Genomic DNA, 57,671 nt, shown 5'->3' on the forward strand with positions numbered 1-57,671 from the left:
TTTCTGCTGTTATAGAAAGCTTCCATATTAGAAGTAAGATCATGCAGATATGTCATGACATCATCACGATCCTGATATAATTCGCAATATAACCATTTCAGCTCATCATAATGTTTCTGAAAACGTTCATTATATAAAGTAAGATCAACAGGAACGTCCAGTTTAACAGGTTCCACTTTGGAAGTCTCGACCTTAACAGGTTCTACTTTAGAAGTCTCGACCTTAACAGGTTCTACTTTGGAAGTCTCGACCTTAACAGGTTCTACTTTGGAAGTCTCGACCTTAACAGGTTCCACTTTGGAAGTCTCGACCTTAACAGGTTCTACTTTAGAAGTTTCAACTCTGACAGGCTCAGTTTTGGAAGTAGTCACTTGTAAAATTTCTGATTCCTGCTTTCTGATTGTTGATGAAGAACGTTTCTTCTGGAGTCTTTTTTTAGCCATAATATTCCTCCCTGGTTTATGAAAAATACAGTAACCGGGCAGTGTCGGGACATATAAAACATAAATATGGAGACACCGGACAGTTACGAATATATACAGAAAGCTGCAATTTCCATATCTGCTGTCAGTTTTTTATCATGATCAGCTATGATGCAGATCAGAGAAACAGTATTTGGAGCAGTTTGGAAATTGGGCTTCTGAAATCATATGTAATATTATATTATAGGAACTGCCATATAGGCAAGTACTGACACGTTTTACAGAGAAATAAATTCCGGTTTACGGTCTTTGAAGATTGTATAGTAACGAAAACCACAGGCTTCCAGTACACTGGCAGCTTTATCAAATGCACAGGCGATTTTATCCGGAGTATGCGCATCTGCTCCGATGGTGATGATCTCTCCGCCAAGTTCTCTATAGCGCCTTATTACGGCAGTACATGGATTGGGTTCTCCAAGACCATAATGATATCCGCCGGTATTAAGTTCGATGCCTTTTCCCATGGAAATCAGTTTCTTCAGAATCTCATCCAGAATATCTTTATACCGTCCGTAAGAATATTCCCGGTTCCTGTTAGGACCATAACGGACAACATAATCAATATGTCCGTAAACGTCAAATCCGTCATATGCGGAAATGTTTTCAAGAATGGATTCAAAGTATTCCATATAACATAAAAATTCCTTACGTCCTTCAAAAAATTCCGGGTAATAAGGATCATACCCATGGACAAGATGGGATGAACCGATAACGAAATCAAAAGGTGTCTGAGAGAGAAGTGAGTCAAAATATTCTCCCAGATGCATCTGCAGTCCTAGTTCAATTCCGAAACGTACCTGAATTTTATCCTTATATATATCTGAAAGTTCAGCCAGCTTTTCTTTGTAAGCCGGAATATTCAGAGAAAAATCCAGATTGTCCGGAGTAACAGGGTAATCCGGATCCAGATGCTCCGTAAAAGTAATTCCCTGTAGTCCCGTTTCAACAGCGCGATGGATCATAACTTCCATAGGCGTATCCGAGTCAGCAGAAAAAGAAGAGTGCATATGACAATCCCACAATATTTGTCTGTCCATAATTTCAGTCCTTTCTTCTGTAAAAACAGTACTGTTATATTTGCGTGTGATATATTATAAATGAATACTGTGTCCTCTTAAATGGATATATCTGCACCTGAAATATCACAATTACAGGCCCGGATCAGTGTATTCATAAAGCACTGTATACACAGTATAACATATAATTTACATTTTTTACTTAATTTTTATCTGTTTTTTGGAAAATGGTCTTGAATTTTTGTTTAGAATTATGTACAATACATTACAGGTTGATGATTCTTTAACAAACAAAGGATTACCATAATTAACCACTTAATTCATAGGAGGAATTTTATCATGGCAGTAAAAGTTGCAATTAATGGTTTTGGACGTATTGGACGTCTTGCATTCCGTCAGATGTTTGGAGCAGAAGGATTTGAAATCGTAGCAATCAACGATTTAACATCTCCTAAAATGCTTGCTCACTTATTAAAATATGATTCAACACAGGGAAAATATGCTCTTGCAGATACAGTAACAGCAGGAGAAGATTCCATCACAGTTGACGGAAAAGAAATCAAAATTTACGCAAAAGCTAACGCTGCTGAACTTCCATGGGGAGAAATCGGTGTAGACGTAGTTCTTGAGTGTACAGGATTCTATACATCCAAAGACAAAGCTCAGGCTCATATCGATGCAGGTGCTAAACACGTTATCATTTCCGCTCCGGCTGGAAACGATCTTAAGACAATCGTTTACAATGTAAACCATGAAACTCTTACAAAAGAAGATCACATCATCTCCGCAGCTTCCTGTACAACAAACTGCTTAGCTCCAATGGCTAAAGCATTAAATGATCTTGCTGCAATCAAATCCGGTATTATGTGCACAATCCACGCTTACACAGGCGATCAGATGACACTTGACGGACCACAGAGAAAAGGTGATTTAAGAAGATCTCGTGCAGCTGCAGTTAACATCGTTCCTAACAGCACAGGTGCTGCTAAAGCTATCGGTCTTGTTATTCCGGAACTGAACGGTAAACTTATCGGATCTGCTCAGCGTGTTCCTACCCCAACAGGTTCTACAACAATCTTAACAGCAGTTGTTGAAGGAAACGTAACAAAAGAACAGATCAACGCAGCTATGAAAGCAGCTTCTAATGAATCCTTCGGATACAACGAAGATGAAATCGTATCCAGCGATATCGTTGGTATGAGATTTGGTTCTCTGTTCGATGCTACTCAGACAATGGTTCTTCCACTTGAGAATGGCACAACAGAAGTACAGGTAGTTTCCTGGTATGACAATGAGAACTCCTACACAAGCCAGATGGTTCGTACAATCAAACACTTTGGTAAATTACTGAACGCTTAATTTTCAGTAAGTGTAAAGGAATAGACTCCAACGAAGGGTCCGGTCTGATTTGGACCGGACCCTTTTCGCGTGGTCTGGAATGACAGCAGGAAATCAATAAGTTACTGTTTACAGATATGCAGTAACTGTTAAAGAATATTATTAAGGAGGCACCACAAATGCTGAATAAAAAATCTGTTGATGATATCAATGTAAAAGGCAAAAAAGTTCTTGTAAGATGTGACTTCAATGTTCCTCTTCAGGATGGAAAGATCACAGATGAGAACCGTCTGGTTGCAGCTCTTCCTACAATCAAGAAGCTGATCGCTGACGGCGGAAAGGTTATTCTCTGCTCCCACCTTGGAAAACCGAAGGGAGAGCCGAAACCGGAATTATCTCTTGCACCGGTTGCAAAACGTCTTTCCGAATTATTAGGACAGGAAGTTAAGTTTGCAGCAGATCCTGAAGTAGTAGGACCTAACGCAAAAGCAGCAGTAGCTGAGATGAAAGACGGAGATGTTATCTTACTTGAAAACACACGTTATCGCGCAGAAGAAACAAAGAACGGAGACGAATTCAGCAAAGAACTTGCTTCTCTTTGTGATGTATTTGTTAATGATGCATTTGGTACAGCTCACAGAGCACACTGCTCTAATGTTGGTGTGACCAAATATGTTGATACAGCAGTTGTTGGTTACTTAATGCAGAAGGAAATCGATTTCCTTGGAAATGCAGTGAACAATCCTGAGAGACCGTTTGTTGCTATCCTTGGCGGAGCTAAGGTTTCCAGCAAGATTTCTGTAATCAATAACCTTCTTGATAAAGTAGATACTCTTATCATTGGTGGTGGTATGTCTTACACATTCTCAAAAGCTATGGGTGGACATATCGGAACATCTCTTTGTGAGGATGATTATCTTCAGTATGCATTGGACATGATGAAGAAAGCAGAAGACAAAGGTGTGAAACTTCTTCTTCCGGTAGATAACAGAATCGGTGATAACTTCTCTAATGACTGTAATATCCAGGTTGTTAAACGTGGTGAGATTCCGGACGGATGGGAAGGAATGGATATCGGACCGGAAACAGAGAAGCTTTTCGCTGACGCTGTAAAAGATGCTAAGACAGTTGTTTGGAACGGACCGATGGGCTGCTTCGAAATGCCAAACTTCGCTCATGGTACAGAAGCTGTTGCCAAAGCACTTGCTGAAACAGATGCCACAACTATTATCGGTGGTGGTGATTCTGCAGCTGCAGTTAACATCCTTGGTTATGGCGACAAGATGACACACATCTCCACAGGTGGCGGTGCATCTCTTGAATTCCTGGAAGGAAAAGAACTCCCGGGTGTTGCAGCAGCAAACGATAAATAAGAATATAATAACATCCCACAGGGATACTAAGGAGATAAATCATCATGGCAAGAAAGAAAATTATCGCTGGTAACTGGAAAATGAACATGACACCAAGCGAAGCCGTTAAATTAGTAGAAACATTAAAACCATTAGTAGTTAACGATGAAGTAGACGTAGTATTCTGCGTACCTGCAATCGATATCATCCCGGTTGTAGAAGCTACTAAGGGAACAAACATCCAGGTTGGTGCTGAGAACATGTACTTTGAAGAGAAAGGTGCATACACAGGAGAAATCTCCCCTGCAATGCTCGTAGATGCCGGAGTTAAATATGTTGTTCTTGGACATTCCGAAAGAAGAGAATACTTCGGAGAAACAAACGAAGATGTTAACAAGAAAGTTCTCAAAGCTTTCGAACATGGAATTACACCTATCATGTGCTGTGGCGAAACTCTTACTCAGAGAGAACAGGGCGTGACAATGGATTTCATCCGTCAGCAGGTTAAAGTTGGATTCCAGGGTGTTACAGCAGATCAGGCTAAGACAGCAGTTATCGCTTACGAGCCAATCTGGGCAATCGGAACAGGTAAAACAGCTACAACTGAGCAGGCTCAGGAAGTATGCGCAGGTATTCGTGCATGCATCGCTGAAATCTATGATGAAGCAACAGCAGAAGCAATCCGTATCCAGTATGGCGGATCTGTAAATCCTGCAACAGCACCTGACTTATTCGTTCAGAACGATATCGATGGCGGCCTTGTAGGTGGCGCTTCTCTGAAAGCTGATTTCGGAAAGATCGTAAACTACAAATAAGAATAAAAAACTGATTATAAGCAGATAATCTTTGTGTCCAAACGAGAAATAATATAATGCCCCTGAATACAGGAAAATTGGTAATTTTACTGATTGGATTGTGTTCAGGGGATTGTTATAGTTGAAGCAGGTAAGTTACCTGCTCTAATTGCTGTTGCGAATATTTGTTTGGCTATGTCAGACACATAGTATCTTATGAAATTAATATGTATAAAGAAAAAGACAGCTTCATTACTGAAACTGTCTTTTTTATCTGGTGTAAAAATCTGCTGTAAGCTGTTTCTTTTGTACTTTGGGTCAATCTCTTTTGTACGAAAGGAATGCCTCGATACTTTTGTATTTTGACTATTTATCAGGTGTATTTAGTTCATGTATTTTATCTTTTGTATTTTGGAGTATTTCTGAGTTTTTATCCTTGGTGATATAAATTTTTTTCTCTTTGGCAATTCGATGATTTTCTCTTTTGTATGTACAAACTATATCATATTTTTCTACATTCGTCTACAAGTTTCAACAGAAATCAGTCAAAAACATTTCGACAGAATCCCTGCTTTTTCGACATTCGGAGAGGAAATTGACAGATAAATAAAGATTGTCTGATTGCGGGAATCCATTTTCGCTGATATAATGTAAAAAATGTGTAATTATAGAAAGCAGGTTAATATTTTATGGAAGAAAAAGTAACAAAATGTAGTGTATCAAAGAAATGCGGAAGCTGCCAGTATCAGGGTGTTCCTTATAAAGAACAGCTTGCCGCCAAGCAGAAAAGGATGAAGAAGCTTCTTGGAAAGTTTGCAAATGTAAAACCAATCATTGGAATGGATGATCCCTTTTATTATAGAAATAAAGTTCATGCAGTATTTGACAGGGATAAAAAAGGTAATATTATCTGTGGAACCTACGAAGCGAAAACACATAAGGTTGTTCCGATAGAAGAGTGCATGATCGAGGATAAGATCAGTCAGGAAATCATCCGTACAATTCGGGATATGCTGAAATCTTTTAGAATCAAAACATATGATGAGGACACAGGATATGGACTTTTGCGCCATGTGCTGGTGAGAAGAGGGTTTTTCACAGATGAGATCATGGTGGTTATTGTGATTGGTTCCCCGATCTTTCCTTCAAAAAATAATTTTGTGAAAGCTCTGAGAAAGAAATACCCACAGATTACAACAGTTGTGCTTAACGTCAATGATAAGAAGACCAGTATGGTACTGGGTGAGCGTGATATCGTCATTTATGGAAAAGGATATATCCGGGATACGCTCTGCGGATGTACATTCCGCATTTCTCCGCAGTCTTTTTATCAGGTAAATCCTGTACAGACAGAAATTCTGTATAAGACAGCAATTGAATATGCGGGGCTTGGACGAAAAGAAACAGTGATAGATGCATACTGCGGAATAGGAACAATCGGACTTGTAGCTGCAAAGCGGGCAAAGAATGTCATTGGTGTGGAATTAAATCCGGATGCAGTCCGCGATGCCAGAATCAATGCAAAGGAAAATAAGATTACAAATGCACGTTTCTATCAGGGAGATGCAGGAGAATTTATGGAAAACATGGCAGAAAACGGAGAACATGCAGATGTTGTGTTTATGGATCCGCCACGTACCGGCAGTGATAAAAAGTTTATGTCCTCTGTTATCAAACTGAATCCATCAAGAATCGTATATATCTCCTGTGGACCGGAAACACTGGCAAGAGATCTGGAGTATTTGACAAAACATGGCTATGATGTGAGAAAAATACAGCCGGTAGATATGTTCAGTTTTACAGACCATTGTGAAAATATTTGTCTTTTGACGAAAAAATTTGAGAAATAGACGAAAAATCAAAACGAATACAAATACTAAAAGAATATAAATACCAAAAGAAAAGGAAGGTTTCATGGAAATAAGAAAAGCATCAGTGCAGGATCTTGGGCAGATCATGCAAGTTTATGATAAAGCCCGCAAATTTATGAGAGAAAATGGCAATGCAGAACAGTGGGGTGAAGATTACCCCTCAACAGAACTGATAGAGCATGATATTGATAAAATGTATCTGTGCATGTCAGAAGGGCGGATTGCCTGTGTTTTCTATTATGCGGCGGAAGAAGATGAAGATTATAAAGAAATTAATGGAAAATGGCTGAATGAAGAACCCTATGGAGTAGTTCACAGGGTAGCGTCCACAGGAATAGTAAGAGGAGCCGCATCATTCTGTCTGGACTGGGCCTATGCTCAGACACTGAATCTCCGTATGGATACATACAGCGATAACATCCCCATGCAGAAACTTCTGGAAAAATGCGGATTTCAGTACTGCGGTTCATTTGAACGTCTGGGAATGGATAAATGGATGGCATACCAGAAAATATAATAAACAAGTCCCTATCTGTTTCAACTGTAAGAGACAGATGGGGACTTTAAGGTTATTGATTGCTGTAGTTGGAGGTATCCATCAGAAGAAATCCGGTCTTTTACAGATTCTCAACAATCTGGCGTGCTACATATACACCGCTTGCAGAAGCATGGGACAGGGAATGGGTTACACCGCTTCCGTCTCCAATGATATACAGGCCTTTGTATCTGCTTTCCAGATTTTCATCAATATCAACTTCCATATTATAGAACTTAACCTCCACACCATAGAGGAGGGTGTCGTCATTAGCTGTCCCGGGAGCGATTTTATCCAGAGCATAAATCATTTCAATGATTCCGTCAAGGATACGTTTCGGGAGAACAAGACTCAGATCACCGGGAGTAGCTGCGAGAGTAGGTCGTACCATACCTTCTTCGATACGTGCAACCGTACTCCTTCTTCCGCGCACCAGATCGCCGAAACGCTGTACGATCACTCCGCCGCCCAGCATATTGGAAAGACGGGCAATGCTTTCGCCATATCCATTACTGTCTTTAAATGGCTCGGAGAAATGTTTGGCTACCAACAGTGCGAAGTTTGTATTTTCTGTCTGTTTGGACGGATCTTCATAGCTGTGTCCATTTGCTGTGACAATGCCGTTTGTATTTTCGTTTACAACGATGCCATAAGGATTCATACAGAAAGTCCTCACATTATCTTCGAATTTTTCTGTTCTGTAGACAATCTTACTCTCATACAGTTCGTCTGTCAGGTGTGAGAAGATAACAGCAGGAAGTTCTACACGTACACCCAGGTCTACCCGGTTTGATTTGGTTGGGATATCAAGTTCTTTACAGATCTGTTCCATCCATTTGCTTCCGCTTCTGCCTACGGATACAATGCATTTGCTGCAGTCAGTGGTATCATTCTTTGTGATGATACGGTATCTGTCTTCAAGTACTTCCAGACGTTCTACAGGAGTGTTGAAATGAAAATCAACATGCTCTTTTAATTTTGCATATAAGTTCTCAAGAACCACATAGTTAATGTCTGTTCCCAGATGACGTACGGAAGCATCCAGAAGCTTTAATTTGTTCTGCATACAAAGTTTTTTGAATTTGGTTCCGGCTGTAGAATACATTTTTGTGTCCTGTCCGCCGTAGGCAACATTGATCTCATCTACGTAACGCATCAGGTCAAGAGCGTCTTTCTTTCCAATATGTTCATAAAGTGTTCCGCCGAAATCATTTGTGATATTGTATTTGCCGTCAGAGAAAGCACCGGCACCGCCAAAGCCGCTCATAATGGCACAGGTTTTACATTTGATACAGGTTTTTACTTTGTCACCATCAATTGGGCAATGTCTTTTACTGAGAGGATTTCCAGCCTCAAAAACAGCAATCTTTAAATCGTTATTTTGCTTCATCAGTTCATAGGCAGAGAAAATACCGCCAGGTCCTGCGCCGATGATCACTACATCATATTTCATATATACTACGATCCTTTCAGGTAAAAATATTTTGTAAATCTGCAGCAAGTCTCCTGAACGCACTATTTAACTGATAAATTGCGAAGCGGATGATATTATGCGCCTGAAGAGAATGCCATAGATAAGTCTGCGTTACTGAGAACGAAGGAGACAGTAATAAGTATATCATAAATAAATGAAAAAATCTTATGTTTTTGTGAATGGACTTATAGGATAACATTATAAATAATGTTTTAACCGAATCAGGTAAGTCCCCTGTGGAGATTGCGAATATCCGCCTGACTTTCTGCAGGATATGATAAGCAAAATATATTATAGATATGAGAAGATATCAGGTTAGGGGTAAAATACCTTTTGACCTAACATCATGAGAAAGATAAAAAGAACAAATAGTTCTATAAAAGGGCACAACTACATCATATTGATGCTGAACCCGAAAAAATTATTTTTCCTCAGGTTCAGCATTATCCGGAATGTGTTCTACAATATCACCGAAATCGCAGTCAAGGATTGAACATAAGATATCAAGACTGCGGATTTCCACATTTTCATTATGACGGAGTTTATCCAGAAAAGAAGTGCTTATGCCATAGTGAGTGTACAGGGCATACTGGCTGATTTTCCGCTCCTTCATAGTCTTCCATAATTTTCTATAGCTTATCATATGTAATAACCGTCCGATTTGTTCTTGATTCATATTTATTATCGGGTTAAAATAGGTCTTGTAACAGTGTCTTTATAAAGACACTATTGAGAAGGAAAGTGATATAATGAAGACGATCAGAAAGATAATGGAAGGCGTGGCCGCAGCCTGCATATCAGTGGCAATGTATTACTGCTTCCTGAGTGGAGCCCCTGCCAGGGGGACAGAGAGAACTGTTTATATGATCCTGGATGGAATATTCTGTATTTCTGCCTGGGTGGCAGGAGTGGGGATATTATGGTATGTGAGATGGCTTCGCAGACGGAACAAAGAACTGGAAAATATGATAAAGATTTTGCTTAAAAATGCAGACAAACTTGACAAATAGGAAATTCTGCCATACTATAAAAACCAACGAAAACGAAAGGGGAATCCTGCAAAATGAATGAAAATGTCATCAAAGCCGCACTGTTAGGATTTGGAACAGTAGGAACAGGTGTATATAAGGTACTGAAGAATCAGGAAAAGGAAATGTCGGCCAAGATTGGCTGTAAAGTTGAGATAAAGAAAATCCTTGTGAGAAATATAGAGAAGGCAGCAGCGAAGATAGAAGATGCCTCTTTGCTCACCAGCCAGTGGGATGAGATTATAAATGATCCGGAGATTGAGATTGTGATTGAACTGATGGGTGGGATTAATCCTGCAAAAGAGTATATCCTTTCTGCATTAAAAGCCGGTAAGCATGTAGTCTCTGCAAACAAGGATCTGATCGCAGTACATGGTCATGAGCTTCTGGATGCGGCACATGAGAGTAAAGTGGATTTTCTGTTTGAAGCAGCAGTAGCAGGTGGTATTCCGATCATCAGACCATTGAAACAGTGTCTGGCAGGAAATCACATGACAGAAGTTATGGGTATTGTAAACGGAACCACAAACTTTATTCTGACAAAGATGACTCAGGAAGGTATGGAGTTTAAGGATGCCCTGGCACTTGCAACAGAACTTGGATATGCGGAGGCTGATCCGACTGCTGATATCGAAGGTCTGGATGCAGGACGTAAGGTAGCGATCCTTGCATCTGTGGCATTTAACTCACGTGTGGTATTTAACGATGTATATACAGAGGGAATTGCCAAGATCACATCAAAAGATATTCATTATGCGAAAGAAATGGGACGTGATATCAAGCTTCTGGGTGTTGCAAGAAACGAAGCAGACGGAATTGAAGCATATGTGTGCCCGATGCTGATCCCCAGTTCCCATCCGCTTGCAACTGTAAATGATTCCTATAATGCAGTATTTGTCCATGGAGATGCAGTGGAAGATGCCATGTTCTTCGGAAGAGGAGCAGGAGAACTTCCTACAGCCAGTGCAGTTGTGGGTGATGTATTTGATATTGTGAGAAATATTCTTGCAGGATGCTGCGGCAGAATCGGATGTACCTGTTACAAGAATATCCCTGTTAAGAAAATGGAAGATACACATAACCGTTATTTCCTCCGTCTCAAAGTAGAGGATCGCTGCGGTGTTCTTGCCGAGATGACTGCTATTTTTGCCAAATATCAGGTCAGTGTTGCACAGATTATCCAGAAAGATACCAAGGTGGAAGGGTGTGCGGAAGTAGTTGTGATCACTGAGAAGGTAAGAGAAGGTGATTTTAGAACTGCCATCGAAGAACTGAGAAACAGGGATTCCGTAAGAAAGATTTCAACGATCATTCGTGTATATGGAAAATAAGTTACTGTTCTTTTCATATATATAGTAATGAAAATGAAACAGATACAAAAAAAGAATTGAAAAATCCTGAGATTTTGATACTATATAAGAGATGTCAGATATAAAAGTTTTATTGTGCAGAGATGATCAGTTTTCTGCTCCTGATATCAGCAAAACAGTTATCAATTATGAATAAACATAAAAGGAGAACATTATGAGCAAAAAACCAACCGTATTAATGATTCTTGATGGATATGGTCTGAATGACAAAAAGGAAGGAAACGCTGTATATCTGGCTAAAACACCGGTTATGGACAAGCTGATGGCAGAATATCCATTTGTAAAAGGAAACGCAAGCGGACTGGCAGTAGGTCTTCCGGACGGACAGATGGGTAATTCTGAAGTAGGACATATGAATATGGGCGCAGGCCGTATCGTATATCAGGAACTTACCAGAATCACAAAAGAAATCCAGGACGGTGATTTCTTTAAGAATGAAGCTCTTCTTGCAGCAATGAAGAACGCAAAAGAGAATAATTCTGCAGTACATTTCATGGGACTTCTTTCTGATGGTGGTGTGCACAGTCATAATACACATCTTTATGGATTACTTGAGATGGCTAAGAGAGAGGGCGTTGAGAAGGTTTACGTACATTGTTTCCTTGACGGTCGTGACACACCTCCTGCATCAGGTAAAGAGTTTGTAGAGGCTCTTGAAGCAGAGATGAAGAAGATCGGTGTAGGTGAGATTGCTACTGTTTCCGGACGTTACTATGCGATGGATCGTGATAACCGCTGGGATCGTGTAGAACTGGCATATAATGCTCTTACATCAGGAGAAGGCGTAAAAGGAACAGATGCCCCGGCAGCAGTTCAGGCTTCCTATGATAATGATAAGACAGATGAGTTTGTTCTTCCTACAGTTATCGAGAAAGACGGACAGCCGACAGGTGTTGTATCTGATAAAGATTCTGTTGTATTCTTTAACTTCCGTCCTGACCGCGCACGTGAGATCACAAGAGCATTCTGTGATGATGATTTCCAGGGATTTGAAAGAAAAGCAAGACCACAGGTTACTTTCGTATGCTTTACAGATTACGATGATACCATTCAGAATAAACAGGTTGCATTCCACAAGGTTCAGCTTCACAATACATTTGGCGAGTATCTTGCAGCGCACAATATGACTCAGGCGCGTATTGCTGAAACAGAGAAATATGCACATGTTACATTCTTCTTCAATGGCGGTGTGGAAGAGCCGAACAAAGGAGAGGACAGAATCCTGGTTAAATCTCCGAAGGTTGCAACTTACGATCTTCAGCCGGAAATGAGTGCACCTCAGGTTTGCGGAAAACTGGTAGATGCGATCAAATCTGACAAATATGATGTGATTGTGATTAACTTTGCAAACCCGGATATGGTTGGACATACAGGCGTACAGGAAGCTGCCATCAAAGCAGTGGAAACTGTTGATGAATGTGTTGGCAAAGCAGTAGAGGCTCTTAAAGAAGTGGACGGACAGATGTTTATCTGTGCTGACCATGGAAATGCAGAACAGCTGATCGACTATGAGACAGGTGCTCCGTGGACTGCACATACAACAAATCCTGTACCATTCATTCTTGTAAATGCAGATCCGAAATACACACTGCGCGAGAACGGATGTCTTGCAGATATCGTTCCTACACTGATCCAGCTTATGGGAATGGAACAGCCTGTAGAAATGACAGGAAAATCTCTTCTTGTAGAGAAATAATATAATACAAAAACTGTGAGAACTGCTTGGCAGACATCAGCAGTTCGTGATATTGACGAAACCCTCTGACACAAATCAGAGGGTTTTTTGTCTGTTTTTGGTGATTATGTAGAAAATCATGGAATTAAAAAACACATCTTGAAATGGAAAAAATTTTCAACTATAATCGCTCTGATATCTGATAAAACAGATGTCGGAAACAGTAAATAAAGAGGATTAAAAAAGGATTGGGAGGGTTTATTGGAATGCAGACAGACATGACAGTTGGGAAACCAATGAAGATGATACTTGACTTTACGATACCTGTATTTATAGGTAATGTATTCCAGCAGTTTTACAACATGGCAGATGCCATAATCGTAGGAAAATTTGTAGGAACAAAAGGGCTGGCAGCGGTTGGTTCAACAGGAACGATCATGTTTCTGATCATAGGTTTTCTTACGGGACTGACAGCCGGTTTTACAGTTCTGACCTCACAGAAATTCGGTGCGGGAAAGATGGATGAGATGCGCCAGTCAGTGGGAAATGCGGCGTTACTTTCAATTATCATATCGGTTATAATGACGGCTGTCAGTATGGTGGGGATGCACTCGCTTCTGACATTAATGCATACACCGGAGGATATTTTTCAGGATGCATATATCTACATTATGATCATATGCGGAGGTATTTTTGCACAGGTATTATATAATATCCTGGCCAGTATTCTGAGAGCACTGGGAAACAGTAAGACACCATTGTATTTTCTGATTCTGGCGGCACTTTTGAATATAGTACTTGACCTGGTGTTTATTATTGTTTTCCATATGGGAGTTGCAGGGGCTGCCTGGGCGACGATCACAGCACAGGGAGTATCCGGAGTGCTCTGTCTGATTTATATTATAAAATACGTACCGGAATTGAGACTGAAGGCGGATGACTGGAGATTTCGTTCAGAGATTGCCAAAAAAGAAATTCTTGTGGGCATTCCCATGGGACTGCAGTATTCCATCACTGCGATCGGAACCATGATGGTACAGTCTGCGCTGAATATTCTTGGTTCCTATGCAGTAGCGGCATTTACGGCAGGAAATAAGATTGAGAATATTTTTACCCAGGCATATGTTGCAATCGGAACAACAATGGCAACATATAATGCACAGAATATAGGAGCACGTAAACTGGACAGAGTCAGACAGGGATTTAACAGTGCGCATATTATAGGAATTACCTATGCTATTGTTACAGGTGTGATCATTTTCTTCTTTGGCAAATATCTGTCTTATCTGTTTATTTCAGATAATGCCGCAGAAGTCATTCCTATGGTTGATACTTATGTGAAATGCGTGGCAGTATTTTTCATACCACTTCACTTTGTCAATGCGCTCAGGAATGGTATCCAGGGTATGGGATACGGACTGCTTCCAATGCTTGCCGGTGTTGCAGAACTGGCAGGACGTGGAATCACTGCCATGATTGCGGCAGCTCATAAGAGTTACTTTGGAGCATGTATGGCCAGTCCGATGGCATGGGTGCTTGCAGGAGGACTTCTGATCATCATGTATTTCTATGTGATGAAGGATATGAAACGCAGACTTGGCCTGTAAAAATAAGAAAAATCACAAGGGATTTGCCAAAGAAAACATTTTTCGGGGATATTACCTGCAAACAGTAATAAAAAATGAGAAAAAGGTGAATAGTAGGTGCAAATTGGAAGAATTATGTTATAATGAAACATGCAGCGCAGGTTTATGTGATCAGTACATAAATTCTGTGTATTGTGAAGCGTATTATTAAGAATTATAGCAAGCCTCTTAATTAACCGAATCAACAGTAATATGATTCAAAAGTAATAGGCTTCAGGAAAAATGAACGGTAACATTTATGTTGAGGAGAAAATAGATGGGCAACAAAGAGGAAAAAAACAACACAGTCCCAAATGGCAGTAAGGAAACAACTGGCAGACGCCATAAATCCGCAAGACCGGGGAGAATTTCGTATGTACCGATCAATGATGAAGATCTTGCACCTTATGAACCACCTGTCCGAAAGAAGCATAAAGGATTGAAGATTACAGGAATCGCAGTGGCAATGGTTATTGTAAGCACCGGAGCTGCATATGCGGGTATGTCATATTATTATTCGGATAAATTCTTTGAAGGAACATCGATCAATGGTATTGACTGTTCGGGTAAAACTGCTTATGAGGCAGAACAGAAGATTGCGAAGACAGTAGAGAACTATTCCATAGAGGTTGATTCCAGAAATCTGGATCCGCAGACGATCAGCGGAGATCAGATCGGCTATAGTTATGTTTCTGATGGAAGTGTTCTGAAACTTTTGAAAGATCAGAAACCTTATGAATGGATCAGAGGTTTTTTTGAAAAGAAGAGCTATACAGCCGCTGAGAACACGACTTACGATAAAGAAAAGCTGAAAAAACAGGTGAAGGCACTTAACTGTGCACAGAAAGAGAATCAGGTAGCTCCTGAGAATGCATATGTCGCATATGGAGATTCGCAGTTTGAGATTGTTCCGGAGACAGAGGGAAGTAAGCTGGATTTGAAAAATGCTTATAACGTGCTTTCGGAAGCTGTTTCGGGAAATAAAACTTCGGTTGATTTCGACAGTGAGCCGGACGTGTATGTAAAAGCAGATATTACCAGCGACAATCCGGATCTGCAGGCGTCTCTTAATGCATGTAACAATTTCACAAAAGCAAGCATTACGTATACTTTTGGAGATGAAACGGAAACCCTGGATGGAAATACGATCAAGGACTGGCTGAATTTTGATGAAAAAGGACAGCTGATCATGGATGATACATCTTTCAGACAGCACATCGCAGATTATGTGGCGCAGCTTGCAGCGGCCCATGATACGGTGGGAACTGAAAGAGAGTTCCAGACAACAAGTGGGAGAACTGTCAGTGTATACGGTTCTGCATATGGATGGCAGATAGACCAGGTTTCAGAGGTTGCACAGCTGACACAGGAAATCCAGTCAGGGACACAGACAACCAGAGAGCCGGTTTATTCTATGACAGCCAATGCACATGGTTACAATGATATAGGAAATACTTATATTGAAGTGGATCTGTCCGAACAGCATATGTATTTCTACCAGAACGGAGAAGATATCTTTGAGTCAGATATTGTTTCCGGTGATATGAGATATTCTGACCGTCAGACTCCGGCCGGTATTTATACGATTTATTATAAGAAGAGCCCGGATGTGCTCAGAGGTAAACAGCTGGCAAATGGTAAATACGAATATGAACAGCCGGTAACGTACTGGATGCCGTTTAATGGCGGTATTGGTTTCCATGATGCAAACTGGCAGCCATACTTTGGTGGAGATCGTTTCATGGAAGGCGGTTCGCATGGATGTATCAATATGCCGCCGGAGAAAGCAGCAGAACTTTATAATATTATTGACTGCAATATTCCAATCGTATGTTTCTATTAATATTGATCAGGAATTACTTTTCTGTAATCTTTTAATTGGAGGCATTGAACAGTTTTCTGAAAAATAAAAACAGGTATGGATATTCCGGGATCATTGTATGCGAAACAATAGTCCCGGATTTCTATAAAAAGAAAAAAGGTTCTGTATGGTAAAATGCAGAAAGAAAGGGGAAGGTTATGAATTTTGATTCTTTAAACATCATACTGACAATTGCCGCTTTCATAGTAGGAATAATGCTTCTGACAGGACATGGGGATATTTTCCTGAAAGGTGGAAACTCGGACATCAGTAAGAAGCTTTATGATGAAGAGAAGATGGCAAAAGCAAGTGGAGTTGCGCTTATTTTGATTGGCGTTGTTTCTGCTATAGATCTTTTTACTACAGCACTGGCCTTTAAAATAGCTTACATAGCAGCACTTCTGATCATTATTGTCGGGCTTGTGTGTTATTTGAAATTAAAATGTAAAAAATAATGAATAAGACAAGAAGGATCGAGATACGGTAAAATGTGTACGGTCCTTTTTATTTTTATGTATTAGCGTTTTTTTCTGTTTTGTGATAAAATGACATACAGGCCAAAATCCAATTGCCACAGGTAATCTGAAATGAATTTTGGCGGCGTTACTGAGAATGGAGTGAACAGTAAATAAACGAGGAAAAGATAAATTATGGTACTTGAAGAGATTGTGCGGCCTCTGGTAAAATGGTACAGGGATAATAAGAGGATTCTTCCATGGAGAGATAAGGACAATGCTTATTATACATGGGTGTCGGAGATTATGCTGCAGCAAACCAGAGTGGAGGCAGTGAAACCCTATTTTCAGAGATTTATCACAGAACTCCCGGATATTCAGTCACTGGCGGAATGTCCTGAAGAGAAACTTCTGAAGTTATGGGAGGGACTGGGATATTATAACCGCGTTCGGAACATGCAGGAAGCGGCGAAAACTGTAAAAGATGAATATAATGGCAGACTGCCTGAAGATTATCAGGCGCTTTTGTCGTTAAAGGGAATAGGAAGTTATACAGCCGGTGCCATTGCATCGATCGCATATGGGGAAAAGGTTCCGGCTGTAGACGGGAATGTACTGCGTGTGATTTCCAGAATTACAGAGAGTACGGAAGACATCAGCCGGCAGTCTGTCCGCAGAAAAATAGAACAGCAGGTTTCGCAGATCATGCCCTCAGATTGTCCGGGAGACTTTAATCAGGCACTGATGGAACTGGGAGCTGTGATATGTGTTCCCAACGGTCAGGCGAAATGTGCAGAATGTCCGATTGCATTTACCTGTCTGGCTCACAGACATGATAAAGCGGATATGATTCCTGTAAAAGCACCTAAGAAAGCCAGAACACAGGACAACAGGACTGTGTTTATCATTCAGGACGGAGAATGCACAGCTATCAGGAAAAGACCTGAGAAAGGACTTTTGGCAGGCTTATATGAACTGCCAAATATTCAGGGACATTTAAAAAGCGAAGATGCGCTTTTGTACGTAAAAGAGTTGGGACTTGATCCATTATATATAGAAGAACTTCCGCCTGCGAAACATATTTTCTCCCATATTGAATGGAGAATGCAGGCATACAGAATAAAGGTATCATCCCTAAAGACAACACAGGATAAAGAACTCATTTTTGTAAGTAAAGAACAGTCAGGTAAACAATACGCAATTCCATCTGCTTTTGGAGCGTATGCAAAGTATATCAAGGAGGAAACAAGATGAAACTGTTAAGTATTGCGATTCCATGTTATAATTCCCAGGATTATATGGAGAGTTGTATAGAGTCATTACTGGTGGGAGGAGAAGAAGTAGAGATTCTTATAGTAGATGACGGATCTTCTGACAGAACTGCTGAGATTGCAGATGACTATGCCAGGAAATATCCGACAATTGTAAAGGCAATCCATCAGGAAAATGGTGGTCATGGAGAAGCTGTCAATGCAGGGATCAGAAATGCTACAGGATTGTATTTCAAGGTAGTGGACAGTGATGACTGGGTAAATAAAGAAGCGTATGTACAGATTTTGAAAACTTTATATGAACTGCTCAGAGGTCCACAGACAGTTGACCTTCTGATCAGTAATTTTGTATATGAGAAACAGGGCGCAACCCGTAAGAAAATCATGCAGTACCGCAAATGCCTGCCGCAGGACAGAATATTTGGATGGGAAGAAGTGAAACACATGCCGAAAGGTAAATATCTTCTGATGCACTCCATGATCTATCGTACAAAACTGCTTCATGAATGCAATCTGGAACTGCCGAAGCATACATTTTATGTAGACAATCTATTTGCTTTTGAACCTCTTCCGTATGTAAAGAATCTGTATTATCTGGATGTGAATTTCTACCGTTATTTTATCGGGAGAGATGACCAGTCTGTAAATGAGAAAGTGATGATCAAACGTATTGACCAGCAGATCCGGGTAAACAAACTCATGGTAGATGCATATATCAACTGTAAAAATACAAATAAGCAGTTGAAAGCGTATATGTTCAGCTATCTGGATATTATTACAACTATTTCTTCCATTATGCTGATACGTGCCAATACAGAAGAGTCCCTTCAGAAGAAGAAAGAACTTCTGGAATATATCAGGACAGAGAATAAACAGGTATACAGAAAACTGCGTCACAGTCTTTTCGGAAGAGTCATGAACCTTCCGGGAAGAGGTGGAAGAAAAATGTCAGTGGCAGCCTACAAAATCAGCCAGAAATTCTATGGATTTAACTGATGCGTAAAAGCTTCACATCCGGATATCGGTTTTGGGAAAATATTTTATGAAATTGTTATAACTGTAAAAAAGCAGAATCTCTGAAAGACAAAAATGTACTTCAAAGATTCTGCTTTTTTTAAATCTTTCTAATTCTCGCTCTTTTTTCTCTTTACTTCTCTAAAGCAGACAGATTCAGAAGAAACGGAAACTCTTCTCGGATAAAAAACCAGAAAGCCAAACAATGCAAGTGTTGCACCCATGCATACATCAATCACAGAATGCTGTTTCAGGAACATGGTGGACATGATGATCAGCGCGGTCAGGGTAAAGGATGCTGCTTTTATAAATTTTTTATTTCGCAGTGTTTCGCAGTTTGTAAGCGACATATGGATTGCAAGAGAGTTGAACACATGAATGCTGGGCAGGATATTCGTAGGAGTATCTGTACTGTACAGCCATTTTACTATATCTGTGAAGATATTGTCTCTTGGAAATTCGGTCGGACGTATGTGCTGAGCATTTGGATAAACATAGGAAACAATCAGGAAAACAGTCATTCCCATCATAAGATTAAATGCCAGCTGATAGTATTCATGTTTGTTTTTGTTAAAAAATATAAAATAAATCACAGCCAGAATCATGTATGGAAACCACAGCATATAAGGAACGATAAAGAACTCACAAAATGGAATCCAGTCATCAAATACTGTATGTACGATATGATAGCTGTGAACCGGTCTGTGCTCCAGGTAACTGAAGAGCAGGATATAAATGATGCTGTAAACAGCAATCACAAGTCCATGCCGGTATTTGGAAATAAAACGTTTCAAAATTTCACCTTCTTTGGAGAATTATTTCATACCATACCATATCATAACATCTTCATACTGCTTTTACAAATAAATTTTCTCATAAAGTATATAAAAATTTTATAAAAAAATTCTCAATAAAGTGTAGCGTTTTACAAAGTTTTAACATAAAGCAGAACAAAGATTTTACGGCTTTTTATTATACTGATATCAACTGAGCCGGAGAAATTATAGTGATTTTCGAAAATGTCATGTTGTTTCCGGAGATTGTATACTGGTTTCGGCTTATGGCATTCAGCAAATAATTGTAAATGGAGAACAAAAAAATGATATATTTGGTAGAAGATGATGAGAGTATACGTGAACTGGTGATTTATACATTGAAAAGTCAGGGATTTGAAGCAAAAGGATTTGAAAGACCTTCTCACTTCTGGAAAGCCATGGAAAAGGAAGAACCTGCACTTTTGCTCCTTGATGTGATGCTGCCGGAAGAGGATGGGATTTCCATATTGAAGAAATTGCGTATGCGTCCGGATACACGTAAACTTCCTATTATCATGCTGACAGCAAAAAGCAGTGAATATGATACAGTGGTAGGTCTTGACAGCGGGGCAGATGACTATATTCCAAAACCATTCCGCATGATGGAACTGATCTCAAGGATCCGCGCATTATTAAGAAGAGCAGAAGATGACGGCGCAGAAGAATATCAGACAGGAAACCTTTATGTCTGCCCTTCCAGACATATTGCAACTGTAGATAAAAAGAATGTAAATCTTACATTAAAAGAATATGAAGTATTATGTCTGCTTCTGAAAAACAGCGGAACTGTACTTTCCAGAACCCAGCTTCTGAATCAGGTCTGGGGGTATGAATTCGACGGAGAGAGCAGAACCGTTGATGTACATATCCGAACACTGAGACAAAAACTGGGAAGTGCCGGTGAGCTGGTGGAGACAGTTCGCGGAGTCGGATATAAAATTAATATGAAATAAAGTTAAAGAATAACTGGAAACAGGAATTTATCTATGCTATACTTTTAAATATGAGAATTGCAGGAGTTGCAAAGAGCAAAGCAAAATAGCTTTTGATCCTGACATCTTAAATATAAGCAGATGCCAAAAATAAATGGACAGCTGCCCGAAATCAACGGTCAGGGATATCAGAAACCCTGACTGTAGATTTTTATAAGGAGTTATTTATTTTATGAAATCATTAGTAATAGCAGAGAAACCTTCTGTTGCCAGAGATATTGCCAGAGTACTTCACTGTACACAGAAAGGAAATGGTACTCTTGAGGGAAAAGATTACGTAGTCACCTGGGCACTTGGACACCTTGTTACGCTGGCAGATCCTGAGGAATACGATAAGAAGTATATGAAATGGGAAATATCCACACTTCCCATGATGCCGGATCGAATGAAGCTGGTAGTTATTCGACAGACCGGTAAACAGTACAATGCAGTAAAAACGCAGCTGTACAGAAAAGACATAAACGATATTATAATAGCCACAGATGCCGGAAGAGAAGGTGAACTGGTAGCCCGCTGGATTCTTGACAAAGCGGACTGTCATAAACCAATCCGCAGACTGTGGATTTCTTCAGTTACAGACAAAGCTATCAAAGAAGGATTCGGAAATCTGAAAAACGGACATGAGTATGATAATCTGTACAGAGCAGCTGTGGCAAGAGCGGAAGCTGACTGGCTGGTGGGAATGAACGGTACAAGGGCACTTACCTGTAAATATAATGCCCAGCTTTCCTGCGGGCGTGTACAGACTCCTACACTGGCGATGATTGCGAAACGGGAAGAAGAGATACGGGCATTTAAGCCGAAGGAATATTACGGAATCACCCTGAAAGCAGGTGATATCACCTGGACATGGAAGGAACCAAAGAGTAAGAGCTTCAGAACTTTTAATAAAGAACGGGCAGAGGAGATTTCCGATGTTCTCAGAAATCAGTCTTTGGAAGTAACTTCCGTAACCAGCAAAGAGAAAAAATCCTTTGCACCGGGTTTGTATGACCTGACCACACTGCAGAGAGAGGCAAATCGGAAATATGGATATTCTGCAAAGCAGACTCTGAATATCATGCAGCGTCTGTATGAGAATCACAAAGTACTCACTTATCCGAGGACAGATTCCAGATATATTGGAAAGGATATTGTTCCTACAATTAAAGAACGACTGAGAGCCTGCGCAACAGGACCGTACAGAAAACCGGCAGGCGCACTGATGAATCAGCCTGTTCGTGCAAATGGAAGTTTTGTGGATGATAAAAAGGTCAGCGACCATCATGCAATTATCCCTACGGAGCAGTTTGTGCAGCTTGACCATATGACAAATGAAGAACGTAAGATTTACGATATGGTAGTTCGCAGATTCCTCAGTGTGCTGTATCCGCCTTTTGTTTATGAACAGGTGAGCATGGAGGGAATTGTTGCTGGAGAACTTTTTGCTGCCAGCGGGAAAGTTGTAAAAAGTGCCGGATGGAAAGATGTGTATGAAAATACGGACGACACTGAAGAGGATGAGGATACTGCTGACGATGCACAGAAATTGAAAGATCAGAAGCTTCCACAGATGAAGAAAGGTGAGAGACTGCATATAGAGAATGTATCCATGAATACAGGCAGGACAAAGCCACCTGCAAGATTCACAGAAGCAACGCTTCTTGCAGCAATGGAGAATCCGGTGCGCTATATGGAGAGTCATGATACAAAGGCAGCGAAAACTCTCGGTGAGACAGGTGGTCTGGGGACTGTTGCCACAAGGGCCGATATTATTGAGAAATTGTTTAACAGCTTTCTGATGGAGAAAAAAGGCAATGAAATCCATCTGACCTCCAAGGCAAAGCAGCTTCTGGAACTGGTACCCGAGGAACTGCGCAAGCCGGAACTGACCGCAGACTGGGAGATGAAGCTTGGAAATATTGCAAAAGGTAAAATGAAACAGGAAACCTTCCTGAAAGAAATCAGAAACTATACCTGTGACATTGTAGATGAGATCAAAACCGGACAGGGAACCTTCAGGCATGATAATCTTACAAACAAAATCTGCCCGAACTGCGGAAAGAAGCTTCTGGCAGTGAATGGAAAGAATGCAAAAATGCTTGTATGTCAGGACAGAGAGTGCGGTTATAAAGAAACCCTGTCCAGAACTACCAATGCCCGTTGTCCCAAGTGTCATAAACGTATGGAAATGTATGTGAAAGGTAAGGAAGAGACATTTATCTGTGCCTGCGGCTATAAAGAAAAGCTCTCTGCTTTTCAGGCGAGAAGAGCCAAAGAGGGAGCAGGAGTCAATAAGCGTGAGGTTCAAAAATATATGAGACAGCAGCAGAAAGAAGCCAAGGAGCCGGTGAATAATGCATTTGCACAGGCACTGGCAGGATTAAAACTGGAATAACTATATCACTCTCTTGTCTGCGAATCCGCATTCTATGCGATGGGTATAGTTATTTACGAAACGATGTACCAGGTAAAATAAAAAAGAAGGGAAGATAATATTATGGCAGTACAGGATGATCATATGATAAGAAATATTCAGGACGTAGGAAGACTGATCGCGAAGCTTCTGCTTCATGAGCAGCAGCCCAATTACAAACTTCCGGAGAAGGAAGCAGATTACACAGAGGCAGACCGGCTTTTTGCTACAATTATGAAACTGGCAGAAGAAGGCAAGATCAATGAAGCAGAAAACGAATTATATATGGGTATGGTAGAAGATGATGTAGACTATCTGGAACTGGCACTGACCTTTTATCTGTATCTGAATGATATGGATGGAGATTTCCTGGATGATAACGGATATTCAAGGGAGGAAGTTTTGGAAGGTATGAAAGATCTTGCTTCAGACTGGGGTGTTACAGGATTAGAGGCTTTTTGAGAGAAAGGAAAAAGCATAGCATATGCGCAGAGAACAGACACTGGAAGAGATTTCGGATGGTAAATTATATGATTCTAATGATATGGTAAAGGCAGACTGCCATGACTGTGAAGGCTGCTGTGACTGTTGTCAGGGAATGGGAGATTCTGTGCTCCTGGATCCATATGATGTATACAGATTGTCGGCAGGATTACAGAAATCAGCAGAGCAGCTTTTACAGGAATATCTGGAACTGGGAGTGACAGATGGAAATATCCTTCCGCATCTTCGGATGACAGGAGTGAAGGAACAGTGTATATTCCTTAACAGTGAAGGACGCTGTCACATCCACTCTATTCGGCCGGGATTCTGCAGATTATTCCCGCTGGGAAGATTCTACGAGAATGGCAGTTTTAAATATATTCTTCAGATTCACGAATGTCCTAAAACAAACCGCAGTAAGATCAAGGTAAAGAAGTGGGTGGACACACCGGATCTGAAAAAATATGAGAAATTTGTAAATGACTGGCATTATTTTCTGCTGGATGTGCAGGAAGTACTGTACAATGCTGAGGATCCAGATCTGATCAGAAATCTGAACCTCTTTGTGGTGAACAGATTCTATCTCAAACCATATGATCAAAATCAGGATTTCTACATACAGTTTTATGAGAGACTGAAAGAAGGAAAAGAATTGCTGGCATTGGCGTAGGAGAGACATATGAGTTATCAGAACGAATGGCTTCTTTTTGAGGCAGAAGATGAGTTTGATGAAATTAAGCACAGAGAACCGACAGAGGAATTATTGTTCTATCGTGCAGTTGCAAGTGGAGATATAAAAACTGTTAAGAAGAATTGTGAACGGCAGAGATTTACAGAGTGTGATGGTGTGGGAGTACTGTCAAAGAATGCGGTCACAAATATGAAATATCATTTTGTTATCACTACCGCAATGATAACCAGACTCTGTAAACAAAATGGAATGGAGATGGAACAGGCATTTCGCTTGAGTGATTTTTATATTCAAAAGCTGGATGGCATTCATACAGTAGAAGAGGTTCAGAGCCTTCATGATGAGATGGTGATGGATTATACTGAAAAAATGCGCAGATATTTCAGAGACAACACTTATTCTAAACATATCAACGCAAGTAAAGAATACATTTATTCTCATATCAAAGAACGAATTACAATAGAAGATCTTGCAGATTCACTTGGAGTATCTGCGAGCTATCTCTCCAGATTATTTAAAAAAGAAACAGGAATATCGGTCAGTGCCTATATCCGCAGACAGAAGATAGAAATGGCGAAAAATCTTTTGCAGTACAGTGATTATCCGATCATTGAGATTGCAAACCGTCTTTCCTTTTCTTCCCAGAGCCATTTCATCCAGCAGTTTAGGGAAGTTACGGGAATGACACCGGGCAAATACAGGGATGAACATTATATGATACACTGGGATATAGAAAAAGAACTTTGTGTCGCATCAGAGTCGGAACTGAAAAAAGAACAGGATTAATCAAAATATTAAGATAAGTAAAACAGGCGGCTAGCTTACAGGGAATATAAATTTTCTGTAAGTCGGCCGCTTATTTTCATCTGGTAATATCGGGAGATTAAAGAGTTAATATGACTTCGTTCTTATCCTGAAGAAGTTTTTCAGGAATATAATTATCTGCTAATTTCTGTCCGTTAAGAACCAGACTGCAGCAGCCAGATTCTTTTTCGTTTGGATTTTCTACAGAGATATGAAGCTGTTTTCCACGGAAAACTTTCTCAATCTCAAAGTGTTTCCAGCTTTTTGGCACAGAAGGAGACAGTCGAAGTCCTTCAAGATCAGGGCGAAGCCCGAGGATACCTTCCACACATCCTACCATTACAGTAGAAGCAGTTCCTGTCAGCCAGTGAACATGAGAGCGTCCAAAGTGTTTGCTTGCTTTTCCCTCTGTGAACTGACCATAGCAGTATGGCTCAAGACGACGGATTTCGGCACAGTCATTCTGCGCAGCAGGAGAATTTTCCATAAAATAGGTAAAAGCACGTTCTCCATGACCGCGGAGTGCTTCAGCAAGAATCAGCCAGCCCTGGGATTGGGAGAAAATACCGGAGTTTTCTTTGGTACCCTGATTATAGATAACTGCCAGTGCACCATCGAAAGCATGTGCATGGTAAGGAGGATCCATAAGGATTGCGCCATATTCCGTATTCAGACGTTCATATACATTATTTAGTGCTGCGTCTCCCTGTTCCGGGGTAGCAAGACCACTGATAACTGCCCAGCTCTGAGGATTCAGCCACATATTTGCTTCAGGAGCAGCAGCTTCACCGATTCTTTCTCCTGATTCTGTATAACCACGTACGAAGCGGTCGTTATCCCAGCACAGTTCCTGAACTTTTTCGCCAAATGCTTTCTGAGTTTCTTCAAGATACTGTACATATTCTGTATCTTTTTTATATTCGGCAAAGATTTTCAGGATTGTCATTGCATAATAGAACTGTAAAGCAACAAAAGAAGATTCTCCGTTTGCACCCAGACGGAGACAGTCATTCCAGTCTGCATAAAGTCCGGCGGGCATTCCGTGAGGTCCAAGGTGATCAAGGGAGAAGGCAACTGCACGTTTCAGATGCTCGTATACAGTAGCTTCTTCTTTGTTGGCAAAAGGAATCACTTCATCAAGAAAAGCAGTGTTTCCGGTTTCTGAAATATATTTATATACAGTTGGGAAAAGCCATAATGCATCATCTGCACGGTAAGCCGGATGGCCGGTTTCCTGTACATAAGAAGCATCATCCGGAGTATCTTCTTTTCCAGGTGTGTGAGTAAACTTGACAAGAGGGAGTCCGCCACCGTTATTTACCTGCGCAGACAGCATGAAACGAATCTTTTCCAGTGCCATTTCCGGTGCCAGATGGATGATTCCCTGAATATCCTGTACAGTATCTCTGTATCCGTATCCATTTCTGAGTCCACAGTAAATGAAGGAAGCTGCACGGGACCAGATGAAAGTCATAAAACAGTTGTATGCGTTCCAGGTATTAATCATAGTATCAAATTCCGGACTTGGAGTGCTGACTTTAAGATTATCAAGCTTACTGTTCCAGTCAGCTTTTAATGCTTCCAGTTCTTCTGCTACAGTTGGAGCCGGATTTTCGTAACATCTGATTACTTCAGCAGCTTCAGATGACGGTTTCATTCCAAGAAGAAAAGCAATTGTTCTGGTTTCACCTGCTTTAAGAGTTATTTTGCAGGAGAGAGCACCACAGGAGTTTTCATTATAGCTTGTCTTATCACCAAGATCACCACAGACAATACCTTCAGGGTTTCCATATCCATGGTAACTTCCGAGAAATTCATTTTTGTCCCCACAGTAAGAAGAAACCTCAGCACCTGCAAGTCCAAAGAAACGTTCTGTCACATTTTTCTCATCTACATTCTCATTTTCAGGAATTGCATCAAGATTTCCATGAATCTGCTGAGTAATTCTGTTTCCTTCGAACAGTGTACGAGAAATAAAAAGAGAGTACTGTAAATTAACCTGATCCTGTTCGTAATTGCTGTGGTTGGTAAACTCTGCATATCCGCTGAGAGTCAGGTTCCTTTCGTGATCAGAATGATTGGTCACAGATAATGCCCATACTTCATAACTTTTTCCAAGAGGAACATAGTAAAGGGCTTCTGAGTGAATATCGCTGTAGTCGGCAGAAATTTTTGTATAACCGATTCCGTGACGGCATTCGCTCTTATACTGAGCCAGATCTTTGCCTGCAGGCTGCCAGGATGCAGACCAGAAGTCTGATGATCTGTCATCGCGAATGTAAATGTAACGTCCCGGCTGGTCAAAGTTATTAAAAACATAGCGCAGGATACGTCCGTTTGCACCGGATTTTGCAAAACTGTAGCCCCCTGCATTATTGGAAATGATTGCACCGTACTCCGGGGAACCCAGATAGTTTACCCATGGTGCAGGTGTTGCCGGATTAGTAATCACGTATTCTCGGTTTTCATTGTCAAAATATCCGTATTTCATATAGTAAATCCTTTCTGTTAGAACAATATTTATAACTGCGCCTGTCGACTGCTTTTATGGAGGCTGAGCAGCTATTGTTTTCAGGCAAGTGTCACTGTAATTTCATGAAGATCAGAAGAGAGGTTGTTAATAAATTCTCTGGAGATCATAATATGGGAATCTTCTACGATTTCTATTGCTGTTTTGTCGCAGTCCGCAGCGGCGATATGATAAGAACCATAATCTTTTCTGTCTGTGTTTCGGTAGGTAACATGGAACTGTTTTCCTGCAAAAGTAACAGAGACAGAAGCAGTTCCTGCTTCATCGAACTGTTCTGCCAGAAGTTTTGGATGAACCAGAAGGTTTCCGAAAACTCCACGGACACCAAAGACCTCTGTGATCATGGTAAAAAGATACCAGCTTGCAGCACCTGTCAGATAATGATACATGCCACGTCCGTCTGAACGGAAATATTCAGGAATTCCCGGGTAAATATGGCTGGTATCAAAGTCGAGAGCTGTATCAGACAGAGAACGCAATGCTTTCCAGCCTTCTTTTGCAAAGCCTCTCTGATATAAGGCATTTGCATACATAACTGCCATATGAGAGAAAACAGCACCGTTTTCTTTTTCGCCATAAGCGAAACCGAACATACGTCCCATATCAAACTTCAGTTCCTGAAAATCTGTGTTCAGGCGGTAACCGCCAATTTCTTTTCTGTAAAGATAATGATCTGCGCTTTTTACGATTTTCCTGATCTGCGCATCAGTGGCAACATTTCCCATAATAGAGAAAACCTGGCCTGTGAGCATCATACGCACCTGTTCATGGTGGAAACCTTCCACTGCCTCTCCATGATTATCGTAATAGCTGTTATACCATCCTTCTTCGCTGTCTTTGCCATCAATCCATTCCTGTGAACGGATATGATCTGTCAGCCAGTTGGATTTCTGGATCAGGTTGGCAGCAAGTGTGGAGAGAGAGAAGTTTTTCTTTCTGCCGCTTAGGTTATGCCTGCAACTTTTGGCATATTCAGTAAGAATCTTTTTCTTTTCAGATACACTGTCAAACATATCTGTCTGGTCGTTCAGCAGGATTTCAATTTCCTCTGACAGCGGGATACTGGTTTCGCCTGCAGATTCCATAAGGCGTAATATGGAAGCAAGAGTATGGAGATTGCCCGCATAAGCACAGGTAAAGGCAACACTTTCACCATTTTCTGCTGCCATATCCAGGGCATCGTTCCAGTCAGCTCCGCGGAGACGGTAAATATTATGAACACCTACATCATAAAAAGCGGCAAGCTGCTGGATCAGAATGTGCTCCAGAACACTTCCGGTATATACCTGACCGTCTTCGGTGCGCTGTTTATTTCCATATGCGTCATTCCAGAGAGTATCAATTTCTGTGCCGCGCATGGTTTGTGCATCTTTAAAATAAGGAACCTGTTTCTTAAGGATCTCTATATCTCCGGTCTGATTAATATAAAGACTGGTCGTGATTAGCGGCCAGAGTGCATGATCCATCCATACACGTGCGATTCCGTTTCTGTCAGCGATAAAATTGCCGTCACCGTCTCCGATAATAGTAGCATTTGTACCATCAATACGTACGCCGCCATAATTCTTTTCAATCATGGCACCTACATTCTGAGGATTCATCAGCAGAAGAGAAAGACAATCCTGCCACAGATCACGCCATCCGCGTCCACCACGTCCGTAATCATGATGAGGAAGGAAAGAACAGCCAAATAAACGGCGCAGGAATGGCTGGAAACTTACCCATTTCATATAACTGTCAAAGTCAGGATCCTGTGTGTGGAAGTCAACGTTTACCTGTTTTTTCCAGTAAATTCTGGTTTCTTCCAGTGCATTTTTTACTTTATCGGAAGTATTGTATTTTTCAAAAATATTTTCAATTTCTTCTTTACTGTCGGCAATACCTGATAATAAAATAAAGTCTGTTTTTTCACCGGGAGCCAGTGTGAAAGATGAGAAACAGAAAGCACCCATTGCTTCCTTTCCTGCTGCCAGACTGTGTGCGGGAACTCCTTTATATCCTTCATATACTGTGCGTGGATGTGTATAGGTACCACCTTCTCCGATAAAATCTTCTACAGTCGGATAATAGGAAATCGGATTTTCTCCCTTTCCGGAACAGCCATTTACATAATAGATTTTATGATTTGGCTGATGTCCCCGCTCGTCAAATGACATGGTGGGGCAGACGTTGATTCCATGTTCTGTTGTCTCGATACGATGGAGCATGGAAGTGACATTTCGATGATCACGAATGTTATCCGCACTTCTTCCGTAAACAGGAATTGCACCATATGCAGTAAATTTCTGTACAGTATCTGTCTGGTTTTCAACCGTCACATACATAATCTCCACATTATCGCTTTTGGGGATAAAAGAAGTAACTGTGGAGATGAGCCCAAGTTCTCTGGAAGTCCTTTTCAAAGTCTGCCACATGAATCCGGCGGTTAGTTCACTGTCTTCCTGCCTGTCAGTAAAACGGTCGGCTTCCTGCTGAGCAGAGGAACCTGTTACTGAATAAGGAATGTGTCCTTCTTTTACGATCCAGAAATTTCTGGAAGAACGATTGTTATGAAGATTTTCGGAACTGACCGGTTCCAGCAGGAAGGTATCCTGATCAATTTTGCTGTCACCTCCAAGCACTGGTGTGACGGAACTTTTCAGACCTGCTTCTGATGCAAGAGGAAAATAAAGATAACTGGTATTTTCCGGTCTGTTCACACAAAAGCTTCCATGATTATCAATAAACTTAATATGTTTCAACATTTTTCTCCTTCCATAAATATTGTATGGAAATTATATCGGAAATGAGATCTTTCGGAAATAAGAAACATGAAGTAAGTATCAGAATCATGACATAAAATAACACAATTTCAGAAAAATATATGAGCAGGTAATGAATCAGATTGCGAATATTCATCTGGCTGATTTATAGAAAAATGGTACTTTTTATACAAAAATACTAATAAAAAAACAGAAAGATTATGATTTTAGGAAAGATTTCCTTATTAAATGACAAAATCTGTCTGTATATAAAAAGAACACAATGAGGTCATGAATCTGACATTTTGGTGGAAATTATAATATACCCGAAAAGCAGTTTAAGCTATAATCTGATACATCAGGTGAGGCAAGAAACTCACAAAGAGAAAAAAAGAAAAAGGAGGGCTTTTTTAATGAAAAAGAAAGCATTAGCTGTTTTACTTACAGCATCCGTAATTGCAGGTACAATGGGCGGAACCGCTACAATCGTACATGCAGATGAAGAAGGAAAAGTAATCAATATTTATTCCTGGAATGATGAATTCCGTCAGCGTCTGGAAGCAGTATATCCTGAAGTAAAAGAAACATCCAAAGACGGAACAGTAACAACATTAAAGGATGGAACAGAAATTCACTGGATCATAAATCCAAATCAGGATGGTGTTTATCAGCAGAAACTTGATGAAGCTCTTATGAATCAGGCTGATGCATCAGCAGATGATAAGGTAGATATCTTCTTATCAGAAACAGATTATGTATACAAATATACAGATGCAGCAGCGGATGTGGCAATGCCTCTGAAAGATCTTGGAATTGATCCTGACAAAGATCTTGCAGATCAGTATGACTTTACAAAAACAACTGCATCTGATGCAGATGGAGTACAGAGAGGATCTACATGGCAGTGCTGCCCTGGACTTCTTGTATATCGTCGTGATATTGCCAAAGATGTGTTCGGAACCGACGATCCTGAAGAAGTAGGCAAGAGAATGAAAGACTGGGATACAGCAAAAGCTACAGCTGAAGAACTGAAAGCAAAAGGATATTACACATTTGCTTCTTATGCTGATACATTCAGACTGTATGGAAACAGCATTTCCCAGCCATGGGTAGAAGACGGTGCAACAACTGTTAATGTGGACCAGCAGGTAATGAACTGGATCAAAGATTCCAAAGAATGGCTGGATGCAGGATACCTGAACAAAACTGTAAAAGGTCAGTGGAATGATGACTGGAACAAAGCTATGGGATCTGAATCCAAAGTATTTGCATTCCTCTTCCCGGCATGGGGAATTGACTTTACATTGAAACCAAACTGGGATGGAGAAGACGGAGAATGGGCTGTTACAAATCCACCACAGGAATACAATTGGGGCGGTTCTTACATCCATGCAGCAACAGGAACAGATAATCCGGAACATGCAAAAGATATCATTCTTGCACTGACAGGAAATAAGGACAATTTATTAAAGATTTCCAAAGATTATTCTGACTTTACAAATACAAAGAGTGGTATGCAGGAAGTTGCAACAGATGATACTTTCGCATCTGACTTCCTTGGCGGACAGAATCCATTTGAATATTTCGCACCGGTTGCAGAGAACATCAAGATCGCACCACTTTCTGCTTATGACCAGGGATGTGTAGAACTGCTCCAGAACGCTTTCAGCGATTACTTCCAGGGTCAGGTAGACTATGACAAAGCAAAATCAAACTTTGAAACAGCAATCAAAGAACGTTATCCGGAAATCCAGGAAGTTAACTGGGCTGAATAATAAACGCTTTTGAATTGACAGTTAAAAAGTTTCAGGTGTAAATAACCTGTACAGATGCATTTGTATTTGCCAGACACACATGAACGCGATGTGTGTCTGGCGCTAATATGTAAAGGAAGGAATGCTGAACTATGAAAAAAAAGAAAAGCATCAGCTATGCAAAATGGGGATACATCTTTATCCTTCCATTTTTTATAACTTTTTTAATCTTTTCTTTGATTCCGCTGGTAGATACTGTACGTTATAGTTTCTATGAATATTATCGTTCAGGAATTAAAGAAATCGGACCGAATTTTATTGGAATTGCAAACTATCTGAGTCTGTTGAAGTCAGATATGCTCAAATACAGTGCTAATACACTGATTCTGTGGGTAATCGGATTTGTACCGCAGATTGTGATCGCACTGGTTCTGGCATGTTGGTTTACAGATGCGCGTCTGAAGATCCATGGACAGCAGTTTTTCAAGGTTGTTATTTATCTTCCTAACCTGATCATGGCTTCTGCATTTGCATTATTGTTCTTTACCATGTTCTCTACCAACGGACCGATTAACTCTATTCTGATGTCTCTGGGATGGGTTAAAAATCCGATAGATTTCATGGGTTCTGTAATCGGAACCAGATCTCTGGTCGGATTTATGAACTTCCTGATGTGGTTTGGTAATACAACAATTATGCTGATGGCTGCTGTTATGGGTATCAGTATGGATATTTTTGAAGCATCTGAACTGGATGGCTGTAACAGTATCAAGAGATTTTTCTATATCACACTGCCGCTGATCCGTCCGATCCTTGCTTATACACTGATCACATCTATCATCGGTGGTCTTCAGATGTTCGATGTTCCTCAGATTCTTACAAATGGACAGGGAAATCCGGACCGTACATCTATGACTCTGATTATGTTCCTGAACAGCCACTTAAAGAGCAAGAACTATGGTATGGCAGGTGCACTGTCCGTATATCTGTTTATTGTCAGCGGTATTTTATGTATGATCGTATATAAGATGACAAATGACACAGACCCGGACGGATCTAAGAAAGCTGCAAAGAAAAAAGCAAAAGAAGAAAGAAGGAGGAGATAAACTATGAAACCAAATACATCAGGTCGTGTGCGCAGTATTTTTGTTCATCTTGTGCTGATCTTTTTATCCTTCCTGTGTCTGTTTTTCTTTTACATTCTGATTGTAAATGCAACACGTTCCCATGCGGATCTGCAGAAAGGATTTTCAGCACTTCCCGGAAAATATTTTCTTGAGAATCTGAAGAATGTGGCAAATGACGGAAGTTTCCCGATGTTCCGCGGTATTCTTAACAGTGTTGTTGTATCTTCCTGCAGTGCTGCACTTTGTACATATTTTTCTTCTTTGACAGCTTATGGTCTATATGCTTATGATTTTAAAATGAAGAAAGCAGCTTTTACCTTTATTATGGCAATTCTTGTTATGCCTACACAGGTAACAGCAATGGGATTTTTACGACTGATCACAAAGATGGGAATGTATGACTCTTTACTTCCGCTGATCATTCCATCCATTGCATCTCCAGCAGTCTTTTACTTTATGTACAGTTACCTTCAGTCTTCCCTTCCTTTATCCCTTGTAGAAGCGGCAAGAATTGATGGCTCCGGAGAATTCAGAACCTTTAACAGTATTGTACTTCCGATCATGAAACCGGCAGTAGCAGTACAGGCAATCTTTACTTTCGTAGGATCCTGGAACAATTACTTCGTTCCTGCCCTGATCATTCAGTCAAAGAGCAAAATGACAGTGCCGATCCTGATTGCAACTCTGCGTGGTGCTGATTATATGAACTTTGATATGGGTAAAATTTACATGATGATCACTGTTGCGATCGTGCCAATCATTATTGTATATCTGCTTTTATCCAAATACATTATTGCAGGTGTAACACTTGGTGGTGTAAAAGAATAATGAGAATTAAGAACCCCCATAGAGAGAATGCTATGGAGGTTCTTTTCATGAGAATTATAATATTAAAAACAGGAGTATAATTATATGAAGAAATGGATTTACAGTGGAACTAGAGAAGAACAGCCGTCAGAGAGAGAACTGATGCATGGAAAGCTTGCCAGAAAAGCGGCGTCAGAAGGCATTGTTCTGCTGAAAAATGAAGGAATCCTTCCATTAAAGAAAGATACAGCTGCTGCACTTCTTGGGTATGGAGCAGAGAAAACCGTAAAGGGTGGAATTGGTTCTGGAGATGTTAACAACAGAAAGAATACTTCTATTTATCAGGGACTGAAAGAAGCAGGAGTAAAAATTGTAAGCGAAGACTGGATCAGCGATTATCACAATCGCTATGAGCAGGCGAGAGAGGCGTGGAAAGAAAAAGTTCTGGAAGAAGCTAAGAAAGTAGATAATCCTTTTGATGCCTATGCAGAGAATCCTTTTGCAATGCCGCTGGGACGTAAGGTGGCAGAGGAAGATATCTGTGAAGCAGATGTGGTGATTTATGTGATCAGTCGTATTTCAGGAGAAGGAAAAGACCGCCGCAAAGTAAAGGGAGATTACTATTTAAGCGAGAGAGAAGAGGAAGATTTACGTTATCTTGCAGAAATGAACAAACCTGTGATCCTTATTCTTAATGCAGGTGGTCCTGTGGAGCTGACAGATATTCTGGAACAGACAGACAATATAAAAGGAATCTTAAATATTTCTCAGCTTGGTCAGGAAGGGGGAGATGCCCTGGCAGATGTACTTCTGGGAAAAGAAGTGCCGGGCGGTAAACTGACAACAACCTGGGCAAGGCGATACGAGGATTATCCGGCTTCAGAAGAGTATGGGTATCTGAATGGCAATCTGGAAAAGGAAAAATACAAAGAAGGTATTTATGTAGGTTACAGATATTTTGACAGCTTTGACAAAAAGGTGATGTTTCCGTTTGGGTTTGGTCTTTCTTATACTATGTTTGAGATGATGTGTTGCAGCATAAATATGGAAGAAAGTAAGATCAGAGCAGAGGTTCAGGTTACAAATACAGGAAATGAATATGCTGGTAAAGAAGTGGTACAGATTTATGTTACGCTTCCGCAGACAGAACTGGAAAAAGAGTATAAGAGACTGGCAGGTTTTGCAAAAACCAGACTTCTGAAGCCGGGAGAAACACAAACACTTACTGTTGAGATTCCGCAGAAACAACTGGCTTCTTTCAATGAGAAAACACATACATGGATAGTGGAAAAAGGCAAATATGGCATTCTGGTCGGAAACAGTTCAGACAAACTGAAACTGGAAGCAGTTCTGGTAGTTTCAGATGATACAGTACTGGAACAGATGGATAAAATCTGCCCGCTTCAGGAAGAACTGAAACAGATTCATTTGACAAAAGAATTGAAAGAAAAATCTGTGCAGAGACAGGAAAAACTGATAACAGCGCAGGTTCCGGAATATTATTTTAAACCTGCGATGATACCGGCAAAATCGGAAAATGCCGGAAAAAATCAGGAAAATCTGACAGAGGAAGAAAAAAGATTTGTTTCTGTTCTGGAAGACAGAACTACAGAAGAGCTGATTCCTCTGCTTTATGGAAAGATTTCAGAGAATATCAGTACTCTTGGTGCAGCAGGGATTCGAGTACCGGGATCAGCAGGTGAAACCTGCGGTACTTTGGAAGAGGATGGAATCCCGTCTCTTGTTATGGCGGACGGTCCGGCAGGTATCCGCCTCAGACAGTGGTATGAGGTAGATAAAGAGACAGACAGCATCTATGAAATGGGAGTTCTTGGTTCACTGGAAAATGGAATTCTGGAACCTGGTGTGCATCATGAGAATGCAGACACTTATTATCAGTACTGTACTGCTTTTCCGGTAGGAACAGCACTGGCACAGACCTGGGATACAGATCTCATGACAGAGTTTGGAAAAGCAATCGCAGAAGAAATGGAAGAATTTCATGTAAATCTGTGGCTTGCACCGGGTATGAATATTCACAGAAACCCATTATGTGGAAGAAATTATGAATATTATTCAGAAGATCCATATCTGTCAGGGATGCTGGCAGCAGCAGTGATCCGGGGTGTTCAGAGCAAGTCAGGATGTGGCGTAACAATCAAGCATTTTGCATGTAATAATCAGGAAGATAACCGCATGGGTGTTGACTCCTGCGTATCCGAACGTGCGCTCAGAGAAATCTATCTCCGCGGATTTGAAATTGCAGTAAAAGAAGGAAATCCTGTTTCTATTATGACTTCCTATAATCTTATCAACGGTATTCATGCGGCGAACAGCAAAGATCTGTGCATGACAGTTGCCAGAAAAGAATGGGGATTTGACGGAGCAATTATGTCAGACTGGAACACAACAGTTCCGGAAGATGGAAGCGTTCCATGGAAATGTGTGGCAGCAGGCAATGACATTATCATGCCTGGAAATCCGGATGATGATAAGAATATTCGCCAGGCATATAAAGAAGGTAAACTTACAGAAGAAGAAATCCGAAATTGTGCCGGACATCTGGTATCTATGATCCGTAGATTAGAGCGTACAGATTGTTGAAATGATTTTTCAAACATGCTCTAAATGAAAACAGATAGAATTCTGGCATATGCTGAAAATACAGTAATGAGAGGACAATATTAATTATTAAAATCAATCGGAAGACCATCAGAGGCCTTCCGATTGATTTAGTGCTCATAATAACTGGATTTTTTATTTGCATCAGCAGATTTTCAGCAGATTTTCAAAGGAGAAAATCTCTTTTTCAGACATTAATTCTTCAAATCTGTTCAGGTTAAGATCTGAGTGTTCCAGTTCTCTTGAAAACTGATAACAGATACGGATCTGGTCATCTAGCTTAAACTGCCGGTTGTTTTTCAGATAGGTTCCCACATTTAATTCATGGATGAACAGGGTGCACACAACTGCCATTTTCACCTTGGCGAAGATCTCATCATCATAAACTGCACCGCAGAAATAGGTATAGATCCAGTAAACAAGAAGCTGTTCCTCCTGAATCTGCCAGTCCGGATAAGAGAAATCAAATTCACTTTTCTGCCAGGAATAAAGATTTCCGGAGTCAGACTGCGAATCTGTATTTCCATTATACAGTGGAGTCAGACAATTCTTTAAGTATTCCTGCCATCCCGGGCGCAGAACCTCCATTTCCGGGACAACAGTTTTCCACATTTTTTTAAATAATTGTTCTGGTGTATTTGCGCAGGCAGATGCAACAGAACTGTTTTCTATGTTATCTGTATTTATACGAGAGTAAATTTTGCTGCAAAATCTATCTCCGTATCCGGAATCTTCATGTCGTTTTCGCATTTCTTCCCATTTAAAGAGTTCATTTTTATTTACACATAACTGGAAATCATGTGCAGCAGCCAGAAGTTTCCACAGACGTTTCTGCATGGGTACAGCTCTGTCCTGGATGATATCTATAAGCATATCACGGGTGTCCATAAGTGCAGTGAACAGGAAATAATCAAAGTCATCATAGACTTCTTCTTTTGTCTTTTTTTCTTTTGTGATAAAGTGTACCTTTTCTTTTTGGGAAAGTAAAATCCTTGCTGCCTCCGGACAGGAGAGCGACAGGGAAATCTCACGCAGACCTTCAAATTCTTCAATATGTCTAGGATAATTTCTGCAGGTTCTGCAGAACATTTCCGGTCCTGCTTCTGTGTAGATATCACACAGGTTCTCTTCGTTGAGAAAAGCACAGCGTCTGTTATACTGGCGGAAAACATGTTCTTTCCAGTCAATATCATTGTGCAGGCGATTGCGGAATGGACCTTTAAAGTGCTGGTACTTCTTCAGTGTCTGATCGTCAATCACGATCTGCCATCCTGCGCAGCAGGTATCCGGACAGGCTCCTGCAATGCAGGAAAATTCTTTATAGTAGTTTGGAAATGTGTATTGCATGATATTAAATAGGATCCTTTCTTTTTTTCTTAAGTTTACGGTAAGTTCCTGCAGTCATGCCACAGGATTTGCGAAAGCTCTGGGAGAGATAACTCTGAGAGGAGAATCCTGTGAGATGCGCAATATCTGAAATCCCGTAATCAGTATTTTCCAGAAGCTCCTTGCACACTTCGATGCGTTTTCGGTTCAGATAATTGATAGGAGAAATCCCATAATATTTTGTAAATTCATGACTCAGATAATACTTATTAAGATGACTGAGTTCTGAGAGGTGATCCAGAGTAATATTTTCCCCGTAATTGGAGTCAAGATAACGCTTAATATGAGCGCACTCTTTACTTGGATGCTGGGCGGTGATCAGTTCAAATGGTGAATCCGTAATGCGCCGAAGCTGCAGAATCAGAATATCCAGCATATGACTGCAGATGGTTTCATATCCTTCAGACTGTCTGTCCAGCTCCTGAAACAGAGAATTAAAGTAAAATAACAAATCTGTTTTCTTTTCACGACAGTTAAAAATGCGATACTCTTTATGACCGTTAAAGGAAAAACATAGTCCGTCCACACCTACTGTAAAATAACTCAGAGGAGGACTCCCTTTGGAGATTTCAGTGTGATTGATATGTGGATTAATGATGACCAAATCGTCCTTTGAGATTGGGAAAATCTGATCCTCGATCAGAAAATCTCCCTGACCGTCACGTACATAGAACAATTCTGTAAAGGCATGAGAGTGAGGAATACTGGGCCAGTCACCCTCGTAGCGGGAAGAAGAGGTATTTAAAAGCGTAATATTCTGAGCTGTTGGGTGTTCGGGGCTGAAACGAAATGATTGTGAGCTCATGGCAGATTCTCCTTTCTTCTGTTTACGGCAGATGAGTATATTTGTAGCAATTTTGTTGGCGGATTCTGAATGATAGTATTTTATATCGCAAAAGATATAACTGAGATTCTTCAGGATAATTAGAATAAGTGCATAAAAAATGATAAAAATAAAATCAACATCAGTTATTAAGGTAAAAAATAGAAGGCTTTTCAGATAGCTGATAACATATTTTCTATAATACCATAATTTTTTTGTAAGAGCAAGATTTCTAAAAAACAAAGCAAAAAGTGAATTGAAAAAAATTTTGAAAGAAAGTATTTTATAAACAGATAGACTGAAAATAATGTGATTACAGAAGCGAACGGACAGTAATTATCCGCTTGTCAGCAAAATGAAGGAGGTAACAGAAAATGGGAAAAGGTCGTGTAACCATACCAACTGACCTGGATGTAGTTCCACAGACACTGGAAATGATAGAAGAGTGGGGCGCTGATGCTATACGTGACTGTGACGGAACAGAATTTCCGCAGAAATTAAAAGACACAGGTGCCAAAATTTATGCAACCTACTATACAACTCGTAAGGACAATGCGTGGGCGAAAGCACATCCGGAAGAAATCCAGCAGATGTATATTATGACATCTTTCCACACAGCGGTTGCAGATACACTGGAGATTCATCTGATGGATCACCTCTATCCGAATATGCTTGCAGTCAACACAAGAGATGATATCCGCAGATGGTGGGAAGTAATGGATCGTACCACAGGAGAGCCGGTACTGACAGATCAGTGGTCATATGAAGAAGAGACAGGAAATGTAGTGATCTTATCTGCGAAACGCTTCCATGAATATACTGTAAGTTTCCTGGCATATATTATGTGGGATCCTGTACATATGTACAATGCAGTAGTAAATGACTGGAAAGACGTAGAACCGCAGATTACATTTGATGTGCGTCAGCCGAAAACAAGAGCACACTCTCTGGAACGTCTGCGCAGATTTCTGGATACTCATGAGTATGTGGATGTTGTGCGCTTCACTACATTTTTCCATCAGTTTACTCTTATATTTGATGAACTTGCAAGAGAGAAATATGTAGACTGGTTTGGTTATTCCGCTTCAGTCAGCCCATATATTCTGGAGCAGTTTGAGAAAGAAGTGGGCTATCCTTTCAGACCGGAATATATCATTGATCAGGGATACATGAACAATACCTATCGGATTCCCTCAAAAGAATTCAAAGATTTCCAGGCATTTCAGAGACGCGAAGTTGCGAAGCTTGCCAAAGAGATGGTAGATATCGTACATGAATACGGAAAAGAGGCCATGATGTTCATGGGAGATCACTGGATTGGTATGGAACCGTTTATGGACGAATTTGCATCTATCGGACTGGATGCTGTAGTTGGAAGTGTTGGAAATGGTGCGACCCTGCGTCTGTTCAGTGATATTAAGAATGTAAAATATACAGAAGGAAGATTTTTGCCATACTTTTTCCCGGATACGTTCCATGAAGGCGGCGATCCTGTAAAGGAGGCAAAAGTAAACTGGGTAACAGCAAGAAGAGCAATCCTTCGAAGCCCGATCCAGAGAATAGGCTACGGCGGATATCTGAAACTTGCCCTGGAATTCCCGGATTTTGTACAGTATATCAAAGAAGTCTGCGAAGAGTTCCGCACTTTATATGATAACATTCAGGGAACGACTCCTTATTGCGTAAAACGGGTAGCAGTCCTGAATTGTTGGGGAAAGATGCGCTCATGGGGTAACCATATGGTACATCACGCCATCTATTACAAGCAGAATTATTCTTATTTCGGAATTATCGAAGCATTAAGCGGCGCACCGTTTGATGTATCATTTATCAGCTTTGATGATATCAAAGCAGACAAAGATCTTCTGAAGAAGTTTGACGTAGTGATCAATGTAGGAGATGCGGACACTGCACAGTCAGGCGGCGAGAACTGGATCGACGAAACAATCATCACAGCAGTCAGAGAATTTGTATATAATGGCGGTGGATTTATCGGTGTAGGAGAACCGGCAGCACATCAGTGGCAGGGCAGATTCATTCAGTTAGATGATGTACTTGGAGTAGAAGAAGAACATGGATTTAACCTGAATACAGATAAATATAACTGGGAAGAACACAGAGATCATTTCATCCTTAAAGATGCAGAAGGCGAGGTTGATTTCGGTGAAGGTAAGAAGAACATTTATGCCTTACCGGAAACAGAAATCTTAATCCAGAAAGACCAGGAAGTGCAGATGGCTGTAAAGACTTTCGGTAAAGGAAGAGGCGTTTATATCAGCGGACTTCCATACAGCTTCAAGAACAGCCGCGTGCTTTATCGTGCAGTCCTTTGGTCAGCATCCGCAGAGGAAGAACTTCACTGCTGGTATTCAACCAACTACAATGTAGAAGTACATGCTTACGTAAAAAATGGAAAATACTGCGTAGTCAACAACACTTACGAACCACAGGATACAGTAGTTTACAGAGGTGATGGAAGCAGTTTCCGGTTACATATGGAGGCAAATGAGATCAAATGGTATCAGATATGAAAGATATCGGATAGATTTTATCTGTAAAATAGATTGAAAAGCAAGTCAGTGAAGAAATAACAGAACAGGTTCAGACGTGAGCAGAATGCTTTTGCCTGAACCTGTTTTGATGTGTCAATAAGTTGATTTTTGAACAATCTTGCGTTTGAATTTCTTATTTACGCATCGTTGTCGGTCGCTGTAGCCACCGGCATATAATTATTTAATTAAGCTGTTATCATCAAAGTAGTTGATCTGCATTGCTGAACGAACATCATGAAGTGTCTGTGCAGCTTTTGCTTCAGCAACCTTGCTTCCCTCTTTGAGGATATCATATACATCATCAAGATGCTGTTCCCAGTATTTACGTCTTTCGCGGATTGGAGAAAGCTCTGCCTGGAGTACTTTGTTCAGGAATTTCTTAACCTTGACATCACCCAGACCGCCGCGTGTATAATGAGCTTTCAGTTCATCCAGATTCTGATATTCAGGCAGGAACTCTGCGAAATATTCCGGTTTACAGAATGCATCCAGATAAATAAATACAGGATTTCCTTCCACACGTCCCGGATCTTCCACACGAAGATGATTCGGGTCTGTGAACATGGACATAACCTTCTTCTTAACATCAGCTTCTTCATCTGAAAGGTAGATGCAGTTTCCGAGAGATTTGCTCATTTTTGCTTTTCCGTCAATACCTGGCAGACGTAAGCATGCTTTATTGGATGGCAGAATAATCTCAGGCTCTGTCAGAGTTTCACCATAAACAGTATTAAATTTGTGGACGATCTCCTTGCACTGCTCGAGCATTGGAAGCTGATCTTCGCCAACCGGAACAGTAGTAGCGCGGAATGCAGTGATGTCTGCAGCCTGGCTGATCGGATAGCAGAAGAATCCAACAGGGATGCTTGCCTCAAAATTACGCATCTGGATTTCAGATTTAACTGTAGGATTACGCTGTACACGTGCCACAGTAACAAGGTTCATATAATAGAAAGTAAGCTCTGTAAGCTCCGGAACCATGGACTGGATAAAGATAGTGGATTTCTCAGGATCAATGCCGCATGCAAGATAATCCAGGGCGACCTGAAGGATGTTCTGGCGAACTTTCTCAGGGTGTTCAGCGTTATCTGTTAATGCCTGTGCATCTGCGATCATAATATAAATTTCATCATATAAGCCGGAGTTCTGTAAACGAACACGCTCGGATAATGAACCAACATAATGTCCAACATGAAGGCGGCCTGTTGGGCGGTCACCGGTTAAAATAATTTTGCTCATTTTGCTCTCCTAAAAGTAAATTCCGATTTTCCAGAGAGTTTCTGGAAATTCTCAGTTACTATTATTATAAGGCCTGTGAATGTTACCGTCAATGATTTTGGGGGAATAAATCAGGATATAATTTATTGAATATTTATGCAATAAATACATTTACAGAATTGATTAAAAGAAAAGATTCTGCTAGAATAATAAATAGCTTCCGACAGGATTGCAGAGATGTGTAATAGAAATATGTCATGCATTGCATGATAAGATAAAAGGAGTATTTACCATGCCAGTATTTGATTTCAGCGGTGCTTCAGACAAGAAAACAGGCGTACAGTCTGAATGTACCTACACTACGTTCCAGTCCAATGAAAAGGAGACTTCCCCTGAGAAACCGATCATGATCCTGGATAACAGCAGCCGTCAGTGGAAACATCATTCCTGCGGTATTTTTACTAATCCGATTAAACGTACATCCTTTGAATTTAAAGAAGATGACGGCGTTTTCAGTGCAGATATTATCAGTATTGATTCAAGATTTGTAAGTCTTCTGAAATGGCTTGGGGAGAATCATATCAATGTGCGTCTTTCTGGAGAGAATAAAGAGAATGGTTATGCAGTTTATAAGATTCGTGAAACTGCTTTTGGCGGCGGTACGAAACTTTCCGCAGAGGACGGATTTCTTCAGTTTATGATCGAGAGACTTCTTGCAAGCAGTGCACCTGCAGAGATTGTTGAGGATGAAGATGAGGAAGAAACAGGGGACGAGATGAAGCTGACAAGCATTCAGAGCATCACTGATTTTATGACCTGCGCAGGCAGAACCCTGCCGGATAATATCCGTCTCTGGGCGAGAAGAAACCTTGCAGTTGCCCGTTCACACGAAGTATCTCCGGAGGAGAGACGTCATGCTCAGAGAGCACTTTCCATCATGATGAATGTACAGTGGAAGAGCAATTATTTTGAAGCAATCGATCCTCAGGAAGCCCGCAGGATCCTTGATGAGGAACTCTACGGAATGGAATCTGTAAAGCAGCGTATCATTGAAACAATCATACAGATCAACCGTACCCATACACTTCCTGCATACGGACTTCTCCTTGTAGGTCCTGCAGGTACAGGCAAATCCCAGATTGCCTATGCAGTTGCCCGTATTCTGAAACTGCCTTGGACAACTCTGGACATGAGTTCCATCAATGATCCGGAACAGCTTACAGGAAGTTCCAGAATCTATGCAAACGCAAAGCCCGGAATCATCATGGAAGCTTTCTCGGCAGCAGGAGAATCCAACCTTGTATTTATTATCAACGAGCTTGATAAAGCAGCGTCAGGTAAGGGCAACGGAAATCCTGCAGACGTACTTCTTACTCTGCTTGACAACCTTGGATTTACAGATAACTATATGGAATGTATGGTGCCCACAGTGGGCGTTTATCCTATTGCTACGGCAAACGATAAATCCCAGATCAGCGCACCTCTGATGTCCCGTTTCGCGGTGATCGATATCCCGGATTATACATCAGAAGAGAAGAAGATCATCTTCTCCAAATACGTTCTTCCGAAAGTTCTGAAACGCATGAGCCTGAAAGCAGAAGAATGTGTAGTAACAGAAGACGGTCTGGATGCCATCGTTGAATTGCATAAAAATACAAGCGGTATTCGTGATCTGGAACAGGCAGCAGAGCATATCGCAGCCAATGCCCTGTATCAGATTGAAGTAGATCACCTGACAGGTGTGACATTCAATGCAGAGATGGTAAGAGAATTACTTTCCTGAAAAACTGAAATTATATGTCTGAAAAAATCTTGACATAAATAAAAATTAAGAGTATACTTTCAGACATCAACAGGATAAAATTTAGAAATTGCTGATAAAAATAAAATAAGATCTTCAGGGCAGGGTGCAATTCCCTACCGGTGGTAAAGCCCACGAGCCGTAAGGCATGATTCGGTGTAATTCCGAAGCCGACAGTACAGTCTGGATGAAAGAAGATAACAGTAGAGATACAGAAGAATTAACTGATCTGTGAAAGCGACTGCTCTGGAATAATAAATTTATTCCAGAGCTTTTTAATATCATCAAAGCAGTTTTAATGATGAAGCAAAAAGTCAGATTCACACGAAGATAATTCAAGCAGATATTAATTTACAGGCCCTGGATGTTGAAAGACACCGGGGCTTTTTTGGTATCATCAGTACCATCAGAAGAACAGGAGATGAGGGATTGAAAGATATAACGGATATGGAAAAAGACAGGCAATATATGAAAATGGCGTTAGAACTGGCGCAAAAAGGAATGGGATTTACAGCACCTAACCCAATGGTAGGTGCCGTGATCGTCAAAAGCGGAAAAGTCATTGGCCAGGGATATCACAGAAAATACGGTGAACTTCATGCAGAAAGGGAAGCTCTGGCATCATGTACAGAACAGCCAGAAGGTGCCTCCATATATGTTACTCTGGAACCTTGCTGCCATTACGGGAAACAGCCTCCGTGTGTCAATGCAATCCTGGAATCGGGGATCAGACGTGTGATTATTGGTTCCTCGGACCCTAATCCCCTGGTTTCAGGAAAAGGAATCCGGATTCTGAAAGAGCATGGGATCGAAGTAACGGAAAACGTTTTAAAAGAAGAGTGCGATAAACTCAATGAAGCATTTTTCTATTACATACAGAATCAAAAACCATATGTAGTCATGAAATATGCGATGACCATGGATGGAAAAATTGCCACTTATACAGGCGCATCCAGATGGGTGACAGGCGAAGCTGCCAGAATGCATGTGCAGAAACAGAGATTGAAATATACAGGGATTATGGCTGGAGTGGGAACTGTGCTGGCAGATGATCCGATGCTTACATGCAGACTGGAAAACGGCAGAAATCCTGTGCGTATTATCTGTGACTCCCACTTGCGGACACCACTGAATTCCAGAATTGTGAAAACGGCATCAACAATTCCAACAATCTTTGCAACCAGCAGTAAAGACCAGCAGAAGATAAAGAATTATGAAGATATGGGATGTAAAGTTCTGGATGTCCCGGAAAAAAACGGACACATAGATTTAAACAGACTAATGGAACTTCTGGGAGCTGCAAAGATAGACAGTATCTTACTGGAAGGAGGAGGCACTTTAAACTGGTCAGCACTCGAAAGCGGTATTGTTCAGAAAGTCCAGACCTATATAGCACCCAAACTTTTTGGGGGAGAAAGTGCAAAGACACCGATAGAAGGAAAAGGATTTCCTGATCCTGCCAGCGCAATATTATTAAAAAACAGCGAAATAATCAGAATAGGAGATGATTTTCTTATAGAGAGTGAGGTGAAGAGTAATGTTCACGGGAATTGTTGAAGAACTGGGAACTGTGAAAAAAATAAAAAAAGGAGCAAATTCAGCAGTATTTACGATACGGGCAGAGAAAATTCTGGATGATCTGAAAACAGGGGACAGTGTAGCTGTAAATGGAATCTGCCTCACTGTAACTGCATGTCTGGAAGATGGTTTTACAGCAGATGTGATGCATGAGACATTGAATCGTTCTGCGCTGATTCAGCTTTCTTTGGGACAGCATGTAAATCTGGAAAGGGCAATGCCTGCAAATGGAAGATTTGGAGGACACATTGTTGCCGGGCATGTGGATGGAACAGGAAAAATCACGGAAATTCGCAGAGATGATAATGCTGTCTGGTACACCATTCAGGCTTCACCACAAATTATGAAATATATTGTGACAAAAGGTTCTGTAACAGTTGATGGAATCAGTCTTACAGTGGCAAAAGTCTCAGAAACAGACTTTTCCATTTCTGCAATTCCTCATACAGTAAAGATTACAGTCCTCGGAGAACGCAAAGAAGGAGATATCGTTAATCTGGAGACAGACATAATTGGAAAATACGTGGAAAAATTAATAACGCCTGTGAAAGAACAGCCGATAAAAAGTAATATTACACGGGATTTTCTGAATAAGTATGGCTTTTGACAGAATTAACCACAAAGCGGTTATTCGATTGATGCAGAACTGTACAGTGGATGTTTTATCTGCCTGACACGAACCAGATAAGCAGCCAATACGAATGATTTTGCCCTCTTAACAACAGAAAAATATATTGTATCAGAAAATACATTGCATAAGGAGAGAAAAAATGAACGGATTTGATTCAGTAGAAGAAGCTCTGGAAGAACTTCGGAATGGAAAAATTATTCTGGTAACGGATGATCCGGACAGAGAGAATGAAGGAGATTTTATCTGTGCAGCAGAGTTTGCCACAACAGAAAATATTAACTTTATGGCAACTCACGGAAAAGGACTTATCTGTATGCCAATGTCTGAGGAATATGTAAGAAAACTGCAGTTCCCGCAGATGGTAGCAGAAAATTCAGATAATCACGAAACTGCTTTTACTGTTTCCGTAGACCATATCAGCACCACTACAGGAATCTCTGCGGCAGAACGTTCTGTTACTGCCATGAAATGTGTGGATGAGAATGCAAAACCCGAAGATTTCAGACGCCCCGGACATATGTTTCCACTTCTGGCGAAGAAGAACGGTGTTCTGGAAAGAAACGGACATACAGAGGCAACTGTAGACCTGTGCAGACTTGCAGGGTTAAAACAGTGCGGGCTGTGCTGTGAAATTATGAGAGAAGACGGCACTATGATGCGGACTTCTGAGTTACGGGAACTTGCCGGAAAGTGGAATCTTAAATTCATAACAATTAAAGATATTCAGAATTACCGTAAATGCCATGATATTCTGGTGGATCGCGTGACGACCACAAAAATGCCGACCAGATACGGAGAGTTTATGGCGTATGGATTTGTAAACCGCCTGAATGGGGAACATCATGTAGCACTGGTAAAAGGTGAAATCGGAGATGGAGAAAACGTTCTGTGCCGTGTGCATTCAGAGTGCCTGACAGGAGACGTTTTTGGATCACAGCGTTGTGACTGCGGACAGCAGTTTGCAGCGGCGATGGCCCAGATTGAGGAAGAAGGCAGAGGGATACTCCTTTATATGAGACAGGAAGGAAGAGGAATCGGACTGATCAATAAACTTCGTGCCTATGAACTTCAGGAACAGGGAATGGATACACTCGAAGCGAATCTGGCACTTGGATTTGCCGGAGACGAAAGAGAATACTACATTGGTGCGCAGATTCTGAGAAATCTTGGGGTAAAAGAGCTGAGGCTGCTGACAAATAACCCGGATAAAGTTTATCAGTTGGAAGAATTTGGCATCAGGATCAAACAGAGAGTTCCGATACAGATGAATGCCACAGCGTATGATCTGCGTTATCTTAAGACAAAACAATTACGAATGGGACATATTCTGAAGTATTAAATACAGCGGGGATTTTCATATATAACGATAACGTTCCCGAAAATAAAATTTACCGTATATAAAAACCTGTACAGGTTAAAAAATATAAATTTACAGATGAAAGGACCAGAAAAAATGAAAACATTAGAAGGAAAATTAGTATCAGATGGAATGAAAGTAGGAATTGTAGCAGCCCGCTTCAATGAATTTATAACTTCCAAGCTGGTAAGTGGTGCCATGGATGGGCTGACACGTCACAATGTAAAAGAAGAGGACATCCAGGTAGCGTGGGTACCAGGTGCTTTTGAAATCCCACTGATCGCGTCTAAAATGGCAAAAAGTGGAAAGTATGATGCGGTTATCTGCGTAGGTGCTGTGATTCGTGGAAATACCAGTCATTATGATTATGTATGCAATGAGGTTTCCAAAGGGATTGCATCAGTATCACTGGAAACAGGAGTTCCGGTATTATTCGGAGTGCTTACCACAGAAAACATCGAGCAGGCAATTGAACGCGCAGGTACAAAAGCAGGAAATAAAGGCTATGACTGTGCACTCAGTGCCATTGAAATGGTAAATCTGATCAAAGAATTTGAAGCTTAAATAGACAACAGATCAGACCCTGAAAGTGAAACCAGTTCACGAAAATCGAAAGGTAATGGTGCTTCCAGAAGGAGCATTTCATCTCTGAAAGGATGCTGAAAAGAAACTTTCCATGCATGAAGGGCTGCCCTGGAAAAGGAAGCACAGGAAGATATTTTATCGTCTGAATGATAAAGAGTATCTCCAAGCAAAGGATGTCCTGTGGATGCCATATGGACACGGATCTGGTGGGTACGTCCGGTATCCAGCTTAAGTGTGATAAGCGACCAGTCCTGACTGGAAAAAAGAGTATGATAATGAGTAACTGCTGTTTTGATTTTTCCCGATAATGCAGATGAATGTAAGGAAAGATCAGCAGCAGTTTTCATTTTCAGATGATTCTCCGGGTCCTGCATCAGCGGTAAATCTAAGGTATGCCAGACACCAGGCATATCTACAGGCAAAGTACCGGATACAGCGGCAAGATATTGCTTGTGAATTTTGCATGGAGATTTTACAGATTGAAGCCTTGAAGCTGCTACCTGATTTTGGGCAAAAACCACAATCCCGGAAGTCTCCTGATCCAGCCGCCCCACCGGGCGGACACAGACCTGTTCATTTTTCTCTCGAAAGTAACTGGCAACAAGATTGGAGAGGCTGTCTGTATAATGCATTCCCGTCGGATGCGTAACCATTCCTGCCGGTTTATCAACTGCCAGAATATCCGTATCTTCATATAAAATATTCAGAGAAAAAGAAGTTTCGGAAACTGGAGCTGAAGCTTTGTTGGAATGGAAATCCGACAAATCTTTACTTTTGATTCCGTCATTATAATTTTCAAGATGCGCAGAAGCAGTCCCGGCTTCCTCCAGACAAACGCGGATCACATCGCCTGGATATATTGTCTCAGTTACACGACAGCGAACTCCGTTTCTGGTAATCCCGTCCGGTCGAAACTTCGCCTGGCTGATCTGCCGTTTTGTAAGTCCTGCATTCTTTTTCAGAAATGCTTCCATTTTAAGTTCTGTAGTTTGTTCATCTATTCTAAATTCCAGATATCGTTCCATCTTAATACTTTTCCTGTGTAATATATTCTGATATTGATACCATTGATATTACAGGGCAAAAAATAAACTGTCAATGCAAAATTATGTCAGCGTAATGCATAAAATATACTGAAGAAAAATTGCAATTGTGCTATGATATAAGAATCAAAACAATGAAAGCGGGGCAGAAAATAAATATGAAATACTTAATCATTGGAGCCGGAGGAACCGGTGGTGTTACCGGATATTATATGAAAAAAGCAGGCAAGGACGTAACCCTGATCGCGAGAGGCGAACACCTGAAAAAGATCCAGAAACAGGGTCTTACATTGGAGAAAATGTGGGATAAAACAGAGGAAAACATAAGCATTCCTGCTACAGATATGGAGCATTATGCAGAGCATCCGGACGTAATTTTTGTCTGCGTAAAAGGCTATTCCTTACAGGAAACGATTCCGTTTATCAAACGCATTGCCAGGAAAAATACTATCGTAATTCCAGTGTTGAATATATATGGAACAGGTGGAAAAATGCAGAAAGAACTGCCGGATCTTCTGGTAACGGACGGCTGCATCTATGTTTCTGCCAACATTAAAGAACCGGGAAAACTTCTCCAGCATGGACAGATCCTGCACATTGTATTCGGCGTAAGAGACAAAGCAGAATTCCGACCGGAACTGAAAGAGATTCAGAAAGACCTCTGTGACAGTCATATCGACGGGACTCTTTCGGAAAACATCCGCCGTGAAGCACTGGAGAAATTTTCCTATGTATCCCCGATCGGGGCAGCAGGACTCTATTACCACGCAACTGCCGCAGATTTCCAGAAAGAAGGCGAAGCCAGAGAACTTTTTAAGACCATGATAAAAGAAATCGCAGCACTTGCAGAAGCCATGGGAGTTCCTTTCCAGAAAGATATGGCAGAAGTAAATTTAAAAATCCTTTCCAACCTCGCACCGGAAGCAACCACTTCCATGCAGCGGGATATCATGGCAGGAAAACAGTCCGAAATTGACGGATTAGTTTACGAAGTAGTAAGAATGGGAGAAGAATATCACGTTCCGGTACCCGCATATGAGAAAGTGGCAGAAAAACTCAGAGCCCTGTAGCGAAGCGGATTGCGAATATCCGCTTGACCACCGAAACAACATGAAAAAGGGATGCGAATTACTCGCATCCCTTTCGTACTCATTTGGACAATAAAATTATAATTTAATTATAATTAACTTTAATTCAGCAATTATAATTATAACTGAGGACCAGCTGCAACAAGTGCTTTACCAGCAGCGTTTCCTTCGTATTTAGCAAAGTTCTTGATGAATCTTCCGGCAAGATCTTTTGCTTTTTCTTCCCATTCAGAAGCGTCAGCATATGTGTCACGAGGATCAAGGATACCTGTGTCTACGCCGTTAAGCTCTGTTGGAACTTCGAAATCGAAGAATGGGATCTTCTTAGTAGGAGCGTTGAGGATATCTCCGTTAAGGATTGCATCGATGATACCACGAGTATCTTTGATGGAGATACGTTTTCCAGTTCCGTTCCATCCTGTGTTAACGAGGTAAGCTTTTGCTCCGCTCTTTTCCATTTTCTTAACAAGTTCTTCTGCGTATTTTGTCGGATGCAGTTCAAGGAATGCCTGTCCGAAGCAAGCAGAGAATGTAGGTGTAGGCTCTGTGATTCCACGCTCTGTACCAGCAAGTTTAGCTGTGAATCCAGACAGGAAATAGTACTGAGTCTGAGCTTCTGTCAGGATAGATACTGGAGGAAGTACTCCGAAAGCGTCTGCGGACAGGAAGATTACGTTCTTAGCTGCCGGTGCAGAAGAGATCGGGCGAACGATGTTTTCAATGTGGTTGATCGGATAAGATACACGAGTATTCTCTGTTACGCTCTTATCTGCGAAATCAATCTTGCCTTCAGCATCAAGTGTTACATTCTCAAGAAGAGCGTTACGTTTGATCGCATTGTAGATGTCCGGCTCAGATTCTTTGTCAAGGTTGATAACTTTAGCGTAGCATCCGCCTTCGAAGTTGAATACGCCGTTGTCATCCCAGCCATGCTCGTCATCACCGATCAGGAGACGTTTCGGGTCTGTGGAAAGAGTTGTTTTACCTGTTCCGGAAAGACCGAAGAAGATAGCTGTGTTTTCGCCGTTCATATCTGTGTTTGCAGAGCAGTGCATGGAAGCCATGCCTTTCAGTGGAAGGAAGTAGTTCATCATAGAGAACATACCTTTCTTCATTTCTCCGCCGTACCATGTGTTTACGATAACCTGCTCTTTAGTTGTGATGTTGAACATTACAGCTGTTTCAGAGTTAAGGCCTAATTCTTTATAGTTTTCAACTTTAGCTTTGGAAGCGTTGTATACAACGAAATCTGGCTCGAAGTTTTCAAGTTCTTCAGCTGTTGGCTGGATGAACATATTTGTTACGAAATGTGCCTGCCAAGCAACTTCAACGATGAAACGGATAGCCATACGAGTATCTTTGTTAGCACCGCAGAATGCATCTACTACGAAAAGTCTCTTGTTGGAGAGCTCTTTTTTAGCGATTTCTTTTACTGCATTCCATGCTTCCTGAGTTGCAGGATGGTTATCGTTTTTGTATTCGTCTGTTGTCCACCATACTGTATCTTTGGAGTTCTCATCCATAACGATATATTTATCTTTAGGAGAACGTCCTGTGTAGATACCTGTCATAACGTTAACTGCACCAAGTTCGCTGACCTGACCTTTTTCAAAGCCTTCCAGTTCCGGTTTGGTTTCTTCTTCAAATAATACTTCATAAGAAGGGTTGTAGACAATTTCTGTAGTTCCGGTAATGCCATACTTGCTTAAATCGATTTTTGCCATCTTACGTTTAACCTCTTTTCTTCGTTAATGAAAGCGCCTGTTTAAACAGGCTTAAGATACCTTACCATAAAAGCGAATGGGTATCGCTTCTCTTTTACTATTATACATATTTAACGCTTAAAATCAACAGGATTTTTGCCTTTTTTTGAAATTTGTTAAAGATTTATCAACTCAAATTTGATGAAAAAACCGTCATTTTTCACAAAAGGTATGTAAATTTATTATAGTGGCAATATGGGAATACTATTCGTGGATATGATAATATTCTGTCTGACTGGAATAGGCAGGAAAGACAACCAGGAAATACTAACCAGGAGAGCTGCCACTATGTGGTTGTGCCGAAGAAAGATGCATGTTAAAATAGGAAAGAATTATCCGGCTGAAAATGACAGAGTATTATACAGCAGAGAAAAATAAAGGTTACTGTGAACGGAGTGAACATTAACAAATAAAGAGAGGATGAAGATTATCAAAACTTATTATTTAATTGATTATGAAAATGTAGGAAGTGAAGGCTTCAAAGGATGCGAAAAATTACGGGAAACAGATATTATCCATCTTTTTTATACAGACAACAGCAGAAAAATAGACCTTGATATTATCAATGATCACGGAGAGTCAAAACTGATCACGCATAAAGTACCGACAGGAAATCAGTCAGCAGATATGCATCTGGGCTCTTATCTGGGATATCTGATAGGAAAAGAGTGCACAGGTCAGGATGAAGAATGTAAAATTGTTGTAATCAGTAAGGATACAGGATTTGACCATATTATAGAATTCTGGAAAGCAGAAGAAAATGTGAAAATTTCCAGAAACGAGAAGATTTCCGGAAAACAGGTACAGACAAGAAAACAGGTAAAAAAACAGACCAGTAAAGAAAAAGACAGACAGTTGGCAGAACAAACTGATCAGAAAACAGAAAAACAGTTGAATGAACAATCTGAAAAGCAGTCTGTCAAACAATCAGAGAATCAGAATACAAAAAAGCCAAAACAAAAGATAATTGACATGAAAGCCGGAACAAAGAAATTACAGCAGGAATTAGTATTGGTTCTCGACAAGGCAGGCATGCCAAAGGAAGTAGTAAACTATGTTTCTACAACTGTGGAGAAAAATGCAGAAGACAAAAACAGAAAGCAGCAGATTTACAGATCTATCATTTCCAAATACGGACAGACAAAAGGACTGAACATCTATAACCATATTAAAAAGAAAATCTAACGGAATAAAAAATAACGGAATAAAAGAAGGAGGCCGGGAACCTTATTGATTCCCGGCAAAAGTATGAAAAAGAAAAAGTTTTATTTGCAATTACTCTTTGCTCTGTACAGGTAATAATATAACCGGAAAATGTGAGAAATATGTGGTGAGAATTTGAAAAAAATGTGAAATGGATGGAAATTTAAAATGAACAGGCAGGAAAAGAGAAAATATAGCAGGAACAATAATTCTTAAAAAAATGGGAGAAAGCATTAGACTATGAATATACAAATATTCGGAACAAAGAAAAACTTTGACAGCAAGAAAGCAGAACGCTATTTCAAAGAACGGGGAATTAAATATCAGTTTATAGATATGAAAGAAAAAGGCTTAAGTAAAGGAGAATTCCAATCTGTCTGCCAGGCAATTGGCGGTTATGATAAACTGATAGATACTGACTGCAAGGATAAAGACCTGCTGGCATTGATCACTTATATCGCAGAGGAAGACAAGGCAGAGAAAATTCTCGAAAACCAGAGCATCATCAAAGTCCCTGTGGTAAGAAACGGAAAACAGGCGACAGTAGGATATCAGCCGGAGATCTGGAAGAGCTGGAAGTGATAGTTATAGCCTTTTACAAGCTTTCAGATTTTACAATATTATATCGAAGAAAATAGCTGTTTGACATATTTATATGTGTTATAATATAAAATTATTATAGAAGTTACTTTATATTATATTGTCGTGCGACAGATATAATGAACTGATTTATAAAAATGGAAATATTGAGGTGATGGAAATGCCATTAACAAAGATTGCAGCAGAGAATTTTACAGTATTTGAAGATATAAAGATTCCTTTTTGTGAAGGATTAAATGTATTAGTTGGTGAAAATGGTGTGGGAAAGACTCATATTATGAAATTAGCCTATGCAGCATGTCAGGCTTCTAAACATGATGTGTCTTTTTCGCAGAAAACAACAATGTTATTTCGTCCTGATCAGTCTGGAATTGGACGTCTGGTAAACAGAGGAAAGAGTGGAAGCAATAAAGCCATGGTTTCTGTGGAATCTGATACTGCCAAAATAGGAATGACATTTTCAACCAAGACACGAAAATGGGATGCAGAGATTAATTCAGAAGAGAAATGGGAAAAGCAGATGTCTGATCTCACAAGCGTATTTATTCCGGCAAAAGAGATTTTATCAAATGCCTGGAATCTGGATGCTGCAGTAAAAATGGGAAATGTGGAATTTGATGATACGTATCTGGATATTATTGCGGCTGCCAAAATTGATATTTCCAGAGGAGTGGATTCAACTGTAAGGAAAAAATATCTGGATATTTTACAGAAAATCAGTAATGGGAAAGTAACATTGCATGAGGATCGTTTTTATTTAAAACCTGGTACACAGGCAAAGTTAGAATTTAATTTGGTAGCAGAAGGATTACGTAAAATTGCTCTTTTATGGCAGTTGATAAAAAACGGGACACTGGAGAAGGGATCCGTTTTGTTTTGGGACGAGCCAGAAGCAAATATCAATCCGAAATATATTCCGGTGCTGGCTGAATTGTTGATCATGCTGGAGACAGAAGGTGTACAGATTTTTGTTTCTACACATGACTATTTTTTATCTAAATATATTGAAGTAAAGCGGAGACAGGACAGTAAACTGCAGTACATTTCCTTATATAAAAATGAAAACAACAAAGTATTATGTGAGATAGCACCGGAATTTGAATTGTTGGAACATAATGCAATTATGGATACATTCCGTCAGTTGTATCGAGAAGAAATCGGGGTGGCATTAAAGTGAGCGTTATACCAGAATCAGGAATGAATTTTGGAAAATATGATGAAAAAGATTTATTTCATATTGAGACATCTGAAATTTATAAAAAACTTGGAGATGGAATCCCAACAGTGGAGTTTATCCTGAAATATAATGGAAATAATATAGTGTTTCTGGAAGCAAAGAAAAGTTGTCCAAATGTGGCGAATAGATATGAATCGAAGGAAAAAGAACTGAAATTCGAAGAATATTATGGTTCAATAACTGAGAAGTTTATATCATCTTTGCAGATATATCTGGCGGCAATTATGAACAGATATCAGGATACGTCAGAGATAGGAGACAATCTTCGATCGGTAAGCAATATGAAAGATGTAAAATTAAAATTTATTCTGGTTGTAAAAAACGCAGAAGATATTACGTGGCTAGCCGGGCCATTGGCAGAATTAAGAGCCAGATTGCTTAAGGTCAGAAAAATATGGGGTGTTGAGGTGGTTGTTTTAAATGAAGAACTTGCTGGAGAATATAATCTAACGTGTTAGAGTGTTTTTCTGGTTGCATGAAATAAGAACTATATGCTAGGAGATGATAAAATGGCAAAGATCAGAATCATAAAGAAAAATAATGACTGCAGCATGGAATACGAAGTAGGTGATATTTGTGAGGTCACAGGTACCTGGTATGGCGGCGTCCACATCAATGGCCGTTCCGGAATCCCGGTTTCCCTTGATAAAGAAGAATATATGGAACTCAACACAGAACCGGAAGAACCTGACAGTGCGGAAAATGAAAACACTTTGGAAACACCGGAACACGATATTCATGCAGGCGACATTGTACAGCATTTCAAAAGAGAATGGGTATCCCCGGATACTTCCGAATATCTCTATAAAGTCCTTGCAGTAGCCCATCACACAGAAAACGGTGAAAAACTGATGATCTACCAGGCTCTCTACGCACCTTTCAAAATCTGCGCCAGACCCTATGATATGTTTATGAGTGAAGTGGACAGAGACAAATATCCGGATATTAAACAGAAGTACAGATTTGAAAAATATACTGAAAAATAGATGATTGATATTTTATGGAATTGCTATAGTAAAACAGGCACTTTTGCCTGTACAAAAACACTTTGTCGTTGTATAGTAATAACAAATAATAACAGCATACGTTTCCAGAGATTTTATAGCATTATCTGAAAAAATGTGCAGAAAGAACGAAAGGGAAGGAAATATGCAGAAGGTATTAGTAGTTGTAGACATGCAGAATGACTTCATCGACGGAGCTCTTGGAACAAAAGAGGCAGTTGCCATTGTACCTGGTGTAAAAGAGAAAATCGAAAATTTTGATGGAGTTGTTCTTTTTACCAGAGACACCCATGAGACTTACTATCTTGACACCCAGGAAGGACAGAAGCTTCCTGTACCGCACTGTATCCGTGACACTGAAGGCTGGCAGATCAGAAGCGAATTAGATGCACTCAGAAAAACAGAACCCATTGATAAAGAAACCTTTGGTTCCACAGATCTTGCAGGAGAACTGGTGGCAATGAATGAGGATAATGAAATCAAAAGTATCACATTTGTAGGTTTATGCACAGACATCTGTGTTATTTCCAATGCACTTCTGGCAAAAGCATCTCTCCCGGAAGTTCCGATCATCGTAGACGCTAAATGTTGCGCAGGCGTAACACCGGAAAGCCATGAGAATGCACTGAAAGCAATGGAAGCATGTCAGATCCAGATTGACAGATAAACTGCGGAGCAGTTATTCAGTTATGAGCAAGTAGCAAAGCAGATATTTTATCCGCTTGACAATTCAGATATGAGGAGTGACAAAATAATGAAAACAATTACACGAGATGAGGCATTCGCATTATTAAAGAAATACAACAAGGATCCCTTCCATATTCAGCATGCCCTGACTGTAGAAGCAGTAATGAAATGGTATGCCAGTGAACTTGGCTAT

At 40.5% G+C, this 57,671-nt stretch carries 48 protein-coding genes and 1 riboswitch (2 of these 49 cut by a window edge); of the genes, 36 read left to right on the forward strand and 12 right to left on the reverse strand.

Going from position 1 to position 57,671, the window contains the following annotated elements:
- A protein-coding gene (locus tag LJE11_RS03335; RefSeq protein WP_144137246.1) for an amylosucrase crosses the window boundary here: on the reverse strand, positions 1–443 show its beginning. 1,699 nt of this gene lie to the left of the window's left edge; the window shows 443 of its 2,142 coding nt (coding positions 1–443); its start codon is at positions 441–443; the stop codon falls past the left edge of the window.
- 257 nt (positions 444–700) lie between these two features.
- The gene (locus LJE11_RS03340) at positions 701–1,519 is read right to left on the reverse strand and encodes a histidinol-phosphatase HisJ family protein (RefSeq protein WP_008704063.1); all 819 of its coding nucleotides are present in this window, start codon (positions 1,517–1,519) and stop codon (positions 701–703) included.
- 318 nt (positions 1,520–1,837) lie between these two features.
- Between LJE11_RS03340 and gap the strand changes: the two genes are divergently transcribed.
- The 5 genes from gap (at position 1,838) to LJE11_RS03365 (ending at position 7,370) form a co-directional block, all read left to right on the forward strand.
- Positions 1,838–2,857, forward strand: a complete 1,020-nt coding sequence (gap, locus tag LJE11_RS03345; RefSeq protein WP_008704062.1) for a type I glyceraldehyde-3-phosphate dehydrogenase — start codon at positions 1,838–1,840, stop codon at positions 2,855–2,857.
- Positions 2,858–3,015: 158 nt separating this feature from the next.
- The gene (locus tag LJE11_RS03350) at positions 3,016–4,209 is read left to right on the forward strand and encodes a phosphoglycerate kinase (RefSeq protein WP_008704060.1); all 1,194 of its coding nucleotides are present in this window, start codon (positions 3,016–3,018) and stop codon (positions 4,207–4,209) included.
- 44 nt (positions 4,210–4,253) lie between these two features.
- The gene (gene tpiA / locus LJE11_RS03355; RefSeq protein WP_008704058.1) at positions 4,254–5,003 is read left to right on the forward strand and encodes a triose-phosphate isomerase; all 750 of its coding nucleotides are present in this window, start codon (positions 4,254–4,256) and stop codon (positions 5,001–5,003) included.
- A 668-nt stretch (positions 5,004–5,671) separates the two neighbouring features.
- Positions 5,672–6,832 (forward strand): 23S rRNA (uracil(1939)-C(5))-methyltransferase RlmD, encoded by a 1,161-nt coding sequence (rlmD, locus tag LJE11_RS03360; protein ID WP_008704057.1) that lies wholly within the window; start codon positions 5,672–5,674, stop codon positions 6,830–6,832.
- 64 nt (positions 6,833–6,896) lie between these two features.
- A complete protein-coding gene (locus LJE11_RS03365) occupies positions 6,897–7,370 on the forward strand; it encodes a GNAT family N-acetyltransferase (protein WP_008704055.1) in 474 nt (157 codons plus the stop codon).
- A gap of 100 nt (positions 7,371–7,470) precedes the next feature.
- On the opposite strand, the gene LJE11_RS03370 is transcribed toward LJE11_RS03365, so the two are convergent.
- On the reverse strand, positions 7,471–8,841 hold the full coding sequence (locus tag LJE11_RS03370) for an NAD(P)/FAD-dependent oxidoreductase (protein ID WP_055057424.1): 1,371 nt from the start codon (positions 8,839–8,841) through the stop codon (positions 7,471–7,473).
- Positions 8,842–9,283: 442 nt separating this feature from the next.
- On the reverse strand, positions 9,284–9,505 hold the full coding sequence (locus LJE11_RS03375; protein WP_026648433.1) for a helix-turn-helix domain-containing protein: 222 nt from the start codon (positions 9,503–9,505) through the stop codon (positions 9,284–9,286).
- A gap of 106 nt (positions 9,506–9,611) precedes the next feature.
- Between LJE11_RS03375 and LJE11_RS03380 the strand changes: the two genes are divergently transcribed.
- From LJE11_RS03380 to LJE11_RS03415, 8 genes are all read left to right on the forward strand, one after another.
- Entirely contained in the window at positions 9,612–9,872 is a 261-nt protein-coding gene (locus LJE11_RS03380) for a hypothetical protein (RefSeq protein ID WP_055057373.1), read from the forward strand.
- 53 nt (positions 9,873–9,925) lie between these two features.
- Complete coding sequence (locus LJE11_RS03385) at positions 9,926–11,221, forward strand: homoserine dehydrogenase (protein WP_026648431.1); 1,296 nt, start codon at positions 9,926–9,928, stop codon at positions 11,219–11,221.
- A gap of 193 nt (positions 11,222–11,414) precedes the next feature.
- Positions 11,415–12,956, forward strand: coding sequence for a 2,3-bisphosphoglycerate-independent phosphoglycerate mutase (gene gpmI / locus LJE11_RS03390; protein ID WP_055057372.1), 1,542 nt, complete (start codon positions 11,415–11,417; stop codon positions 12,954–12,956).
- A 245-nt stretch (positions 12,957–13,201) separates the two neighbouring features.
- The gene (locus tag LJE11_RS03395; protein ID WP_055057371.1) at positions 13,202–14,542 is read left to right on the forward strand and encodes an MATE family efflux transporter; all 1,341 of its coding nucleotides are present in this window, start codon (positions 13,202–13,204) and stop codon (positions 14,540–14,542) included.
- A 295-nt stretch (positions 14,543–14,837) separates the two neighbouring features.
- Positions 14,838–16,403, forward strand: a complete 1,566-nt coding sequence (locus LJE11_RS03400) for a L,D-transpeptidase family protein (RefSeq protein ID WP_055057370.1) — start codon at positions 14,838–14,840, stop codon at positions 16,401–16,403.
- A 176-nt stretch (positions 16,404–16,579) separates the two neighbouring features.
- A complete protein-coding gene (locus tag LJE11_RS03405) occupies positions 16,580–16,876 on the forward strand; it encodes a DUF3784 domain-containing protein (RefSeq protein ID WP_022381021.1) in 297 nt (98 codons plus the stop codon).
- 195 nt (positions 16,877–17,071) lie between these two features.
- Positions 17,072–18,130 (forward strand): A/G-specific adenine glycosylase, encoded by a 1,059-nt coding sequence (gene mutY / locus LJE11_RS03410; protein ID WP_022381020.1) that lies wholly within the window; start codon positions 17,072–17,074, stop codon positions 18,128–18,130.
- Positions 18,127–19,143: a glycosyltransferase family 2 protein gene (locus tag LJE11_RS03415; RefSeq protein ID WP_022381019.1), complete on the forward strand. Its 1,017-nt coding sequence runs from the start codon at positions 18,127–18,129 to the stop codon at positions 19,141–19,143. Before mutY ends, LJE11_RS03415 begins: the two co-directional genes overlap by 4 nt.
- Before the next feature lie 128 nt (positions 19,144–19,271).
- On the opposite strand, the gene LJE11_RS03420 is transcribed toward LJE11_RS03415, so the two are convergent.
- Positions 19,272–19,955 carry a phosphatase PAP2 family protein gene (locus tag LJE11_RS03420; protein WP_022381018.1) on the reverse strand — a complete coding sequence of 228 codons (684 nt, stop codon included), beginning with the start codon at positions 19,953–19,955 and terminating at the stop codon, positions 19,272–19,274.
- 305 nt (positions 19,956–20,260) lie between these two features.
- Here LJE11_RS03420 and LJE11_RS03425 point away from each other — a divergent pair, with 305 nt between their 5' ends.
- The 5 genes from LJE11_RS03425 (at position 20,261) to LJE11_RS03445 (ending at position 25,323) form a co-directional block, all read left to right on the forward strand.
- Entirely contained in the window at positions 20,261–20,929 is a 669-nt protein-coding gene (locus LJE11_RS03425; RefSeq protein ID WP_022381017.1) for a response regulator transcription factor, read from the forward strand.
- 211 nt (positions 20,930–21,140) lie between these two features.
- Entirely contained in the window at positions 21,141–23,345 is a 2,205-nt protein-coding gene (locus LJE11_RS03430; RefSeq protein ID WP_022381016.1) for a DNA topoisomerase III, read from the forward strand.
- 102 nt (positions 23,346–23,447) lie between these two features.
- Positions 23,448–23,825, forward strand: coding sequence for a DUF6483 family protein (locus LJE11_RS03435; protein WP_008704036.1), 378 nt, complete (start codon positions 23,448–23,450; stop codon positions 23,823–23,825).
- 22 nt (positions 23,826–23,847) lie between these two features.
- On the forward strand, positions 23,848–24,516 hold the full coding sequence (locus LJE11_RS03440) for a YkgJ family cysteine cluster protein (RefSeq protein WP_025580046.1): 669 nt from the start codon (positions 23,848–23,850) through the stop codon (positions 24,514–24,516).
- A gap of 9 nt (positions 24,517–24,525) precedes the next feature.
- On the forward strand, positions 24,526–25,323 hold the full coding sequence (locus LJE11_RS03445; protein WP_008704032.1) for a helix-turn-helix domain-containing protein: 798 nt from the start codon (positions 24,526–24,528) through the stop codon (positions 25,321–25,323).
- A 97-nt stretch (positions 25,324–25,420) separates the two neighbouring features.
- Here LJE11_RS03445 and LJE11_RS03450 read toward each other — a convergent pair whose 3' ends face one another.
- Both LJE11_RS03450 and LJE11_RS03455 read right to left on the reverse strand, forming a co-directional pair.
- Entirely contained in the window at positions 25,421–27,832 is a 2,412-nt protein-coding gene (locus LJE11_RS03450) for a GH36-type glycosyl hydrolase domain-containing protein (protein WP_118593109.1), read from the reverse strand.
- Between the two features lie 80 nt (positions 27,833–27,912).
- Positions 27,913–30,612, reverse strand: a complete 2,700-nt coding sequence (locus LJE11_RS03455) for a GH36-type glycosyl hydrolase domain-containing protein (RefSeq protein ID WP_118616643.1) — start codon at positions 30,610–30,612, stop codon at positions 27,913–27,915.
- A 413-nt stretch (positions 30,613–31,025) separates the two neighbouring features.
- Between LJE11_RS03455 and LJE11_RS03460 the strand changes: the two genes are divergently transcribed.
- From LJE11_RS03460 to LJE11_RS03475, 4 genes are all read left to right on the forward strand, one after another.
- Complete coding sequence (locus tag LJE11_RS03460) at positions 31,026–32,387, forward strand: ABC transporter substrate-binding protein (protein WP_008704029.1); 1,362 nt, start codon at positions 31,026–31,028, stop codon at positions 32,385–32,387.
- Positions 32,388–32,518: 131 nt separating this feature from the next.
- On the forward strand, positions 32,519–33,472 hold the full coding sequence (locus LJE11_RS03465; protein WP_008704028.1) for a carbohydrate ABC transporter permease: 954 nt from the start codon (positions 32,519–32,521) through the stop codon (positions 33,470–33,472).
- A gap of 3 nt (positions 33,473–33,475) precedes the next feature.
- Positions 33,476–34,321, forward strand: a complete 846-nt coding sequence (locus LJE11_RS03470; protein ID WP_008704027.1) for a carbohydrate ABC transporter permease — start codon at positions 33,476–33,478, stop codon at positions 34,319–34,321.
- A gap of 84 nt (positions 34,322–34,405) precedes the next feature.
- Entirely contained in the window at positions 34,406–36,904 is a 2,499-nt protein-coding gene (locus LJE11_RS03475; RefSeq protein WP_227295532.1) for a glycoside hydrolase family 3 protein, read from the forward strand.
- A gap of 162 nt (positions 36,905–37,066) precedes the next feature.
- Here LJE11_RS03475 and fliB read toward each other — a convergent pair whose 3' ends face one another.
- The gene (fliB, locus tag LJE11_RS03480; protein WP_055059511.1) at positions 37,067–38,269 is read right to left on the reverse strand and encodes a flagellin lysine-N-methylase; all 1,203 of its coding nucleotides are present in this window, start codon (positions 38,267–38,269) and stop codon (positions 37,067–37,069) included.
- A 4-nt stretch (positions 38,270–38,273) separates the two neighbouring features.
- Positions 38,274–39,113, reverse strand: a complete 840-nt coding sequence (locus LJE11_RS03485) for an AraC family transcriptional regulator (protein WP_008704021.1) — start codon at positions 39,111–39,113, stop codon at positions 38,274–38,276.
- A 392-nt stretch (positions 39,114–39,505) separates the two neighbouring features.
- Between LJE11_RS03485 and gnpA the strand changes: the two genes are divergently transcribed.
- Positions 39,506–41,662, forward strand: a complete 2,157-nt coding sequence (gene gnpA / locus LJE11_RS03490; protein WP_055059510.1) for a 1,3-beta-galactosyl-N-acetylhexosamine phosphorylase — start codon at positions 39,506–39,508, stop codon at positions 41,660–41,662.
- A gap of 198 nt (positions 41,663–41,860) precedes the next feature.
- Here gnpA and trpS read toward each other — a convergent pair whose 3' ends face one another.
- On the reverse strand, positions 41,861–42,922 hold the full coding sequence (gene trpS / locus LJE11_RS03495) for a tryptophan--tRNA ligase (protein ID WP_022380250.1): 1,062 nt from the start codon (positions 42,920–42,922) through the stop codon (positions 41,861–41,863).
- 271 nt (positions 42,923–43,193) lie between these two features.
- On the opposite strand from trpS, the gene LJE11_RS03500 reads away from it, so the two are divergent.
- The 5 genes from LJE11_RS03500 to ribH all read left to right on the forward strand — a co-directional run bounded on the left by LJE11_RS03500 (position 43,194) and on the right by ribH (position 48,832).
- Entirely contained in the window at positions 43,194–44,684 is a 1,491-nt protein-coding gene (locus LJE11_RS03500) for an AAA family ATPase (protein WP_022380251.1), read from the forward strand.
- Between the two features lie 106 nt (positions 44,685–44,790).
- A riboswitch (FMN riboswitch) is annotated at positions 44,791–44,905 on the forward strand.
- 244 nt (positions 44,906–45,149) lie between these two features.
- Entirely contained in the window at positions 45,150–46,259 is a 1,110-nt protein-coding gene (gene ribD / locus LJE11_RS03505; protein WP_055052604.1) for a bifunctional diaminohydroxyphosphoribosylaminopyrimidine deaminase/5-amino-6-(5-phosphoribosylamino)uracil reductase RibD, read from the forward strand.
- Positions 46,240–46,887, forward strand: coding sequence for a riboflavin synthase (gene ribE / locus LJE11_RS03510; protein WP_008704016.1), 648 nt, complete (start codon positions 46,240–46,242; stop codon positions 46,885–46,887). The genes ribD and ribE overlap by 20 nt, the downstream gene beginning before the upstream one ends.
- A 163-nt stretch (positions 46,888–47,050) precedes the next feature.
- Positions 47,051–48,250: a bifunctional 3,4-dihydroxy-2-butanone-4-phosphate synthase/GTP cyclohydrolase II gene (locus LJE11_RS03515; protein ID WP_008704014.1), complete on the forward strand. Its 1,200-nt coding sequence runs from the start codon at positions 47,051–47,053 to the stop codon at positions 48,248–48,250.
- Positions 48,251–48,364: 114 nt separating this feature from the next.
- Positions 48,365–48,832, forward strand: coding sequence for a 6,7-dimethyl-8-ribityllumazine synthase (ribH, locus tag LJE11_RS03520; RefSeq protein WP_020994061.1), 468 nt, complete (start codon positions 48,365–48,367; stop codon positions 48,830–48,832).
- On the opposite strand, the gene LJE11_RS03525 is transcribed toward ribH, so the two are convergent.
- Complete coding sequence (locus LJE11_RS03525; protein ID WP_022380124.1) at positions 48,829–49,878, reverse strand: RluA family pseudouridine synthase; 1,050 nt, start codon at positions 49,876–49,878, stop codon at positions 48,829–48,831. The two genes, ribH and LJE11_RS03525, sit on opposite strands and share 4 nt — an antisense overlap.
- A 176-nt stretch (positions 49,879–50,054) precedes the next feature.
- On the opposite strand from LJE11_RS03525, the gene LJE11_RS03530 reads away from it, so the two are divergent.
- Positions 50,055–50,966, forward strand: a complete 912-nt coding sequence (locus LJE11_RS03530; RefSeq protein WP_044952194.1) for a ketopantoate reductase family protein — start codon at positions 50,055–50,057, stop codon at positions 50,964–50,966.
- A gap of 137 nt (positions 50,967–51,103) precedes the next feature.
- Here LJE11_RS03530 and pckA read toward each other — a convergent pair whose 3' ends face one another.
- The gene (pckA, locus tag LJE11_RS03535; protein ID WP_008704006.1) at positions 51,104–52,708 is read right to left on the reverse strand and encodes a phosphoenolpyruvate carboxykinase (ATP); all 1,605 of its coding nucleotides are present in this window, start codon (positions 52,706–52,708) and stop codon (positions 51,104–51,106) included.
- A 459-nt stretch (positions 52,709–53,167) separates the two neighbouring features.
- Here pckA and LJE11_RS03540 point away from each other — a divergent pair, with 459 nt between their 5' ends.
- The 7 genes from LJE11_RS03540 to LJE11_RS03570 all read left to right on the forward strand — a co-directional run.
- Positions 53,168–53,932: a PIN domain-containing protein gene (locus LJE11_RS03540; RefSeq protein WP_008704004.1), complete on the forward strand. Its 765-nt coding sequence runs from the start codon at positions 53,168–53,170 to the stop codon at positions 53,930–53,932.
- A gap of 258 nt (positions 53,933–54,190) precedes the next feature.
- Positions 54,191–54,532, forward strand: a complete 342-nt coding sequence (locus tag LJE11_RS03545) for an arsenate reductase family protein (protein ID WP_008704002.1) — start codon at positions 54,191–54,193, stop codon at positions 54,530–54,532.
- A gap of 178 nt (positions 54,533–54,710) precedes the next feature.
- Positions 54,711–55,727 carry an AAA family ATPase gene (locus LJE11_RS03550; RefSeq protein ID WP_020994060.1) on the forward strand — a complete coding sequence of 339 codons (1,017 nt, stop codon included), beginning with the start codon at positions 54,711–54,713 and terminating at the stop codon, positions 55,725–55,727.
- A complete protein-coding gene (locus tag LJE11_RS03555) occupies positions 55,724–56,245 on the forward strand; it encodes a hypothetical protein (RefSeq protein WP_008703999.1) in 522 nt (173 codons plus the stop codon). The genes LJE11_RS03550 and LJE11_RS03555 overlap by 4 nt, the downstream gene beginning before the upstream one ends.
- A gap of 51 nt (positions 56,246–56,296) precedes the next feature.
- Complete coding sequence (locus LJE11_RS03560; protein ID WP_008703998.1) at positions 56,297–56,773, forward strand: DUF1653 domain-containing protein; 477 nt, start codon at positions 56,297–56,299, stop codon at positions 56,771–56,773.
- 163 nt (positions 56,774–56,936) lie between these two features.
- Positions 56,937–57,458: a cysteine hydrolase family protein gene (locus LJE11_RS03565; protein WP_008703997.1), complete on the forward strand. Its 522-nt coding sequence runs from the start codon at positions 56,937–56,939 to the stop codon at positions 57,456–57,458.
- Between the two features lie 87 nt (positions 57,459–57,545).
- Positions 57,546–57,671: the 5' end (the start) of an HDIG domain-containing metalloprotein gene (locus LJE11_RS03570; RefSeq protein ID WP_008703996.1), read on the forward strand. The gene runs 477 nt beyond the window's last position; only the first 126 of its 603 coding nucleotides appear in the window; it begins with the start codon at positions 57,546–57,548; its stop codon lies off the right edge, out of view.

Origin of the sequence: Blautia sp. DFI.1.216 (genome assembly GCF_020594215.1) — a bacterium.
Lineage (GTDB): Bacteria > Bacillota > Clostridia > Lachnospirales > Lachnospiraceae > Blautia_A > Blautia_A wexlerae.

Coding starts and splice junctions, on each gene's coding strand:
- LJE11_RS03340 (WP_008704063.1), bottom strand. CDS start 1,519: ATGGACAGACAAATATTGTGGGATTGTCATATGCACTCTTCTTTTTCT.
- gap (WP_008704062.1), top strand. CDS start 1,838: ATGGCAGTAAAAGTTGCAATTAATGGTTTTGGACGTATTGGACGTCTT.
- LJE11_RS03350 (WP_008704060.1), top strand. CDS start 3,016: ATGCTGAATAAAAAATCTGTTGATGATATCAATGTAAAAGGCAAAAAA.
- tpiA (WP_008704058.1), top strand. CDS start 4,254: ATGGCAAGAAAGAAAATTATCGCTGGTAACTGGAAAATGAACATGACA.
- rlmD (WP_008704057.1), top strand. CDS start 5,672: ATGGAAGAAAAAGTAACAAAATGTAGTGTATCAAAGAAATGCGGAAGC.
- LJE11_RS03365 (WP_008704055.1), top strand. CDS start 6,897: ATGGAAATAAGAAAAGCATCAGTGCAGGATCTTGGGCAGATCATGCAA.
- LJE11_RS03370 (WP_055057424.1), bottom strand. CDS start 8,841: ATGAAATATGATGTAGTGATCATCGGCGCAGGACCTGGCGGTATTTTC.
- LJE11_RS03375 (WP_026648433.1), bottom strand. CDS start 9,505: ATGATAAGCTATAGAAAATTATGGAAGACTATGAAGGAGCGGAAAATC.
- LJE11_RS03380 (WP_055057373.1), top strand. CDS start 9,612: ATGAAGACGATCAGAAAGATAATGGAAGGCGTGGCCGCAGCCTGCATA.
- LJE11_RS03385 (WP_026648431.1), top strand. CDS start 9,926: ATGAATGAAAATGTCATCAAAGCCGCACTGTTAGGATTTGGAACAGTA.
- gpmI (WP_055057372.1), top strand. CDS start 11,415: ATGAGCAAAAAACCAACCGTATTAATGATTCTTGATGGATATGGTCTG.
- LJE11_RS03395 (WP_055057371.1), top strand. CDS start 13,202: ATGCAGACAGACATGACAGTTGGGAAACCAATGAAGATGATACTTGAC.
- LJE11_RS03400 (WP_055057370.1), top strand. CDS start 14,838: ATGGGCAACAAAGAGGAAAAAAACAACACAGTCCCAAATGGCAGTAAG.
- LJE11_RS03405 (WP_022381021.1), top strand. CDS start 16,580: ATGAATTTTGATTCTTTAAACATCATACTGACAATTGCCGCTTTCATA.
- mutY (WP_022381020.1), top strand. CDS start 17,072: ATGGTACTTGAAGAGATTGTGCGGCCTCTGGTAAAATGGTACAGGGAT.
- LJE11_RS03415 (WP_022381019.1), top strand. CDS start 18,127: ATGAAACTGTTAAGTATTGCGATTCCATGTTATAATTCCCAGGATTAT.
- LJE11_RS03425 (WP_022381017.1), top strand. CDS start 20,261: ATGATATATTTGGTAGAAGATGATGAGAGTATACGTGAACTGGTGATT.
- LJE11_RS03430 (WP_022381016.1), top strand. CDS start 21,141: ATGAAATCATTAGTAATAGCAGAGAAACCTTCTGTTGCCAGAGATATT.
- LJE11_RS03435 (WP_008704036.1), top strand. CDS start 23,448: ATGGCAGTACAGGATGATCATATGATAAGAAATATTCAGGACGTAGGA.
- LJE11_RS03440 (WP_025580046.1), top strand. CDS start 23,848: ATGCGCAGAGAACAGACACTGGAAGAGATTTCGGATGGTAAATTATAT.
- LJE11_RS03445 (WP_008704032.1), top strand. CDS start 24,526: ATGAGTTATCAGAACGAATGGCTTCTTTTTGAGGCAGAAGATGAGTTT.
- LJE11_RS03450 (WP_118593109.1), bottom strand. CDS start 27,832: ATGAAATACGGATATTTTGACAATGAAAACCGAGAATACGTGATTACT.
- LJE11_RS03460 (WP_008704029.1), top strand. CDS start 31,026: ATGAAAAAGAAAGCATTAGCTGTTTTACTTACAGCATCCGTAATTGCA.
- LJE11_RS03465 (WP_008704028.1), top strand. CDS start 32,519: ATGAAAAAAAAGAAAAGCATCAGCTATGCAAAATGGGGATACATCTTT.
- LJE11_RS03470 (WP_008704027.1), top strand. CDS start 33,476: ATGAAACCAAATACATCAGGTCGTGTGCGCAGTATTTTTGTTCATCTT.
- LJE11_RS03475 (WP_227295532.1), top strand. CDS start 34,406: ATGAAGAAATGGATTTACAGTGGAACTAGAGAAGAACAGCCGTCAGAG.
- fliB (WP_055059511.1), bottom strand. CDS start 38,269: ATGCAATACACATTTCCAAACTACTATAAAGAATTTTCCTGCATTGCA.
- LJE11_RS03485 (WP_008704021.1), bottom strand. CDS start 39,113: ATGAGCTCACAATCATTTCGTTTCAGCCCCGAACACCCAACAGCTCAG.
- gnpA (WP_055059510.1), top strand. CDS start 39,506: ATGGGAAAAGGTCGTGTAACCATACCAACTGACCTGGATGTAGTTCCA.
- trpS (WP_022380250.1), bottom strand. CDS start 42,922: ATGAGCAAAATTATTTTAACCGGTGACCGCCCAACAGGCCGCCTTCAT.
- LJE11_RS03500 (WP_022380251.1), top strand. CDS start 43,194: ATGCCAGTATTTGATTTCAGCGGTGCTTCAGACAAGAAAACAGGCGTA.
- ribD (WP_055052604.1), top strand. CDS start 45,150: ATGGAAAAAGACAGGCAATATATGAAAATGGCGTTAGAACTGGCGCAA.
- ribE (WP_008704016.1), top strand. CDS start 46,240: ATGTTCACGGGAATTGTTGAAGAACTGGGAACTGTGAAAAAAATAAAA.
- LJE11_RS03515 (WP_008704014.1), top strand. CDS start 47,051: ATGAACGGATTTGATTCAGTAGAAGAAGCTCTGGAAGAACTTCGGAAT.
- ribH (WP_020994061.1), top strand. CDS start 48,365: ATGAAAACATTAGAAGGAAAATTAGTATCAGATGGAATGAAAGTAGGA.
- LJE11_RS03525 (WP_022380124.1), bottom strand. CDS start 49,878: ATGGAACGATATCTGGAATTTAGAATAGATGAACAAACTACAGAACTT.
- LJE11_RS03530 (WP_044952194.1), top strand. CDS start 50,055: ATGAAATACTTAATCATTGGAGCCGGAGGAACCGGTGGTGTTACCGGA.
- pckA (WP_008704006.1), bottom strand. CDS start 52,708: ATGGCAAAAATCGATTTAAGCAAGTATGGCATTACCGGAACTACAGAA.
- LJE11_RS03540 (WP_008704004.1), top strand. CDS start 53,168: ATGAAGATTATCAAAACTTATTATTTAATTGATTATGAAAATGTAGGA.
- LJE11_RS03545 (WP_008704002.1), top strand. CDS start 54,191: ATGAATATACAAATATTCGGAACAAAGAAAAACTTTGACAGCAAGAAA.
- LJE11_RS03550 (WP_020994060.1), top strand. CDS start 54,711: ATGCCATTAACAAAGATTGCAGCAGAGAATTTTACAGTATTTGAAGAT.
- LJE11_RS03560 (WP_008703998.1), top strand. CDS start 56,297: ATGGCAAAGATCAGAATCATAAAGAAAAATAATGACTGCAGCATGGAA.
- LJE11_RS03565 (WP_008703997.1), top strand. CDS start 56,937: ATGCAGAAGGTATTAGTAGTTGTAGACATGCAGAATGACTTCATCGAC.